Raw genomic sequence first — 52,869 nt, 5'->3', positions numbered from 1 at the left:
TCAGATTCTACCTCGCGATAGACACCCTTGTCTTCGACTCGTGATACCGACCACTACGGCTCACAGCGGACTTGCACCGCCTAGTTACTGCCCATGCCGGGCGCACTAAAAAACTGCTCGCCCGACAATAGTTAGTTGTCAAGCGAGCAGTTTTGATTTCTACAAATTATGCTTTTTTACTAGTGAAAAATGCTAATAACCCGATCACGATCCATACTCCTAAGATCACGTATTCATATGGCCAAACCAATGAAACAGCAGTCCCAGGAATTACCGTTGCCAAAGCGATCACGATGGCAATCACTCCGCCCAACGTTGGCAAGAAAAGATGTTTGTTTCTAAAGCCGCCTTTAAGTTCTGGGTGGATCTTCCGAATTTTACGAAGATTAAAGGCATTGATCCCCCAAGCTAAAGCTGTTAGGAAACCACCAATGTCTAGGAAGTAAGTTAGTGCACCTTTGCCCATCCAGCCTAGTCCTAAGACCAAAACAAGTGTCAAACAAACAGCACGTGCTGGTGTTCCATGACGTGGATGGATCTCTGCAAAAAACTTCGGCAAAATTTCTTTTTGTGCCAATGAAAAAATCAGGCGTGGCGCTGCAGAAAACAGTGCCAAGAAACTAGTTCCTAAGCCCAAAAAGGCGATAATATAAGCGGCAGTCCCCAATTTAGGGAACCCAGCAGCTTTAAACGCATCGATCGAGCCCATTTGCATCGTAGCCGTTTCTTTCCATGGGTAAACCCAAGCTGATGACAAAAGGACGGTAATATAAAACAGGGCCGCAATTGAAATTGACAAAATAATGATCTTACCAATTTTATGAGCCGGTGTTTTAACCTCTTCGGCCATTACACCAATTGATTCCCAGCCAGTTAAGAAGGTCATCGCTGGCAAAATGAAGCGGAAAATCGCTGGTGTCTTAGCTTGATGTTCATAAAAGGACGGACTAAAGTTGCTGACTGATCCGTGAGAAAAGCCCACGACCACTAACGCTAAACCTAAGATGATCAACAAAGCAAACAATACAATTTGAACGTTACTGGTCAATTGGGCGCCCAAATAGTTGATTGCAAAGATAAAGAGCGTGATCAACACCCCAATGATCAATTCACTATAATGAACTCTGGCCCCCGCAAACGTATAGTACGGGCCTCGAGCAATTTGAGGGAAGATCTCACCTAATAAGAAACTAGAAGCTGTGACATAAAATGCTAACGCACTTAAATATGAACCAAGCAGCGCCCAACCGGCAAACAGGCCGCCTTTTTTGCCAAAAGCTTCATATCCATATACAACTTCCCCACCGGCCTTCGGATAAATCGTCGATAATTCCGCAAAGGATAGGGACACCAAAATCGCTAAAACAGATGCGGTCAGGAGGCCAAAAATTTCTCCGCCGGCACCATACTGCTTAAAAAACTGACTATTTGTATAAATCCAACTACTACCGATCACTCCGCCTGAACCAAGTGCGATCAGTCCAGTTGTACTGATTCCATGTTTCAATCTATTTTCCGCCATAATTTCTCCTCTTGTTGCCAGTTAACTCGTTCTATGTAAGGCGATGGTCAGCTTCAGTGAGCCGACCATGCTTAAATGTTAGCTGGTAAATCTTTAAATTCTTTATTCAGATCTTAACGCAATTGCTGCGTCTTTCTTCGAACCCATTCGTGCAGGAACGTGGCCGCCCAACACTGTCAGGATCGTACTGATGATGATCAAAAGTACTGCGTGCCATGGATTCAGTTGAGCCACATTGCTTAAGTCTGTGACCTTTTCCAAGACCACATTAGCTGGGAAGGTGATCAACCACGCGATCAATACCCCTAAGATCCCAGAGCCGACACCTAAAATCGTGGTTTCAGCATCAAAGACTCGAGTAATATCCTTCTTTCGTGCTCCCAGTGCCTTCAAGACCCCAATTTCCTTGGTCCGTTCCAAAACAGACGTATAGGTGATAATTGCGATCATGATCATTGAAGTTACCAATGAAATGGCCGCAAAACCAATCAAGACATACGTAATGGCATCCATTAAGCCGCCAGTTAAAGAACTAATATTGCCGGCTAAATCGTTGTAGACAATTTTGTCATCCGCCGATTTGCCATGGTTATATTTATCCAAATAATCAGTCACTTGGTCTTTTTCCTTGAAACTCTTTGGATAAATTTGAATCGTGCTTGGTACACTTGCAGCGCCCAGGTAAGCCATTAGATCAGGTTGTGTTCCGGCCTTGATCGGCTGACCGGTCAAGACATTTTGTTGGCTAGCCCGTTGCGCAGTCGCAATTGCGGAATTCTTGTTTTGGTCAACCACTTCTTTGGTTAAACGATCATTATAGGCCACTCCATTAGCCAGCAAGCCGTCAGAGTTTTTCGACTTCGTCCGTAAGATCCCAGTCACAGTTAAAGTCTTAGCCCGGCTAGAGTTCGCCATTTGAGCATAGTCTCTTGCCGGTACAAACGTCCCCGTTGGTAATTTCTGGTAAAAATCATCGTTGGCCACTAATTTGACCTTAGTCCCAATTAGCTTAGAAGCCTTTAGGTTTTGGTCATTTTTAACGTCAAAGCCTAAGTTCTTGAGTGCATTCAAATTAACATTATTGTGTTGATCAGCAATCAAGATCAGGTCCGTCTTCTTCTGTGGATATTTACCTGCCAAAACTTGGTAGTTTCGGTGTAAGAAACTCATCTTCCCCTGACGGTCAGTCGGATAAACAGCACCACCAACTCCGACTACGGCGCTAGGGTCACCCATTTGTCCTTGTGCCTGAGATTGGTCTTGGTTAGAAAAAGTAACTGGCTGGTACTTGCCGTCGACCTGACGAACTAAGTTAAATCCAGTTGTGTAACTAAAGGCCAGATCTTTGGCAGCTGATTTTTTAATATCTTGGACATAATCAACGTACTTTTGATCAAGTTTGTTAATATGTTGTGCCGATTCAGCCGCACTCTTCTTCGCTGTGACCGATTGGCCCTTCGCAAAGTTATTCTTGCCGCTGGCTTGCGACTGCATTGCTGCTTGTGAATCTAACCCTACTCGAGAAATCGTGACTGGGAACTGGGAAAGTGTCTCAGATTGTGTGCTGTCGATTTGTTTTTGGAAACCATTCGACAAAGCCAAGACGATCCCGATCCCAATGATTCCGATACTAGAGGCAAACATCGTCAAGAAGGTCCGACCCTTTTTAGTCTTAATGTTAGTAAAGGACAGTTTCAAAGCCGTCCAAAAACTCATCTTGGTTCGTTTGAGTTCGAAATCTTCATTAACTTCCCCGCTTTGATAAGGGTCTGAGTCATCTAAAACGACCCCATCGTTAAAACGAATGATCCGGTCAGAATATTCTTCAGCCAGTTCCGGATTATGTGTCACCATAATTACCAAACGGTCCTTGGCTAATTCCTTGATCAAGTCCATGATCTCATGGCTGGTCTCAGTATCCAAAGCTCCCGTTGGTTCATCCGCCAGCAAAATCTCTGGGTCATTGGCCAGAGCCCGCGCGATCGCAACCCGCTGTAACTGGCCACCAGAAAGTTGGGCTGGTTTCTTATTCATATGCTTTTCCAAACCAACGCGGACTAACGCCTCTTTGGCCTTGGTAATTTTTTCTTCACTGCCAACTCCACTCAAGGTCATCCCCATCGTCACATTATCAATAATGCTTAAATGAGTGATAATATTGTAATTTTGAAAAATGAAGCCCACAGAGTTATTCCGGTAAGCATCCCAATCACTGTCTTTAAAGGTTTTGGTGGACTGGCCGTTAATCACCAAGTCCCCTGAATCGTAACGGTCTAAGCCGCCGATCATGTTTAACATGGTGGTTTTACCCGAACCACTTGCACCTAAAATCGAAACAAATTCCTTTTCTCGAAAGGAAATTGACACGTCATCTAACGCTTTGGTGGTCGTATCTCCCACCGTATAATATTTCTTAATATTTTTGAGGTCTAACATCTCAAACTCCTCTCTTATGCTGTGTGTTTTCACACGAGCCGCTTCTAAAAAGTACGTAATTTAAATTTACCATTTTTAGCATAAAAAATCAGCTGTTAGGGTCTGATTTAATTTAACGATTTAGTTAAATATTTTTGGAGCAGCTTTGAGAGCACAGGCGCAAGCAAGGGATAAAAGACCAAATTTCCCATGGCATGATAAGTATCGAATAATAATCCGCTAAGCCAATACGGCCAAAAAGCTGGAGCTGAGCCTAAAATTGCAAGACCCAAACTGACACACCAGCCATATTCGTAACCCAATGCAGTACAAAGTAAGATCTGCAGCCACAAATGTTGCTTTAAAGGCAGAAATTTTTGCATAACGCCAACGGTTAAGATACAAACCAGGTAGGCCGCAATTTGCGGAACCGTCCATAAACCAAAGCCCAAGAAAAGATTTGAAACCAGCATCGTTAAAGTCGCCAGCACTAATCCCGCCCCCACGCTCCAATTCAAGCTGACTAACATTAAAATAGCAGTCACCGGCTGGACATTTGGCAAAGGAATGACCACCAAACGTACAACGGTACATAAAGCGGTCAAAATTCCTAGTAAGGTTATTTTGCGGCTGAGATTTTGTTTGTCTGACATTTTTTTCTCCACTTTACCGGTCAAATTAAGCGAATGACGTTTCTAACCCCAACTGTGCTTGGAGTTTCGCGATTTGAGGAGCCGCTGCACTATCCTTGTTTGCGACTTTCTTTAAGGCATCTGTCAAACTCAAACGCTGTTGTCCTTTGCGGTCGATCGTCGTCGTGGCATGAACTAATGAGCTAATAATAGCTTCTTCCACGGCAGACACTGTCATCCGAAAATAACGGTCCATTTGATCATCTGAAATAGCTTGGTGTGTCATCAACTGGTGCTTAGGTTCATGTTTGATTTGGTTGGCAGTTGAAAAGGCCAGGGTAATTTCCCCTGAATCATTGCCAATAAACGAACCAGTCCGAGTGATTCCAACGCTGGAACGCTTGGCGATCCGCTTGAGTTGTCGCGAATTAAAGGGAATATCCGTGGCAATGATCGTAATAATACTGCCATCTTCATCACGTTTATGATATTCATCTAACTGACTAATTTGCTGGCCAATTGGCTGATCGTAGATGTTCAAATCAGAAACGTAGCCATAATTTGACATGACCAACACACCCAAGGTAAAGGTCTGTCCATCAATTTCAATTTGGCGAGAAGCTGAACCAATGCCGCCTTTCAAGTCGTAACAGCACATCCCAGTTCCACCGCCAAAACAGCCTTCTTCAAACTGTTCGCTGCAGTTAGCAAATGCAGCTTCAATATCAGCTTCAGTCACGCCTAAGTCTCGGATGTTATTGACGGCGCCATCGTTACACTCCATCACGAGTGGGTTAACGGTGCCGGTTTCTAAGCCGATCTGAGGATTTTCGGCCAGAGCTTTTTTTACCAGGTAATTATAAGCAACTCCCACTGACAATGTATTAGTCAAAACGATGGGAGTTTCCAACGTCCCGAGTTCTTCGACCTGAATCAGGCCCGTACTTTTGCCAAAACCATTAATAACTAAGCCAGCTGCAGCTAACTTATTTTCAAAAATGTTTTCTGTTGTCGGCAAAATTGTGGTCACCCCAGTTTTTAACCGATCAGTAATAATAGTTTGTTGTCCAACGCGCACACCGGGAACATCGGTGATCAGATTATTTTTGCCTGGTTTTGTATCGCTAATTGGATCTAATAAAGGTTTTTGTAAGCCCATTTAAATGCATCCCTTCTATATTTATACACAGAGCGGAGCAAAGCGGTTAGCTCCCGAGCACTATCGAAGCCTGGCCTTTAATGCGGTTTAGGCATTGAAGGTTGGGCTTGGATAGGCGGAAAGGAGCTGCTTTACGGAGCTCGACTTCAATCACAGAGCGGAACAAAGTGGTTAGCTCAACTCCTACTTCACACTAATCAGCAAGGATCGCCAATGCCAACTTCACATTAGTTACCCTTGCTGGTTAAAATTTTTCAAACTGCTGCAGTTCTTCTAAATCATTCGCTAATATACGTATACTTCCAATTGTTTGACACCCCAGCTGTGTTCATGATCAGTCCCTTCACTTTCGGGTTGATCATAGCTGGGATCTTGTTTTGATACAGTGGTGCGATCACTTGTTGTTCACTCAGGATCTTTGAAGCTTTAATCATGTCATCCCAACGTTTGCCTTGGTTCATCGCATCCGTCGTCATTGAATCTTTGATCAATTTATCAAAGGTTGGATCTTGCCAGCCGCCGGTCTTCGATGGATTATCCCCGGAGAAAATCTGCAGGAAAGTGATCGGGTCGGCAAAATCAGCTCCCCAGTATTGCAGTACTAGATCATAATCACCTGAAGTTGACCGTGCTAACCGCGTTTTAAACGGGACACTCGTGGTGGTAATTTTAACTTTGCCGTCCAAATGGTCCTCAATTTGACTCTGCAAAAACTCAACATTTTTCTTGCTGGCATCTGTATCATCAGTTAACAGGTCTAACTTCAATGAACTTTGTCCAATTTCAGCAAGTCCTTCTTTCAGCAACGTCTTGGCCTTTGCTGGATCATAAGTCACACCCGCCGTTGTTTTAGCGGCTTCGGCGAAATCTTGGCCCTTATACGACGCTAACTTGCCACTGACGATCCCTTTAGATTCGATTGCGGACCGTCCTAAAATTTTATGGACCAGCTGTTGGCGGTCAATGGAGTATGAGATTGCCTGTCTAATTTTCTCATTTTTCAAACTGCCCTGCTTCTTATTAAAACCTAGATAATAGGTTGTGGCGGAAGGAATGACCCGGTAACCCGCTTTTTTATTCAAGGCCTTCGCCTGCTCTGAACTTAATTCAGTATAATCCAATTTGCCGGACTGATAAAGGTTGTATGAGGTCGTCTCACTCTTGTTGACTTTAAAATTAATTTGCGCTAATTTAACAGCCTTTTTATCCCAATAAGTTGGATTTTTCTGCAAATTCCAGCTCAGGTTCGTTCCCGTCCAGGACTTCATTTTGAATGGTCCATTATAAACCATGTATTTCGAGGCTGTTCCGTACTTATCGCCGTATTTCTGGACAACTTTTTCATTTTGCGGGAAGAAAATTGGGAAGCCCATTAATAGTTTAAAGTATGGAATCTGTTTATCTAAAGTGACCACCAGCTTGTATTTGCTAGGGGCCTTGATCCCCAAGGTATCGACTGGCTTTTTCCCATTGGCCACATCATTCGCATTTTTGATGCCATCAAATAAGTATGCATAACTGGAATTCGTTTTTGGATCAACCGTCCGTTGCCAGCCATAAACAAAATCCTGAGCAGTAACAGTGTCGCCGTTACTCCATTTGGTATTGGGGCGGAGGTTAAAGGTATATTTTAACCCGTGGTCGGAAATTTTAGTTTTTTCAGCTAGACCAGCTGTAACTTTGTTTTTCTTACCCAAACGATACAAGCCGTCCATACTGTTGTTCAGCATGTCAAAGCTAGTACCGTCAGTGGCTAACGAGGGGTCAAGCGTTGGCAATTCAGTCTGCTCGTTCCAATTCAAAACCTGTTTATCAGCTTTTTTCCCCTGCTCACCCGAACTGCATGCTGTCAAAAACAGGGTCAAGCCTGTTAACGAAAGCGCTATGATTTTACGATTTGAAAAACTCATTCCTTTAGCCTCCTTGACGATTTTCGCCTAATAATTTTACCACCACAACCCTCATTCTCCCTCCACCTGGGGTCAAAGATTAAAAGTTGCTTAGAATAATAATAACTGTATTATAGCATAATTCCTACTGAATTTTTTTCACTTTGATGTGAAGGCTTAGCACGTTAACAAACTACGCATTATTTTCCGCCACTTAAGCGACGATTTGCATTAAAAAACGCCCACTTCATTTCGAAGCGAACGCTTTAACTGACCTGAGAAAACTACTTTTTTTCCTGAACCCAAGCCTTGTCTCCATAACCAATAATTTTCATCACTGGAGCTTTGTACTTACTTTGCGTGGCGCTCGCATAGTAGTCGCCATTTCTCCGATAGCCTACCACTAAGAGCTTGGTTCCACGTTCTAACCACGACTGACTATCCTTGGTTCGTTTGTCATACTGACGATAATTATATTTACCTAATCTAACATTCACGATTCCTGTTGTTGTCAATAAGAAGACCATGTTTTTTCGTGGATCCTTATCAATGACTGTCCCCGCCAGTACATTTCGTTGATATTGCGGCCGTGGACTTCCTTTCCCCCTAGTCCAGCCAATCGCTGTTGGTTCGTCGCCTAACTTCTGAAAATCAACCGTCTGGTAGAGTGCCGGGATCGTCGTATAATCTAGTTCATGGCGCTTAACATAAAACGACAGAGCTTCCATCTCCCAAGAAGCGTCGTTACCAGCACAATTTTCTTGCCAAAACTCCCGCATCTGTTGGTGTGCTTCAAGTTCGGTCGCTGCCGGGGTTTTCAGCCACTCTTTTAAGTCCTTGATCTGCTTGTTATACCATTTGTCAAACTGCTTGATATCAATCACTAGTTTGCCATCGTCTAGTTGCCAACCATGATCGACTGCAGCCGAATAAGACTTTTCATATTGTTCAAAAAACCCTTGTTGAATAGCGTCATTCATTGGGACCTTATTTCTCCCGGTAATTTTATTACGAAACAAAACTAGCTGAACTTCAGCGGCATATTCTGCCGGAATCTCCTGTGCAATCTTTTGGACTTGGACTGTGGTTAACTTCTTTTTTACCGGAGTAATTTCACGCACCAAGTCTATCATCACTTGGCGTCGATTGGCGTTCAAACTATCAAAGCACCCTGCTTTAACCAAAGTCACTACTTTTTTAGGAGTCAGCTTCGTTTTAGTCAAGAAGTCACTAAGCGACTGGTAGGGGCGGTGTTCGATGATGGTTTGTGCATCATCTTTACCAATGCCGACAATTGGATATAAACCAAATAAAATCCGCCCACTTTCGTCATCGGGTAGAAAGCCATAATCTGAGCGGTTAATATCTGGGTTCATCACGGCACCTGGCAGTTGACCAATCGCCCGACTAACTTTAGCGTAATCAGCAGTCGTAAAGACCTTGCCATAAATCCCACTGTTAACTGACAAACAAGCCGTTTTCCAGTAAACTGCACCAAAACGATAGGCGATATTCATTTCGACCATTAAAACTAGGGTATAAGTCGTTCCATGTGCCAAGTTAAAACTATAGTACTTTGCCGGCTCGGCACAAGTTTCCCAAACATAATTTAATAAAGCAGTTGACGTCCCTAATTCCTGCCCCTTGGCGTAAAAATGTTCTTTTTCTTGTTGATAGAGCTGCTGGTTTTTCTTCGCGATCGATTTACGCAAACGGTTAGCCTCTAACAAATTAAAACCAGTAATTTTAGGATCCATCGTTAACGCCATTAGTGTTTCTTGAGAATAGCAGACTCCGTAAAATTTCTGTAAATGCTCCTGCATTAAACTAATTTCGTCTGGCTGCAAGCCATAGTCTCGCATATCTTTTTCCCAAGCAGTCAGATCATCACGGTAGCGCAGATAACGGTCAATTGGTTGTTCTCCACTAGCGACCGTCAACCGCATCAAAGCATTAGCGGCCACCAACTGATCAAAGGTCCGTGCGTTCATCTTTAACAGCGTCCGCCGTCCAGTCAAACTGCTAAACTCAAAAGCATTCAGAATCTCCCCGTTAAATAACATGTCATACATTTCCGGCGCATCCATTTCCAACTGATCAACTGCGAAATATTTGTCATAAGTTGCTTTCAAGCTCCCCTGCCATTCGATTTGATGGTCACGCAACAAGAGTCGCAGCGCTTCGTGGATCCGGTCTAAGGCGTTCAAGGTTAAAATATCATACTTTAAACCACCTTGATAGGCACTATCATCCGCATCATACTGAGTAACTTCCAAGCCCGACTGAGTTTTCATCATAGCATTATGCTCAGTGTACGGTTCATTGGTGATCAGTACCCCAGAGGCATGTTGCGAGATTCCACGGACTGAGCCTTCAATTTGTAACATTGTTTCTTGCAAACGCGGGATTTTTGCCACTGCCACCACAAAATCTGCGGCTGGTCGCCGTCCAAGTTTCTCATTCCCATAAATTGCATCCTTGATTGGCCAAGCAACCATCCGCTCTTTGGGTAATAAGTTCACTAAGTTCCGTGACTCATTCCAATCGACCCCCAACCCCCGACAAGCCGTCAAAACTGTCGAAGCCGGCGCTTGAGTATTAAAGGTACAGAAATTTAAAACATGGTCGTTGCCAAAATACTTTTTAAACGCTTCAATAATATCAGCTCGTTTGGCACCCTCTGAATCAGTATCCACATCGGGTAAGTCGTTCGCACGCTCTGCCGAAAGAAAACGCCAGTAGGGTAATTCATATTTGATAGGATCGACCTGGGTAATATCTAACAGATAGGCTGTGTAAAAACATCCAACTGACCCCCGGCCTGGACCGACTAACGAACCAGTTTGCCAAACTAACCGTAACAATTGACACATCGTTAAAAAATACTGGGATAAGGGTGCCCCTAAATACTGACTAACAGCTTTAATGGCATTCAGTTCTGCGTCGATTCGAGACCAATGAAGTTCATCAAACGGTTGCTTTTTAGCCCGCATCGCATCAACAACTAATCGCAAGAAATACTGGTCAGCCTGTTGCTTCGATTCCAAAAAATATTGCACTGCAGGGTAATCAGCGAGTTTCAGCTGAATTTCGCTCGCCACCACCTGCTGAAAATCTGGGATGGGAATCACTGGAATCTCTTGGGTTTGTTTTAAACTATACGATTCGATCTGGTCTAACAATTCTAAGGAATTCTTCGTCCCAGTCGTGATGACATCAGCGGGCAAATATTCTTGTAAGTCCGTCAACGAAAACAAATAGGCATAAGAATAAAAACTCTGCACATCACGAGCCTGATTTTCCGACTTTAGAAAAGTGGTATGGCTAGCCTGATCACGAAGATCAACATAGTGAGCATCAGTGGAAATCAGATACTTAATGCCCGTTTGAGCAGCTAATTGAACCAAAGCCTGATTAACAGTGACCTGTTCGGGTGTTTGAGCTGGCATAATTTCAAAATATAAATTTTCTGTGCCAAATAATGACCGGAATCGTTCCACTAGTTCGACCGCCTGTGCCGGTGTCCCATGCAAAATTGTTTGGGATAATTGTGAGCCTAAACACGCAGTTGAGGCAATTACATCTCCCTTGTAAGCCGGCAAATTAGCCGCTAACCAGTCCCAGTATGTGGGCAACCTGCGCTGGCCTTGGGCAAAAAAGCTGTCCTGCCACGCTTGTGTCGTGAGTTGCCGCAAAAACTCGTAGCCATGAGCATTCTTGGCGGTTAACAAGAAATGATAATAAGGAGTGGGCAGCTGCTTTTCCCGTGCCTGTTCAACTTCTTGACGGTCAACTAAATAAATCTCATCACCATAAGCTACTTTAAAATCGCCCAGTTCATCACGATGACTCTGTAAGTATTTTTCGGCTTGGACATGGCTGCTCAACGTCTGATGATCACTCAGAGAAATACCGGCCAGTCCTTTCTCATGTGCAGCGGCAATAATCTCATCCACTTCATTGATCGAATCTAAAAAACGAGTGTTAGACCCCATTGCCGTATGATTATGGATACCAAAATAAGTTCCTACCATTCTTCTTGCCCCTTTCGCAGCTATTACTACTGTCATTGTACACGCTCACACTAGTTTGAAGCTAGCAAAGTGGTCACTCCTGTTTTGGACCTAACTGGGTGGAGAACTTTCCCAGACTTGAACCGGCTAATCAGTTTGATGGTTCAACTTTCCCAAACTTGAGCCGGCAATTAATCATACAACTGGGAAGCAAACCTCTCCTCCTTATACACAGTCACTAACTTTTTTCATGTAGCAAAAAAGAGCCGGAATTTCTCCCGACTCTTTTCTTGCTAGTTGATTTTTGTGAGGTAAGAGACTCCACTTATCCCGTTTCACTCCGCTCTGTTTTTTAGTTGCCATTCCTGGCCGATTTCAAAAGCGAAATGTTGGTCAATAAACTGGTGGTTAGGCTGCCCGCCAGCAAAGAAAACCTTTGCCCACGGACTAGAATAATCCCAATATTTTTTGGTGATCTGCAACCGACTTACAGCTGCCCGTTTGACAGTCACTGTCGTGATCATTGGATCTGTTGCCTGAACCTTGGCCGCCTTATTAACCCGGTAATAATAAATTTTTTCCTGTCCATTACCCAGTTTACGGTATAAGAGTTGTGGACGTTTCGCTGACTTTGTGCTCGAAACCAGCGTTCTAGTTTGTGTTTGTACCACCTTTTTCATGCCAAAATGGTTAGTATCATTCAAAATCAATGCCGTTGCATCCAACGCTAATAGTAAGACACTAGCACCAACCCACACGTACTTTGTCACACTATGCGGCATAAAGATCATGCAGTAAGTTACCAGTAAGACACTAATAAAAAGTAATGCAATTCCCATTTAAAGCGCCTCCTTATCGGACTTCAAGAAGAATGCCAGGACAAAGCCCAGTAGTGCAAAACTAGTTGAAATCACAAAGGCATAACGGAAGCCCACAATATTTGCCTGTAGCGATAATTTTTTAAACAAAATTGGCGTTTGGCTTAAAACTGTGTGCGCTGGTGACTGGCTCAAGGTAACATTTGACATGACTGAAACTAAAATCGCCGTCCCCATTGAAGCAAAGACCTGCCTGATTGTATTATTTACGATCGTCCCAGAACCAATTTGATCTAACGGCAAGGCGTTAATTCCCGTTGTGGTCGTTGGCATTGTGACCATCGAGATACCAAACATCCGGACCATATAGAAAACAATCAGATATGAAATCGGCGTTTTATCCGTAACTGGAATGAAGGTCGCGGTCGTGGCCGTCAACAAAAACATCCCGGTGATCGCCATGTTTCTGCCACCCATTTGGTCAAAAATTCGGCCAGTCACTGGGTTCATGATTCCAATGACGATTGCTCCTGGTAACAAAGTCAGCCCCGACACTAGTGGAGATTCGCCACGAATCGTTTGTAGATACAATGGTAAAATCAGCGTGAAACCATTCATTGACATAAATGCGACAGCAACTAAAATCACTGATAAAGTGTAATCTGAATGTTTAAACACCTTAAACTCTAACAAAGGATTCTTAACTTTCAATGAGCGCCACACAAAAAATGCCACGAAAATTCCACCAATAATCAAGGTCGTATAAACCACTGGGTCCGTCCAACTATATTTACCGACAGAAGAAAAGCCGAACAACATTGAACCAAAGCCGACGATCGACATTAAAACTGAATACCAGTCGACTGGAGCTTTTTCAGTCGGCAAAACTTTCCGCAAAGTAAAGTAGCCCATCACTAAAACAATCACTGAAATCGGCATGATCGATAAGAACAACATTCTCCATGAATAGTTTAATAACAACCAGCCCGAAAAAGTTGGCCCAATCGCCGGCGCCAACCCAATCACTAGACCAGCCATTCCCATCGCAGACCCCCGCTTACTAGGCGGATAAATCGAGGCCATGATCGTCTGATAAACTGGTGCGGTGATTCCCACCCCAGCTGCCTGGATCAAACGTCCCACCAAAATCACTGAAAATGTCTGAGCGAAGAAACAGACAATGGTTCCTGTCAAAAAAATTGCAACTGCAGATAAATATAACTTGCGTGAATCAAATCGTTTGATAAAGAATCCACTAATTGGCATCGTGATCCCCATGACCAACATAAAGCCAGTGGTCAGCCACTGCACAGTATTCGCCGAAATCTTAAATGATACCATCAAAGACGGAAAAGCTGTCGTTAGCATCGTTGAAGTCATAAAGGTACTAAATGTCCCAATCAACATCGTAAAAACTAGTGGTAAGCGGCGATATGGCTTGCCATTTTGGTCAACAACCTGGTTCGAGTCTTCAATACTCATCCAAACACTCCTATCATCAATTATTTTAAATTTTGCTTACAAAAGGTTAATAATTCTTATTTTAACATACTCATGCAAGTCCGGTGCCTTTCCAAAACTATCATCAAAACAAAAAAATAGACTAATTTCCTGCAAAGAAATTAATCTAGTTCATATCCATTAGCTTATAAACAGAACGCCTGCGGCTAAAATATTCCAACTCATATGCAATGCCACTGACCGCGCTAAGCTGCCGTGCAAATAATATTCCCGCACTAACACAAATGACAAAATACCATAGCTAAAGCTCGACGTTACTACTCCAACTAAACCTGTCGTCGAAAAATGTAGTACCAAGTCCAAAATCTGCGCGCTCATATGCACTAAAATAAATAAGACCCAACTTAAAATCGCCAGTCTGAAACGGTGCTTTTTCGTTGGCTGCACTGCTTTGGTTTTAATTGGTCCAATCAACAACAAGCGGTAAATGACTTCCTCACATAAGGGTGCGATCACCACAACTAAGGCTAAAGTCATCATCTGACTGAGCGAATTTTGCGCAAACATTTGATTGATTCCAGCTTGATTTTGCGAAGTTTCTGGGACAATGTGCAACAGCTGTAACAGAAACTGAAAGACAATATTTAGGCCAATCATTAGTGCCAACCCTGTCGCAATTGATGACAGCAAATGTTTCAGATGAACTGGCAATGAGTAATGCGGGGCCACCTTCACATGATGTTCAACGTACCAGGCATACCCGCCAAAAAAAGTCAGCAATAAGGCAAACAAAGCACTCATTTGTAAAAGTGCCTGTGAAGACTGATTGCCTCGTGCCGCTGGAATCTCAGCTAAAAGCTGGCCACCAAGATAAACGACATGAAAAATAATAAAGAGCAATAAAACTTTGTACCACCGTTTCCAGTTTGTCATAGCGACCTCCTTTTAACATTAGTGTAAATACCGGCCGCAATGTGGACAAAAATTAAAGTCCTGGTAAGGTTGAGCCGGATAAGATGGCTGACAGAACTCACAGTTTTGCTGGTTCTTGCGGTTCATGTGAAACCTCTTTAAAGTTAGTTCATCTAACTCTTCTAGCGGTGAATGCCCCAACCGTTTTTTAGCTTGATTATGGTGAACTTGAATAATCTGGACAGTGCCAGCAGAATCCAAAGCCTCTAGTGCCATTTGGTAGGTGTGGGCATTTTCTTGGGCCTCGTCAAAATCGGTGACTTTATCCTTCAAATGTCCATTAACCAAAATCACAAACTCACCCGCAGGACTAGCAACATCTTCTTTCGTCAAAACTAATCTTCCAGTTAACAGTCGCCCATTTGTCTTTTGTAAGATTCGTTTGCCCTTTTTCAAATTATCTGGTGTGGCGGGTAAAACTTCCTTGACCTTGCCACTACGTGTACTAAGCAAATAAAAATCAGTTCGTTCCATCGTATCTTCACCCCTAGAATTTTGTTTACTACCAATCATAGCATTATTGCCCGTCAAACGGCTAAAGATTTGCAAAAAAAGAACACAGAGCGGAGTGAGGCGCTTAAGAGATGAGCATTATCGGACTCGACCAGAAGATCACGTTTCTCAGTGATGTGCTGGTTGAGTTGGATAAGCGGAGTCTCTTGCCTCACGCAGCTCGACTAAGAACACAGAGCGGAGTGAAACGGGAGAAAGTGAGCACCATCAGGACTCAGGAGTTAATGCGGTTTCAGCATTGACCCTGAGTTTAGATAGGCAGAACTTTCTGTTTCACGCAGCTCGACTAAAAAGAAAGAAATTGGGAGAAACTTCAGCTCCTTTTGGTGCCGTTAAAAAGCTAGTAACTGTGTCAGGCGGAAGAGTTGCCCCCCGTTGCAGGATTTGCCGGCTCTACTCTGGGAAAGTTCAACCATCAAACCCGTTTGCCGGCTCTAGTCTCCTAAAGTTAGGATGTCTAATAGTGATATCAACACAAGCCTGATCTGAATTCTTCTACTTGCAAACTTCGCAAAGCATAAAAAAGAACGCCTCCGCAAAGAAACGTTCCTTCCTACTTTATTTTTTAAAACCAATGTGCAAAGCTGCTGCACCAAGTAAAAACATGCGGTACGAAGCTGGCTGTAAACCAACTGCATTAAACAAATGCAGTAACTGTCTGGCAGTCAAAAAGTTCTTGGTCGTTCTTTGGAGATAATCATAATCATCATAACGATCAGTGAAGACCTTGGCTAAAACTGGCACTGCTTTAAAACACAGGTCCCAGCCTTTTTTAATGACCGGAATTTCAGGCTGTGATGTTTCCAAACAAGCCACGATTCCCTCTGGCTGACAAACTCTCTGCATTTCTTGCAAGACCTGTTTGGCATCTGGCACGTTGCGCAAGCCAAACCCAATCGAGACACATGCAAACTGATCATCTGGGAACGGCAAATCCATGGCATCCCCTTGAATCAAGGTCACCCGGTCAGCTAGACCAGCTTGTGCAACTTTTTGTTCAGCAATTTTCAACATCTCTGCACTAAAGTCCAAAGCATAAACTTTCCCGGTTGGTCCAACTGCTTGTGCTAAAGCAATTGACCAGTCACCTGTTCCACAACATAAGTCTAAAACTGTCGCACCAGGCTGAATCCGGAGCACTTTCATGGTTTGCTCGCGCCACTTCCGATGCATCCCTAGCGTAATGACATTATTCATTGAATCATATTTATTTGAAATACGGTCGAACAAATCTTCTACGTCTTGTTCTGGTGTCTTGTTCGTTAAAGCCAAGGGTCAACACTTCCTTAATTGTATTAGTTACTCTTAAGTGTACCACGTGTTTGGCACGAATGTCGGGCTAATTAAATTCCAGACCCGCCACCACCGGATGAACCTCCGCCAAAACCGCCGCCTCCGAAGCCGCCGCCCGATGAACCGCCACCGCCGAAACCACCGGATGATGAACCACCAAAGCCACTACTAATGCCACCAAGGAAGAGCCCCCGTCGAATAGCCCGTCTGCGTCGACCACCGCGCCCGCCGCCGCTGCCGCCACTGCCGGAAATGAGCCAAATAAACAAAAACAAAATAATCATTCCGACCATGCGCATGATCCCGGAAATAGAATGACGCGGTTTTTCACGATAATCAGCCGAACCATATTGGTCTTTGAGCTTGTAATGAGCATTGGTAATTTTAACAACTTCTTTAAAGGTCTTTTGCAAGCCAGTATTGACCTTAGCTTGATCACTACTCTTCAGTAAATTGCGATTATCATTCAAAATATCCGAAGTTTTTGCATCTGTCAGGTAGGTTTCAGCACCTTCCCCCGTCGAAATAAAGACATTATTTTGACCATCGTTTTGGGCAAAAACAATCAGAACTCCGTTGTCTTCTTTGGCATCCCCGACATTCCATTTATTGGTCAGATACATGTCATTGATATAATCATTCAGTTCCTGTCCATCGCTAGACTTGATCGTAACTACCGCGATTTGTGGCTTAGGCTTAGTCGACCGATAATAATCTTGTTGTTTTAAAATTAAATTCTGCGTGTCTTCCGTCAAAATTCCGGCTTGATCCGTCAAAACTGGGTGCTGCGAATTCGGCTGCAATTTTTGTGGGGAAATAGCTTGCACCGCCGCACTGCCACCCAACCAAAAGAACAAGCCAACTAGTAAAAAGAGCAGCCCTTTTTTTCTCTTATTCTTCATAATTTCATCCCTACTCTACTGTTAACATTGCCAGCTAAATTCCGGCACCGCCATTCTAAAGTAAGTTTCATCACTAATTATCAAAGTCCACAGCAGGCACTTTTTGGGCGTTAGCATCTGCTTGGAAGTAGGCCTGCGTCTTCATTCCTTTCATCGAAGCCACTGCTGATGATGGGAAACGAACCACACGGTTGTTATAAGTCTTGATTGCTGCATTGTAACGCCGGCGTGCCAAATTGATACGATTTTCTGAACCTTCCAACTGGTCCATCAAACGACGGACATTATCATTTGACGCTAACTTTGGATAGCGTTCGTTGATCACGTTGATCAAGTTGGCCGTTGTTGCTGACAACTGTGCGTTAGCGTTCGCTTGATCTTTAGTGTTGCCAGATTTAGCTGCTGCACTGTAGTTTTCGCGCGCTTTAGCGACTGCCCCAAAAACGTTTTTTTCTTGTTTCATCGAACCCTTGACACTATTGACCAAGTTCGGGATCAAATCTGCTCGCCGTTGCAACGCGCTTTGTAAATCACCTTGTTGCTGCTCGTAATCTTGTTTTGCTGTGTTTAAACTATTGGAATAATGCACGTAACTTCCTCCAAATAACAAAACTACTACCACCAAAACGATTGCCACGATCCAACCAGTGCCTAAATGGTGCTGGTTAATTACTTTTCTTTCACCGCTCATTGTGTTTCCTCCTCTAAATCACCTGGGTTAATCAACTAATGGCTGTAATTTAGCCAGCTGAAAGTTTCCATCACTAACTGCACGAAATTTTCTGATCAACTACCATCTTTGTCCCTAGGTGTTTCTTCTTGTTATCCTAATTCTAACTGAAAGCACCGTTCTTGCAAAGAAAAAAGGCAACCTCAGACGACAGACGCCTAAGATCACCTTTCAAAGATCAGCAAGATTACTTACTCTTAATGTAGTTTTCACCATCAGCGGCTGGGCCAACTGACTTCCCTAAGAACAAGACCAACACAATGATTGTGATCAAGTAAGGTGCCACTTGGAACCAGACTGAGTTGATGCCAGATAATCCTGGAATGTAGGCGCCAATAATCGGCAAACTTTGTGCTAAACCAAAGAAGACCGCAGCCCCCATCGCACCCAATGGATTCCATTTGCCAAAGATCATCGCTGCTAAAGCCATGAACCCTTGACCAGAAATTGTACTGATCGAGAAGCTCAACGTAATTGACTGTGCCATGACTGCTCCGCCTAACCCGCCTAAGAAACCGGAAATTAATACTCCCAAATAACGGTAACGATAGACATTGATTCCTAACGTATCAGCAGCAGCCGGATTTTCACCAACTGAACGCAAGCGTAAACCAAAGCCTGTTCGGTATAAAACATACCAGCAAACGATTGCCACAACGATTGCAGCCCACGCTACCATGGATGTTTGAGTAAAGAAGACTTTCCCGATGAATGGGATTTTAGACAAACCAGGAACGGTAACTGTTCCTAAACCTTGACTAATTTCAGGTGTTTGACCTTTACCATCGTAGAAGATCCGGGTTAAAAAGACACACAAAGCCGGTGCCAGCATGTTTAACACTGTCCCAGAAATAATGTGGTCTGCACGGAAACTAACCGTTGCTACTGCATGCAAAACTGAAAACAAACAACCAAATGCCCCACCAACTAAGAATGAGACCCATGGAGCTGCATCGCCTAAAGCATTCGCAAAGCTTAAAGTAAAAATACTACTACTAAAAGCTCCGACTACCATCATGCCTTCCAAACCAACGTTAACGATCCCGCTTCGTTCGGAGAAAGTTCCACCTAAAGATGTAAAAATCAACGGTGCCGCGTAAACTAATGTCGTTGACAAAATTGTCATTAATGTCGTTGATAAATTCATTATTCGCCAGCCCCCTCATTTTTTACTGCTGTTTTTTGCGGATTCTTTTTCCGCCGTTTGGTCAATAATTCAATCACATATTTAATAGCTACGAAGAAGATGATCGAAGCTGTCACGATACTTACGATTTCTGTCGGTGTATCAGAATAAACAGAGATGCTCATCCCACCAATTTGCAAGGCGGAAAACAACAGAGACGAGAAAATGACCCCAATTGGGTTATAGTTCACCAACAATGCCACAGCCATGCCATCATAACCAACCTGTGGTAAGGCATTAGAAACTGAGATGTTTTGGAAGTTTCCTAAACCGTCCAATGCACCACCTAAACCAGCCAATAAACCAGAAATCAGCATTGACATGATGATCGTCTTTTTAACGTTCATTCCTGCATAACGGGCAGCGTCTTCGTTGATCCCCACACTCCGTAATTCAAACCCACTCTTCATCCGGTTAAAGTAAAACCAGATGATGAAACAAATGATGATTGCAATCAAAAAGCCCCAGTGTAAAGTTGAGTTAGCAGTGAGGTTCTCCAAGAAGTCACCACGCAAACTAGCCTTGGCAGCAATGTTAGGGGAACTATCTGAGCCTTTGCCAGCTAGCCAATCTTTGACTGCAAAGTTCACAAAATAAAGTGAGATGTAGTTCAACATAATCGTGGTAATAACTTCACTTGTTCCAAAATAAGCCCGCAGTACTCCGGCAATTGCGGACCAAATACCGCCAAATAATGCACCGGCCAAAATTGAGACGATGATCAACAGCCAACCAGGCAAAAAGCTAAACTTCAATGCGACAACGATCGCACCAAACCAACCCATCAAGTACTGGCCAGAACCACCGATGTTAAAGAAGCCTGCCTTACTTGCGACCGCAAAGCCCAAAGCTGTTAAAATTAGCGGCGTCATGTTTCGCAAAGTTTCACCAATCGAGTACACACCACCGAAGGCACCATCAAACAAACTCGAATAATTTTGAATTGGGTCATACCCAAATATCAGCATGATAATTGCACCAACTATAAAGCCGGCGAGGATCGCCACTAAAGGCACTACCCAAGATGACTTAACTTTTAGTTTCAATTTGCTGCCTCCTGTGTTTTCGTTTGAACTTTTTTACCGGCCATCATCAAACCTAATTCTTGTGAGGAGGTCTCTTTTGGATCGATTTCCCCGACAATTTCTCCTTCATGCATGACGACGATGCGGTCAGATAATTTCAGAATTTCATCTAATTCAAAACTAACTAGTAAGATCGCCTTACCTGAGTTTCTTTCCTGGTTGATCATTTCATGAATATATTCGATTGCCCCAACGTCGACCCCACGTGTTGGATTGGCAGCAATTAGTAAGTTAGGATCACTCGCAATTTCGCGAGCAACAACAACTTTTTGTTGGTTCCCACCAGAAAGTGAGCCCACTGAGATCTGTTCACTTTGCGAACGAATATCAAAGTCCTTGATCAACTTCCGGCCGTGTTCGTTAATGTATTGATAGTTCAACACACCTGACTTATTGGCTGGTTTTTGGTAGTAATTCTTCAATGACAAATTTTCAGCTAATGACAGTGGTAAAATCAAGCCGACCGTTTGCCGATCTTCTGGAATATAACCAACCCCAGCTTCAGTAATACTTCTAACTGGCTTGTTTTCATAATGTTTACCCATGATTTCAACTGAGCCTGACTTAATTTTTTGCATCCCTGTAATGGCGTCAATTAATTCAGACTGGCCATTTCCATCGACACCAGCCACCCCGACGATTTCACCCGTATGCACTTGCAAACTAAGATTCTTAACCATCAGACGGCTATTTTTTTCAACGTTCAATTGTTGGACATCCAACACAACTTGTTTTTGGTCAACGACTTTCTTTTCCACAGTATTCCGTAACTTACGACCAACCATCATTTCGGCCAGTCTTTCTTCAGAGACCCCTTCGATCTGAACGGTATCGATCACGCGTCCACTACGGATAACTACACAACGGTCGGCAGCTTCCTTAATTTCCTTTAGTTTATGAGTAATAAAGATAATTGATTTACCTTCATCAGCTAAGGCTCGGAAAATTTTCATCAACTGTTCAATTTCTTGCGGAGTTAACGCAGCAGTTGGTTCGTCAAAAATAAAGATGTTGGCCTCACGATACAAAGCCTTCATAATTTCAACCCGTTGTTGCATTCCCACTGTAATATCACGAACTTTAGCGTGCACATCAATATCTAATTGATAACGGTCAGAAAGTTCTTGAATCTTCTTTTCGGCACCAGCGTAATCGATCCGAACGCCGCCTTTAATTGGTTCATCACCTAGAATAATGTTTTCCAACACTGTAAAGGCAGGAATCAACATAAAATGCTGATGCACCATTCCAATCCCGTAGTGTTTAGCATCACGAGGATTTTTCATCTTAACTTCTCGACCATTAATTAAAATTTCGCCAGAAGTTGTTTCAAGCAAACCAGACAACATTCCCATTAAGGTTGACTTACCGGCACCATTTTCCCCCAAGAGGGCTAAAATTTCGCCTTGATGCAAACTCAACGAAATGTCATCATTTGCTTTAAATTCACCAAATTTTTTGGTAATATGTCTCATTTCAACGACAGTTTCCGTCATTGTGGGCCTCCTATAATTTTTAACAGAGCGGAGCGTGGCGGTTAAGAGACGAGCATTATCGGACTCAGCCAGAAAATCACGTTTCTCAGTGATGTGCTGGTTGAGTTAGATAAGCGGAATCTCTTGCCACACGTAGCTCGACTAATAACAGAGCGGAACAAACCGGGAACTTCTGAGCATTATCGGAGGCTGGTCTTTAATGCGCTTTTGGCACTAAAGACCGGACTTGGATAAGTGGGGGAAGTTGGTTTGCGCAGCTCGACTATGGATAACAGAGCAGAGCGTGGCGGTTAAGCAACGAGCATTATCGGACTCAGCCAGAAAATCACGTTTCTCAGTGATGTGTTGATTGAGTTGGATAAGCGGAATCTCTTGCCACACGTAGCTCGACTAATAACAGAGTGGAGCCAGTCGGGAGGACTCGAGCATCATCGGAGACTAGTCTTTAATGCGCTTTTGGCATTGAAGGCTGGTCTTGGATGGGCGGAAAGTCCTGACTGGCGTAGCTCGACTATGAATAACAGAGCGGAGTGAAACGGGAGAAAGCGAGCACCATCGGGACTCAGGAATTAATGCGGTTTCGGTATTAACCCTGAGTTTGGATGGGCGGAGCTTTCTGTTTCACGTAGCTCGACTATGAACCTTAAGTATTCAGGGCCGGCAACCTCAGCTAGTCTAACTAGTTTTGGCTACACAATACCCCAACTATAATTATACTGAACAAAAGGGTTAAATTTCCAGTTAATCTTTAACAATTCTTTATATTAGCAAAAAGGTGAAGAATCGGTTTTTTCCGATCCTTCACCCCTAACGCTGAGGTTAGTTTAGCAAAATGGTTCGCTAGACAGCAGTAATTAAACCGCCACGGTCAGCTCTTATTCAGCTTTAACTGTAATGTCCCCATTAATAATCTTGTCTTTGTATTGTTGAACAGCTTTTTGAGTGCTTTCTGGCATGTTGTCGTTGATCAAATCAACACCTTTGTCTTTCAACTGGTATGTTACAACTTTGCCACCAGGGAACTTGTCATTCATTGACTTGTTAGCCAAATCTTTAACTGAGTTACCAACTTCCTTAACTGCAGAAGCTAAAGTAACGTTACCGCCCTTGTATTTACCATCGGCTTTTTGATCTTGGTCAACACCAATGACCCAAACTTTTTTGCCATTCTTAGATTTGTCTTTAGCGGCTGTGAAGACACCAGAACCGGAACCACCGGCTGCATGGAAAATCACATCAGCGCCGTTGTTATACATTGCGCTAGCTAAAGAATTACCAACATCAGCTTTAGTAAATGAACCAACATATTTCACGTCAACTGAGATTTTAGGGTTAACCGCATGAACCCCTTGAATAAAGCCTTTTTCGAAGGTTGTGATAACGTCACTCTTAATTCCGCCAACGAAACCAACTTTATTTGTCTTAGTTGTCTTGGCTGCTGCAACACCAGCTAAGAATGAAGACTGTTCTGTTTTAAATGTCACTGAAGCTACGTTTTTACGACCTTTAACAACTTCGTCAATGATAGCAAAGTGTGTATCTGGGTTTTGCTTAGAAGTTTTTTCAATGACTGGTGCTAATTTATAACCAATTCCAAAAATTGTTTGGTACTTAGCCTTAACTAACTTGTTAACGTTCGGTGTAAAATCTGAATCAGAATTAGACTGAGCGTAGTTGTAGCCATTCACGCCTTTCTTCAAGTCGTGTTGCTTACCCCAAGCTTTCATACCTTCCCAGGCAGATTGATTAAATGATTTATCATCGATTCCACCGCCATCAGTAACTAATGCAACTGTATGCTTGGTACCGCCCTTATCGGAATCAGAGTTTTTGTTTCCGCATCCAACTAAAATTGTACCTAACATCAATGTTGCAGCCAAAAGCGCAGTTGCTTTTTTCTTCATTTTTATGTGCACCCCTTAAAAAATGTATTGTAGCTCTTTCCATCAATAAGTATACCTTTTTCGTTCAGAAAAGCAATATATTTTTTGTTATTTCAAGCATAAAGTTCGCTTTCTATTTATTAAAAGGTTAAAATACTAATTACTATCTAATTTCAAAAATAAAAGACGAACATTTTTCAGACCATTTCAAAAATTGGTCTAGCCTATTAAAAAAATAATTACAGTCCATTCTTAAAATTGCACCGGACCATTCACTCACTACTGTTTTGTTTCCACTTGATGTTCCAACAACCAGACATTAATCACACCCAAGACTAGTGTTAGCACCAATAAAATCAATGCAGCCCAGACTGGAGATAAATAGGCATTAACGGATGTCACCATAAATGGTAAGTCAGCAAGTTGCGACCACCAAGCTTTAACTGCAAAATAAGTGCGCACTACTGCCATGATCAAGGCCGCATAAATCAAGCACTGCGCAATAAGTTGGTGTTTGTCAGGCAATGTCCGCGTGATCGTGGCCGTTAACAAATGGACCAGACTAGCAATCGACCACCAAAAAACCATCGTTAACAACCCTACTAAAAAGGCAAAAACCAAAATCAAACTTAAGCGTAATTCAAAGCCCGCAAAACTATGCGCAATCAGTGCCCGAACAGTCTTAATGTTAAATAAGTAGTAAATCAAGACAAAAATTAGTTCTGCTAGAAAAACTAGTATATAAGCTAGAAATGAACTAAATAAATTTGCGCTATACAGTTTTCCATTACTGACAGGCAGCAAACGATAACGGTTAGTCCGATAAACTTTTTCATTGCTATAGGCTAACAAAGCACCAGCTAACAGTGCGGCAACGCTTCCCCAGCCTGCCGCATACAAGAGCATTAAGTTGCTCCAACATTTGTCAAAAACCGGGCCGTTAAATAATGCAGGAACTAGTGACAACAGTGTCGCCGCTACATAAACCGTAATGACACTACCCACAATGCGAATTTTATCCGTTAAAAAAACCCGCACGAGTTGCTTAAAGTCCGTCATCTACTCACCCCACTTCTGTACTAATTGTTGTTCGTAATAGTCCTCTAAACTAATTTGTTGCTGTTTTAAGCGACTTATTTTCTCACGTGCTACAAGTTGCCGCTCATTTAAAATCACAACCTCATCTAAGACACCAGTCAGTTCAGTCAGATAATGATCACAAATAATGATCACAGAATCTGGTGACTTCCACTGAACTAAGCTCCGTAACAGCTGCTTACGGGTATGATTATCCAATCCTTTAAAGGGTTCATCCAATAAATAAACTGCCGTTTGTCGGGCTAATGCTAAACTTAACAACAACTTTTCTTTTTGTCCTTGTGACAAATCGCCAAGCTTTTGCTGACCATTGATATTCTTTAAAAAATCACTGAGTTCACGATATTGATCGACATTAAAATCCGGGTAGACAGCTGCGTAAAATTCAACCACATCAGCAATTTTAGTGCGGCGTGAAAATCCGCCCAACGCGTCCAAATAGCTAACCTGGGCCTTCCTTTCAACGACACTGCTGTGGCCATTGATAAAAATTTGCCCTGTCACTCCCTGAGCCAGACCTGCAATACAACGCATTAATGTAGTTTTACCACTACCATTTTCTCCTAATAAGCCAATAATCGTTCCTGGAGCAACTGTTAAATTAATTTGATTTAAAATTAACTGCTGATTCCGCTGATAAGAAACAGCGGACAGTTCAAGTGTTTTTTCCATCTGCAGCACCCCACATCTTTCATCTAAAATTCTTAACTAACACTTAATACTACATATTATGCATGTCTCCCAGGCTCTGCGCAAACAATTCACTAAGTTAATAAACAAAATTTTTGCTTTTTTCAAATTATTACAGCATACTTTGACTGGGACTACATTGTACAAAACTAATTAATTCAGAGGAGTTGTTAATTAACATGGCTGATCAAGAAGAACTCAAGCAAAAATTAACCAAAGAACAATATGAAGTCACTCAAAATGCAGCGACAGAAATGCCTTTTTCTGGCGAATACGATGATTTTTATCAGGAAGGGATCTACGTCGATGTTGTTAGCGGCGAACCGCTTTTTTCCTCGCGTGACAAATACGACGCTGGTTGCGGATGGCCTTCATTTACTAAAACCTTAAGCAAAGATAGCGTGACCCGCAGTTATGACTCATCTCATTTCATGCACCGTACGGAAGTTCGCAGCAAACAAGCCAATTCCCATTTAGGGCATGTTTTCACGGATGGTCCCATTGACCAAGGCGGTTTGCGTTACTGCATTAACTCAGCTTCGCTCAAATTTATCCCCGTTGACAAATTAGCCGAAAAAGGTTACGGAGAATACGCTCAGTTATTTGAATAAGAACACAGTACTAACTCAGTTAGAATATAATAAAGACGAGCTGCAGAAATCTAAAATCGATTTTTACAGCTCGTCTTTTTTTCTAACATTTCCAGTTAATGTTCAAACAACTAAAAACAACTTATTTACTGTCTAGCTTTGATAATGATAAGACAAAAATCAGTTGCCAGCCAATTTGTCCCAAGTATTTCCGGCCAGTATCCTTGAACCCACACTTTTGGTAGAGTCTGATGGCAGGAAGATTATTTTGATTAACTCCCAATACCACTGCTTTTATCTTAGGAAAATTGGTTGCCATAAAAGTCGGTAGTGCACTTAAAGCTTGAGATCCAAATCCCTGACCAACATATCTTGTATCCGTTGAAAAGCTTTTCAATAGCATAGTGTTTTTTTGCAGTGTATACTTGCTTTTTTCGCTACCACTATCTAAAACAAAAAAACTAACTAAGATCCCGTTGTGAAAGGCGAGGATGGGAAAACTGCTTTGACTTTCTGCAGCCTGTTTGACTGCAATTAGAGGTTGCTTAGAATAATAATCATCTCGTAACACATAGTCAGTTATTCCCTGGGCATACTCTGCAGAATATTGAATTAATTTCATAAGTGTTTCCTTTCCTCTATCAACTTTCAAACCTAAACCTCAATAGTGACATTCCTAGTCAAAAATCGTCCGGCGTCGGTCGACCGCTAAGCCAGCCAGGGCAAGAATGACGACCACAACTAATAACAAAATTAATGGTAAGTTCCATGAACCTGTTAGTTGCTGTAAATACCCAAAGCCAACTGGTCCAAAAGCAGCTAAGATATAGCCGACCGCCTGTGCCATTCCGGAAATTTCGGCGGTTTGTTCTGGTTCATCAGTTTTAATGTTAAATAAAGCCATCGCTAAACTAAAGGCCATATTTGAAGCCAAACCTAAGACGACCACTACGACCACTGTTAATCCAACACTAGCCGTTGGAACCATTAGCAGCCCAATTCCCGCTAAGAAACCGGCAGTCATTGACAAAATGATTCCACGCGTGCGTTTAAACTTATAAGCCAAGATCGGCACAAAATAACTAGTAACTAAGGAAGCTAGCTGCATTAACCCAAAAAGCTGACTGGCTTGTCCCTGAGACATACCATGTGAAACTAGAATTGTTGGGACCCAAGTTAATGTGGTATAAAACAGCAAGGACTGCAAGCCCATGAAAGCTGATAAATACCAAGCTCCCCGTGCGTGCCAAACAGAGCTGCCCTTCTTTTTACCGCTAGTTGCACGATGATTGTTTTTCAAAGCTGGCAGCCAAAAGAGTAATCCTAAGACAGCTAGAACAGAGACACTTTGCATCGTCTTTTGCCAACCGATTTGATGAGCTAAAGCCACACTTTGACCAGAAGTCAGCGCACTAAATAGTGTCATTGAAAAAGTATAAACACTCGTCATGACCCCTACTCTTTGCGGATACTCCTGTGCGATCGTCACTGGCATCAAAACATTTAACACCGCAATTGATAAGCCCACCAAGAGGGTCCCGCCTAGTAACATTGCCGTAGAGAAGACTCGCAAGTAGTTTCCAATTGCCAAGATCAAGACTGCAACGAACATTAAAACTTCATTGCCATACTTTTGACCCAACTTGGGCACAAAAGGTGAAAATAGTGCAAAACATAGTAATGGGATCGTAGTGAGACTCCCTAACAAGCTGGCGGGAACACCCAACGTCCGCTGAATATTCGTTAGCAGTGGCGACACTAACCCAATTGGAGTTCTCATACACCCCGCATATAAAATAATACCAATAATTAATAATCTTCCTGGTTTTTTCAAAAAAATCCATTTCCTCTCTATTCACGTCAACTACTGGTTGTCAAAGTACACAACCTTATGTACTACTAACCACCTTACTTCTTCCAACTTTGACTCGTCAATGGCGGCATCGCTGCTTGTAAAAAGTTACGGGCAAAATCTTCTTGGTAGATCCAGCGGTTGATTTGATTTTTAGCCAAAATCAACGGCATCCGATCATGAATTGCAGCTACTTGCGGATTAGGTTCAGTCGTTAACAAAATACTCTGATCAACTCCGTCAAAATTAGCGTAACAGCCCGCAATATATAACGGTTCCGACTCTTGACCATAGTTGAACCAAAACTTTTCTTTGTGGTTGTTCCATTCAAAAAATCCCGTAGTCGGATAAACGCAACGCTGACTGGCAAAGGCTGCGGCAAACATCGGCTTAGTTTGAACCGTTTCAGCCCGTGCATTCACCAAAGTTTGCCCTGGTTTAAAGCCAGGAAAGCCCCACTTCATTGCGACGACCTGGACTTGTCTTTGTCCGGCCACGATCAGGGCTGTTTGATCAGTCGGAAAAATTTCACCAACCTTGGGTTGATAACCGCCCTGCTGTGCCAAACGATATATTTGAGTCATTTCCTGACTAATTTCTGGTTGAAACATAAATCTGCCACACATTTTGCCTACCTCCATTTACATTGCACTCAACCGACCAACATTAACAGTTTAACATATAAGTCCATCAACTTAACTGTGAGAATTTTTTTGCGCGATTTATTCGCTAAAAATCGGCGGTGTTAAAATGGTGCGCAAAAGTGTATAATCAAATCGAAATAGTATTGTAAAGGAGGTTTTTGCTTGTTTACCTTTGCTAACCGTCACTTCTCGTTGTCAACTACTCTGACAATTGGTTTCGTGGCGGTCATTTTATTAGGAGCACTACTATTAACACTGCCTATCGCAACAGTTAAAGGAATCGAATCATCATTTGTCATCGCCTTATTTACATCAACCAGTGCTACTTGTGTCACCGGCCTGACCCTAGTAGAAACGGGCACTTACTGGTCATTTTTTGGACAGTTCGTCATTATGATGTTAAGCGAGATCGGTGGTTTAGGATTCATGACTTTCATGGTGTTAATGTTTACGACCTCCCGCAGAAAATTACGGTTATCAACCCAATTATTAGCACAAGAATCTTTAAACCTGCAACACCTATCACAAATTAAACTGGTCCGCTTAATTGTCGGACTATCTTTAGGAATTCAAGGCGGCGGTGCAGTCCTATTGTTCTGCGACTTTTTACCGAAGTACGGTTTCTGGCGCGGACTCTGGTACAGCGTCTTCCACGCAGTTTCTGCTTTCTGTAACGCTGGTTTTTCACTATTTGATGAAAGTGTCAGTATTTTCAAACATGATACCTACCTTTTATTTGTCTTAGGGATCATGATTTTATGCGGTTCAGTTGGTTTCTTGGTCTGGCGAGACCTGTTGACCTATCATAAGCGTCACACCCTCTCACTGCATACCAAGCTTTCACTGCGGACTGGGGCAATCATTTTCATTGCCAGTCTAATTTTGTATACTTTGACTGAGCGCGGCTTTAACAGCATCGATCCTGATGCAACAATTTTTCAAAAATTCAGTAATATTTTATTCATGGCAGTCACACCACGAACCGCAGGCCTAATTACTTTTGATTATGGCCATTTATCAATGGCAGGTATCTTTTTGACCATGATGCTGATGTTTATCGGAGGCACCCCTGGTTCAACCGCCGGTGGGGTCAAAAGTACTACTATTGGATTATTGGCAGTTCAAACCTGGGCAACCTTACGCGGCCGTCACGATGTGAACTTTAGTAACCGTCGTTTTCCCCGTGAAAATATTTATCGGGCGTTAACTTTGATCATTGTCGCCTTTTCGATCATTACTATCGCAACCTTTGTCTTATGTATGACCCAGCCTTTAAACAAAGAGATGGGTCTCGAATACATTATTTTTGAAGTTTTAGCTGCATTTGGTACGACAGGTATCAGCTTAGGCTTAACTGCACATTTAACCTTAGTCGGGAAGATCGTTATTATGTTAATGATGTTCATTGGCAGAGTTGGTATCTTCAATGTTATGTATACTGTACTTAATGCTAAAAATCATCAAGATGACTTCCGCTACCCAGAGGAGGGTGTTCTGATTGGATAATAAATTTAAAAATAAAAACAATGTCACTCGGGCCGATGAGAATTACGCTATCATTGGTTTGGGGAAGTTCGGCGGTGCCTTATGTCGTGAACTTGCGGCTGAGCACCAAGATATCTTAGCCATCGACACTAAAGAAAAATTAGTGAACCGGTATATGAACGTCGCCAATAAAGCAGTTATCGCTGACGCTCAGGACGAAGAATCCTTGCGCAAGCTCAACATTGCGTCATTTGACCACGTCTTCATTACGATCGGCTCTGACATCCAAGCCAGCGTGCTTTCCGCCTTGAACTGTAAGGATCTAGGCGTCAAGGACCTGATTTGTAAGGCACAAGACCGCAGTCATGCCCGCATCCTGGAACGGATTGGTGCCGACCAAATCGTTCAGCCTGAATCTGATATGGCTAAACGAATCGTCATGCACCATCGTCAGCCGCATATTATCGATTACTTGGATCTGAGTGAAGATGTGACCCTGGCCGAAGTCGAAGTGAATAACAAAAAATACACTGAACGGACGTTAGGCGAACTATCCTTACGGAATAAATTTGATGTCAACGTGATTGCCGTCATTCAAGAAGATCACGTCAACGTTTATCCGGATGCCCGAAGTATCGTGCATTATAAAGATATGCTGGCAGTCATTGGCTCAGTTAAAGCCGTTAATAATTTTGATAAAGAATTCAACGAATACTAATCCGAAGAACTATAGAGGTCTCCCCCACTGACTGTAGCGTTGGGAAGGCCTCTATTTATTTATTTTGGAAAAAGATTGCTGGAGTTGGCTAGTTTCGTACTTGCGGTCGTTGTTTTGGAGAAACAGGGTTCGCATTTGCATCTACTGACAGACATCGGCGTTCCACCTCATTCTTTGCATAAAAAAGACGCTACCGTTATCTGATAGCGTCTAAATTAAGTTATAGTTTAAATTTCTTGCAAAGCCTGTTCGACTGGAGTGTCGCCTTGAATCAAAGGAATCACTTTGCCGATCGTCTTATCCTGTTGCAAACTAGCCACGATTGCCGCTGCCACGTCAGTCCGGCTGATTGAGCCGCCTTCTTCAGGAATCTTAGTCGTAACTTGGCCAGTTCCTGGTTCAAACGTTAAGGCTCCTGGTTCTAAAATTGTGTAATCCAATGCTGTTCGATGTCTTAACCACTCATCAGCGTAGAATTTAGCAGCATAGTATGGTTTAATGGAGATCCACTTGGTCCGGTCTTCCGCAAAGATTGCACTGACCATCACATAACGTTTCACGCCCGCAATTTCCGCTGCTTGCATGCTCTTAACCGCTCCATCCAGGTCAACTAAGATGGTCATGTCAGACCCAGTTTTTCCGCCAGAGCCGGCACTAAAGACGATTGCGTCATAGCCTTCAAGCTGTTTAGCCATTTCTTCCGGCTGGCCTAAGAGGTCAAAAATTTCTGCCGCAACTCCCTGCTGCTTAAAATCAGCAACTTGGGCTTCACGATGAACACCTGCCATCACTTGATGACCAGCAGCGACTAACTTTTCTACTGCCAAACAACCAACATTGCCGCCTGCACCAATTACAAAAACTTTCATCATTAGACTTCCTTTCCACTCACTATCAACCTAACACATCCAAAAGTTTGCCGTCAATCAACTCGCTTACTGGTCATCGTCCTTTTGAATAATAATTTTATTTTCCGTTTGTCCAGTGACATACAGGTTCGGATGGCTGCGTTTAAACCAGTCAAAGTAAGTCGAAACGATGACTTTTAAAACAGCATAGCCTGGAACCCCAATGATCACACCCAACAAACCAAAAATTTTACCTGAGACCAAAAGTACAAATAAAACAGTCAGCGGATGGAACTTCATACTATTGCCTAAGATCAGTGGTGAGATCAATCGACCTTCTAGTGTCTGTTCAATGACGAAAACTATTAAAACTTTCACCAGCATAAATGGTGAAGTAAACAGACCGAGCGCCACAGCTGGAACCATCGCTAAAAATGAGCCCAAATATGGAATCAAGTTTAAGAAACCGGCAATAATCCCCAATAACAATGCATACTTCAAGCCAATGATCATATAGCCGATCCAAAACATTAGCGCCACCAAAAATGCTACTCCCAGTTGGCCTCGAATGTAATTACTTAACTGTGTATTCATTGATTTGAAAACATCCTTGACCCCTAAACGATACCGATTGGGCAAGAAGCTAACCAGATAATCTGGCAAATCATGTCCGTCCTTTAAAAGATAAAATAAAATCAACGGGGCTGTCACCACCGAAATAATAACGGAAGTCACTCGCGAGATAATACTTCCTAACGAATTCAAGGACTTCGGCAAGAAACTGATGGCCTTGCCCGGCTTCAGAAAATCTCCAACTTCAGAGTTGATCGAGGCTAGTTTATTTTGCAGATCCTTCAGTCCATCCGCAGAAAAGAGTCCTAAAATGAATTTTTCCAACTTATCCCAGTATTCAGGCCAGTTATTTAAGAATTCCTGGGTCTGTGTTTGAATGACTGGAATCAATGACCCGATCCCCCAGGCAATCAAAAGTGCCAAAATGACAAACACACCGGTAATTGTCAGTGAGCGACGGACATGATACTTTTTTTCTGTCCAATCTACTAAAGGATTAATCAAATAATAAAAGACTCCGGCTAAAATCACCGGCATTGCGACAGTGTTCAGGATAATGGTGAGCGGACTAAAGATCCATTTCATTTTTCCCAACACCAAAATCACTAGTAAAACTAATAAAATCACTAATAATGAGATCGCCAAACGACTATTAACGATCCAATTAAAAAACCACGAAGCGGACCACTTGCCTGCCTCACTTTTCTTAGTAACTTTCGAATCTTTTCCTTCCATATAGCTCTCCCTCATTTCATATTTTTTATCACAGAGCGGAGTGAAACGGTTAAGAAACAATCATTGCTATCTCTTGCCTCACGCAGCTCACCTAGTAATGTCCCTAAAAAAATAAGTTCCCAGTAACCGGCTGGGAACTTCTGTGTGCATTACTAAACATCAATTTGACGCGAATAATTTTATACCGGTTAATTCTATTTCCAGTACAACTCTATTATACCTTGCTACGAGCTAAATGTCGAAAATTTAACCGCTAAATCATAGTAAATTCCACATAAAAGATGAACCTTCTTAGTTTGCTTCTTCCAAAATTGCAGTTACCAAGCGATCAACTTCCCCAGCGTAAATTCCGCCAAATTTTTCTAAGTGGATCATCAACAAATACAATGCATAATATTTTAGCCGTTTTTGATAGCCCTCTGCTAATGGATAGGCCTCCTGGTAGGCAGCATAAAATTCTTCATCGAAAGCATTAAAAACTAAACTACACCCTAAATCAAATTCCCGGTCACCATAAAAGGCCGCTGGATCGATCAAGGCTGGTTGCCCATCGCGTAAAAACATGTGATTACCGCCCCACAAATCACCGTGCAAAAGACTTGGTTCACTCTGGTGGCGCGCCAACTCAGCTGCCATGCTGGCCCGAACTTGGGTATATCTTTCAAGTTCCGCTTCTTGCCACAGTTGTTTTTTGACTAACGCATCTTTCAGCTGATCCATTCTTTGGTCAATGAACAATGCCGCCCAGCTATCCGTCCAAGTATTAGCAAAAGTCATACTTGCACCACGATACGATTCGCTAAATCCATATTTTCCAGTTGGACTATAGTAATGGTGCATTTTAGCCACTAACCTGCCCAGGTCAGCCTGACTGCCATTTGGACCTTGTTGCAAGTAGTCCAGCAATAGAAATGCATCACCATTAATTTGACCATTTGCTAAAACTCGCGGAGCTTTAATGTCTGCTGCCGCTAGAGCTTTAAGCCCTGCAATTTCACCAGCATAAAAATCTGCTGTTTCTGCCGGCTGCACTAACAAAAAATAATTTTGCTGGTCAGTTTGAACGCAATACGCCAAATTAACATCACCGCCAGAAACGGCTGTGACCTCGCGGATCCCACTCAAGGGTAACTGCTGTTGCCATGTCTGCTCCATCACTGTCACCATCCATTCTCTTTAATTTTCAAATCAGCCTTGCAACCTAGTCCACTAAAAAATCTAAACTGCTCTACTTGAAAGCTATCATTTATTAGCTCTTTTTTCAAACAATTTGCTGGACTATTTGGCCATACCTTCCCCCTGTTACTCACAAAATTAAAAACATCTTCTTTTTTTCTGGACACATTTTAGCCTATAATAGGAGCTGAAGCACCAAACTAATACCCGTTACCTACTTATTTGATAATTAAGGAGTCTAAAATATTGATGTATCGAAAAAACGGCTCAGTCACTATCTATGGTGATATTATTTTAATTACTATTTCTATCTTAATTAATTCTTGCGGAAATGCTTTAACCGTCGCCCTCAATATGGGGAGTGCCTTATGGACCGCCTCTTCGGTTAACATTTCACATTTCTTAGGTTTCAGCTTGACCGGCGTCTTATTTTGGGAAGGCGTTGCGGTCGTCTTAACCAATGCACTTTTTCTCGGCAAATTTGACTGGCGCCGCATTCTCGGCAACTTTGTTTTCATGTTGCCTTTTAGTTATTTGGTGGGCAAAATCGCCGAACTGTTTGCCAAAACCGGCCTACCAGCTTTACCTGTTCTCGCCAAAGTTCTCTTAGATATTGGCGGGATTTTAATGATAGCTGCAGGAGTTTCGATTTACCAGCGAGTTAACCTCTTTTTACATCCAAATGATGATTTTATGCAAATTATCCGCTTTAAATTTTTCCACGGCAACGCTGCGATAGCTCAGACCGGTTCATTTTTAGTGCCGATCGTCTTGATCGTGATCTGTGTGGTTGCGACACACAGTATTTGGGCCATCAATATTGGAACGGTCTTTTCATTTCTATTCCAGGGATACTTTGTTGGTCTCTGTGACCGGATCGTTTTTCCAAAACTAAACCACCAAAACTTAGATTTCAACGGCTGAATTTTACCATTTGTCATAGGAAGGAGCTGAATGATCCATGGCACAGGGCTTCGATTGTTTATTGGATGAAAACCAACAATTATTGTTACGGATCATCCAAAAATGCGCCCATGAGCAACGTGAACAACTTTCTGTAGCTGAATTAAAACAAGACTTAGCAATCAGTTCCTACCAGGCAAAAGCAGCCTGCGAACAATTAGCGGCTCTAAGTGCTAAAAGCAAGTCTTTGCATTTTACTTACGAACCAGAATCTGGACTGACAGTGGGAAAAGTCACTACACAAACGCTGGAATTTTTAACCGTCTTATTAGCGAAGGAATCACAAAATCTCAAGATCTTATTGAACGATGGTCTTGGTATTGGCGGTTCCCGGGCTAACTTTCTCAAAACCAACGGAATCAGCCAATCCACTTACTACCGTGCCAAGCATAAAATGTTTTCTGATTTACGCCGTGCCCTGCCAGACCAAAAGATGGAAAGTGAGATTGAAAAACGAGTACTTTTACAACACATTATTGTTTTCTTTTTTGGCAGCAGTCCACTGATTTTTCAAAAGCTCAGTAAATTTCTGCATAATTCAATTAACTTTTTGATTTTTAACTGGCAGCTTGAACCAACCTATGCCGAAAAAAAAGAATTGATCAACTTGATTGCAGTCCAGTTGTTACGCATTCGGAATAAACGAACTTTTTTAACTGCTGATGATGACCTGTTAAACAAGCCGGACAGTCAAAAATTTGACCGAACTAAAGATTATTTAAAAAAGAACTTTGGTCTCAGTGACAGCCAAGCCTACCACGAGGTACTCTTTTTTAATGCCTATCTAACGATTTTTTCTCTGTCGCCGCTAGCGCCGTTGCCATTATTAAAGAACCACGCAACTGTCTATCAACTCTGTCACCAGCAAACTGACTCACTGGAAGAAACGCTGGGAATTACCGACAGTCGCACAGATTTTCCCATTTTCTGGCAGGAACTGACCCAGTTAAACGCTCAAAGTCTGTCACCGTTCTTTTTCATTAATACTTATGTTCCTAAAAAAGTAATCAAGCAGATGACCCAGTCTCACCCCATGATCAGTCGGATTGCTCACCAGTTTATTGATCTGCGGCAAAAAATTAACCAACCTGAGCTGTCTGCATCATCAGCTGCCCAGCTTTTTTACCAATATCTTTTGTTGATTTTAAACGAATTTCCAGCAACACTGTTAAATGACCAGGTCCATATTGTCGCGGACTTTACTCCCGGGCGGATCTATAACCAATTTATCAAGATCCAACTCGAAAAGTTAATTGCGGTCAATATCGTTGTTGACGCTAAAATAGACAAGCGGACGGATCTTTTTATTTCTGACAAATATAGCTCTGGTATTAAAGCCCAACAAATTACATGGAGTTGTCCGCCAACTGCCCAAGATTGGGTTCATCTCCGGTCTGTCATCAACGCACTTCATCTAAAAAAAGCACAAAAATAAGAGGAGCACACTTCAATTTGAAGTGCAGCTCCTCTTTCTTCCCTAAAAATCCCTAAAACCCTGTGCGCCAACTTTTTAATATGTAAAAACTATGTTCTAAGTTGCGCGAATAACTATGCTTGTATTATACCCAACTTAACCAACCGATTTATTTGGTCCACAATTTTTAATTCTTACTTTTTTTACTTTTTTCGCAAAAAAATGGAAAATTCCGAGATAAAAGCCGGCTGTCAAACAACTAATGTCAACAAAAAACCAGCTGTATTATCTTAGTGAGCAGACAATCCAGCTGGCTGATTTGATTTGTTTGGTTAATAGTTAGTACCAGGGCTCTACTGCTTCAATACTATAGTTAGGGCTCCCGCTGAGTAGTTGAGAAACACAACATCTTTTTTCTACTTCTGCCACTAATTTGGCAGCCGTCGTTAAATCAACGCCGGGAACACAGATCTGTGCGTGAACCAGGAATTCATAGTGGGCCCGTTCCCCAATATAAGCGATCTTAGTCCGAACCTTAGCGTGGTGTTCCAACTGATGTTCATGTTCAACCGCCTGCATTGTAGCGACTAAACAGGTAGATAATGACATTCCTAACAGCTGTTCAGGGTTTGTGCCTGGGTGGTCATTCATTGGGCTGCTGGTTTGTAAATTCAAACCTTCCGGAACAAACGCATGACCCTCTAATCCTTCCTCATTATAAGTTTCAGTGGTATATAACGCAGTTTTCCAACGTGGATCATTTTTCATCATAAGTACCCCCTCAATTTAAGTCGAGCTGCTCAAAGCAACTCCTTCCGCTTATCTCAACCTAACCTTCAATGCCCAAAACGCATTAAAGGCCAGGTCACGGTAATGCTCGGGAGCTAACCGCTTTGTTCCGCTCTGTGATTTTAGTTGAGCTGCTCAAAGCAACTCCTTCCGCTTATCTCAACCTAACCTTCAATGCCCAAAACGCATTAAAGGCCAGGTCACGGTAATGCTCGGGAGCTAACCGCTTTGTTCCACTCTGTGATTAATTGTAGCCGTTTTCATGACTGAAAAGCAATCAAAAATGCACCCAATAGTCCTAAAACTAGTAAGCAGCAGAGATTCACCTGTAAAAAGACTTTAAAGTAGCTGTTACTTGGTTCCTTAGCCCACGCATAATATTGTTTATAGGCCAATAGATTGGCCAAGGACGCAATTAACGTCCCTAAACCGCCAAGATTGACTCCCAAAAACAACGGGTAGACATGTGTCGTATATGGTGCTAGCAAGATAACCGCTGGCACGTTACTGATCACTTGGCTCGACAATAAGCCGCTCAAATAAGTGCCAAAGGGTGTCGCACCTAAAGCGTGCATGAAGTGATGAACTAGCGGCGCCCGACCAACATCACCCACAGCAATAAAAAACATCATAAAAGTCAACAACAAGCCGTAATCCAAGCGTTTAAATAATTGCGGATCAATCACTAGCAGCAACAAAATCGCCACCGCTAACATCAGCCATAAAGGTATGAGCGCAAAGATTCCAGCCAAAATCAGCACAGTGCCGCACAGTGCAAAGACGAGCTTGCTCCATTGCAGCTTGAGTTCTGGTAGTTTAACATCGCCAATCTGATCCCGGGAGATCCGTAAAGAAAAGAGCCACAACAATCCTAAACTTGCCGTCGCGATTGGCCAGGCCATTTGCCAAAAATCTGCCAACCGTAAGTTAAAATGATTCAAAAGATACAAATTTTGCGGATTGCCAAACGGCATGACCATGCTCCCCAAATTCGCGGCAACGTTGACCAACACCACTGGCAAGACGACCGGCAATTGGACCTTAGCTGCGACCAACATCAAAATCGGTGTCAGCGCAATGATCGCGGCATCATTAGTCAAAAACATCGCGGCGACAAACGCAGCCACGACCAAAATTTGCACCAGCAGCCGCTTCGTCCGTGCCAACTTAACCAGCCACGCAGCGCCATAGCTCAAAACTTCCAGGTGTTCATAAACGGCCACCAACACTAGCAATGCCGTCAGCGAAAAAATCGTCTTCCAATCAATATCTGTCACCCGAGGCCGGCTCAAAAACAAGCTTAATGCCGCTACTCCAGCCGAGATCAAGAACATTTTGTCATGACTGATCCGCTTTAAAACTTCTCCCATTTTTCCAAACTCCCATACTTTTCCAAAAAAAAAAGCCTCGAGAGCATCTACTTTCGAGACTGATTCATTAGCACTCAGATTAGTCTTTGACTGCTTCTTCAACATCTTCGACAGCTTGTTGTACTTTACCTACAACTTCGTCGCCGGCATGTTCTAAGCGTTCTCTTAATTCTTCAACTGTATCTTCGTCTTTTAATAATAAGTAACCCAGAACTACGTTAGCTGTCAAACTAACACCTAATAAGAACTTGTTCATTCTAAAGCACCTCCATAATTTTTAACACTACTTTGATTATACACTAAGAATTTAAAAAATGTAATCTATAACGCTTACAATTATTTTAAAGAATATGATTTTTAGCTAAAACACTTTTTTCAGAAAAATCAGCAAAGTTCATTGAAAACATATGAAAAGAAGCGTAAGATATTCATTGCTGACATTTCTTATACGAAATGTTCTTACAGGAATAAATTGGATTCAACTAATCATTTAATAACGAGGTGCACCATGGAAATTGATGAAAATGTCCGCCATATCGTTTACTTACTGCGGGCAACACGACAACAAACTAGAAAACTATTTTACGCGCAAGCAACTAAACACGGGCTCACAGAATCATGGTGCCTGGTTCTCGGTGTTTTAAGCCGAACTGACAACTGTTCACTCGGTCAGTTAGCCAAACTGATCCATGTTGGCAACAGCACAACTTCCGGCATTGTGGAACGAATGGCAGCAGCCGGACTAATCACTAAAAATCGTTTAGCAAACAACCAACGACAAGTAGTCATTACGTTAACCGCCAAGGGACAAGAAACCTATGAGCGTGTCCAGCAGGAGTATTGGGGCGTTTTGGCTCCGTTAGCCGACCTGCCAGCCGGAAAAGCGACTGAAATCATTGAAAACTTAACAGAATTAACTACTAAACTAGAGGAGATCACACAGAATGGCAAGTAACACACTAAATCTTGAAGAACAACGCGCAAACAATAAAAAAATGATGCCAGTCTTGGTGATTGGGACCTTCTTAGGCTTTCTAAACCAAACCTTGATGAACGTCGCATTACCTAAGATCATGCAAACTTTCTCGATCACCGCAGCTCAGGGCCAGTGGTTGTCCAATGGGTACATGTTGGTGAACGGGATCATGGTGCCGCTGACTGCTTATCTCATTCAACGTTTCTCGACCCGGCAATTATACTTAACAGCGATGTCAATTTTCGCAGTCGGAACGGTGATTGGCGGAATCGCACCAACCTACTCAATTTTAATTGTAGGCCGGATGGTCCAAGCTGCTGGAGCGGGGATCATCGCACCACTGATGAACGTTTCCATTATGAATATGTATTCCATGAATGAACGTGGGCGTGCTATGGGCTGGGTTGGCTTAGCGCTAAACTTCGCTCCGGCAATGGGGCCGACCTTATCCGGTTACTTAGTCCAAAACTTAAGCTGGCGCTACCTCTTTTTCCTAGTGGCACCACTGATCATTATTGATATTATCTTTGCGGCGAAAGTTCTCCGCAATTTGACAGAAGCACAAAAATTACCGTTGAACTGGGGTGGCGTTGTTCTCTCTAGCGTCGGGTTAGGCTCACTTTTACTGGGCTTCAGTAATGCCGGGGACTACGGCGTTGCTTCCCTCAATGTTTTAGGTTACGTCATTATCGGGGTCGCCGTAGTTGCCGTCTTTGTCTACCAACAAATTCATTCCAAAGTTAAACTGCTCAACTTTAACGTCTTTAAATATCATAACTTTAACGTGGCAGTAATCATCAACATCTTTTTAATGATGGCTCAATACGGCGGAATGTTGTTACTACCTTTGTACATGCAAAACATTCGTGGTTATAGTGCCATGATCTCTGGCTTAGCCTTATTACCAGGTGCTCTTGTCACTGGGATCATGTCGCCGATCAGTGGGAACCTCTATGACCGTTATGGTGCAAAGTATATGTCATTAATAGGTACAATGATCTTATTCCTTGGGACGATCATGTTGAGCCGGGTCTCAATGACTTCGACCTTTGCTTGGGTCGCTGGCTCACAGGCAGTTCGGCAACTAGGACTGTCACTAATAATCATGCCAATTCAAACTGAAGCACTCAACTGTTTGCCGCCAAAGATCATTCCTGATGGTTCCGCCATGTATACCACGATCCGGCAGGTCGCAGGTTCATTTGGGACAGCCGTTTTGATTGGTATCATGAGCTTGATTCAAAAAAGTAAGGTTGCTGCCTTGGCTGTTCACCATTCGATGCACTATGCAACGGAAAATGGTGCCTTGCAAGCTACAAGCTACACCTACTTAATTGCTGCAGCTTGTATCGTTGTTGCTTGCTGCTTAACCCTAAAATTCAGTACGCTAAGAAAAAATTAAGATTATTAACTTGGAGTTGTCCTGCGGGGCAGCTCTTTTTATTTTGCAAATTTAGCCGGCTATCCTGATTGCTAACCCTGTTTTGTCAAACTTAGGGGAGCTATCCCGATTGCTAACCCTGTTTTGCCTAACTTAGGGGAGCTATCCGCAACAGCATCCAAAAAGAGCCGCCCCGATATTTCTCGGAGCGGCTCTGGTGTTTTATTTCAATAAATAAATGTACAACTGATCAGCTGACAGTCCAATACTAAAAGTAACACCATTGGAATGAATCGACTTGATCGTTGTCTGTGAAGACTTATCTGCATTCATATTCTTCTTAAATTGCTTTAAGACATCCTTTGGATCAGCACCCACAGCGGCAGCTAAGGTCGAGAACTTCAAGACGAAATCCTTCGCCTTGGCCTGATTTTTCATGACCTTAACAGGGACCGCAACAGCTAGCGCATTAACTTTTTGGTCATCCACGTTAGCGCGTAACAAGAATTCCTTGTTCTTTTGCAAATTGTGGATCCCATCTTTAGCAGTGGCTGGCAATTGCTGGTCCTTAACTGCTTGTTGTGCCTGCACTAATTTAGGTTGGAGTACAGCTTGCTGTTGTTGTAGTTTTTGTGCTGCAGCCTTTAATTTAGCCCCGGCTTGAGCCTGTTTTTGCAGGTCTGCAACCGCTGCAGGATCCTGCTTTTGTGCAATCGTTTTTTGATCAGCAGCGACCTTGGCAGCAATTTTTTGCTGGTCCGCCTTCAGTTGCTGACCTTGTTTTTGCAAGCCCATTAAAGCTTGTTGGTCTTTGGCAGAAAGCTTCGTCAACACCAATCCTTGGTCAAAGGCTTGTTTGATTTTAGCGTAACTTCCTAATGACTTCACTGCATCCACTGTCACGGTTTGCTTTTTAGCCCCCGCTGACAAATGGACAGTTTGCTTGCTAGTTTGCACAGGAACCATCACCGTATAGGCTGAATTCTGCGCTTTAACTGTCTTTTTAGCTGCGTCATCGATTTGATAAGAAACCTTTTTCTGATTAGTTTCACCCTTGATCACTACGGCTAAGCCGTCTGCTTTCAAATGATGGTCAGACACAGTTAATTTCGTGCGGCCGCATCCAGTCAAAAGCAATGCAGCTGACGCGAGTACTAAAGCTAACTCACTAAATTTTTTCATAAAACATTGCCTCCTAACTAAAATGACAAACCACTAGTAAACTGACTGTTATACAGGTCGGCGTAGAAACCATCCAAGGCCAATAATTGGTCATGGGTCCCAGTTTCAACCACAGAACCATGATTCATCACGATGATATTGTCAGCATTTTGAATCGTTGACAGTCGGTGAGCGACCACGAAACTTGTCCGCCCTTTTAACAAACGTTCCATCGCATGTTGAATATGAGTTTCAGTTCTCGTATCAACCGAACTTGTTGCTTCGTCCAAAATCAAGATCTCAGGGTTAGCTAAGAATGCCCGTGCAATTGTGATCAGCTGACGTTGTCCTTGAGAAACGTTCGAGCCTGATTCATTCAAGACAGTATCATAGCCGTCTGGCAAACGCCGAACAAAATTATCGACGTGGGCCGCTTTGGCTGCCGCCATAATTTCTTCTTCTGTAGCGTCTTCTCGACCGTATTTAATATTGTCATAAATCGAACCTGAAAACAGCCAAGTATCTTGCAAGACCATCGCAAAATGCCGGCGCAAATCTTCTCTGTCAATATCACGAGTATCTACTCCATTCAAGCGAATGCTGCCGCCCTTAATATCGTAGAAGCGTTCCAGCAAGTTAATAATCGTGGTCTTACCAGCACCAGTTGGTCCAACAATTGCGACCTGCTGACCCGGTTTAACTTCCAAATTGTAGTCCGTTAACAATAAGTCTTTGCCTTCATAACCAAACTGAACATGTTCCAATTCGATCAAGTTATCTGTAGACTCAACTTCACGGTCTGCTTTTGTCGCTTTCATTTCTTCTTCATCCATCACTTCAAAGATTCGTTCTGCTGAAGCAATTGTAACTTGAATCGTGTTCATCAAGTTGGCCATTTGTGAAATTGGCTGAGAGAACTGGTTCATGTACTGTAAGAAGGCCTGAATATTACCTAAAGTTACGGCACCATTTGCGACTTGGATTCCACCAACAATGGCAACAAAGACGTAGCCAATGTTATTCAAGAAAATCATCAATGGCATCACGATCCCAGCAACAAACTGTGCTTTCCAGGAAGATTTGAAGTAATTTTCATTTTCCCGTTTGAAAGCTTTGATCGTATCTGCTTGTTTATTAAAGGTCTTTAAGACTTGTTGACCAGCAAAGTTTTCTTCAACCTGGTCGTTGATCAAACCTAAACTCTTTTGTTGGGCTGCAAAATACTTTTGTGATTTAGGAGCGACGACCCCAACAACTATCATACTAACTGGAATCGTCAGTAAGGCGATCAAGGTCAGCTTCCAACTAATTGAAAACATCATCCACAGTGTCCCGACAAATTGAACGACACTGGTAACTGCTTGGGTCAAGTTTTGTTGCAAGATCCCAGCAACGTTATCCATATCATTAACTGCCCGACTCATAATGTCACCATTACTATGTGTATCATAGTAATTGATCGGCAGTTTCTGCATTTTGTCTTTCAAATCACCCCGCATTTTATAAACTGTGTTTTGTGAAATGTAAGTCATGATCAACTGTTGGAAAAAGGCGAACACTGCCGCTGCCAAATACATCAAAATGACGACAATAATAATGTGCAAGATCTTGTCATAGTTGATCGGCAAACCGAGCAGATTAAACCCAGCCTTTTGTTGAGACGTGCCCTTCATAACACCCTTAAAAATTTCAGTCGTTGCTTCACCTAAAACCTTGGGGGTCCTAATTTGGAAAATGACACTAACGATCGCAAGGATCAAGACAACAACTAACCCAAAGATTCGGTTAGACATATAATTTAGTAAGCGACGAGTCGTTTTCCAAAAGTTCTTTGGTTTACGTCTGCCTGCTTGTGCATGTGGTCCTCTTGCCATTAAGCTTCATCTCCCTTTCTGATTTGTGAATCGATAATTTCTTGGTACACTTGATTACTTTCTTTCAATTCTGCGTGCGTCCCTTGACCGACAACTTCACCGTCATCTAAGACTAAAATCAAGTCGGCATCAGCAACCGTGGCAATTCGTTGGGCCACGATCACAATAATACTTTGACGCATATGTTCATCATTTTTCAGTGCCTGACGTAAAACGGCATCAGTCTTAAAGTCCAAGGCTGAAAATGAATCATCAAAGACATAAATGGCAGCTTGTTTGACTAAGGCCCGAGCAATGGTCAAACGCTGACGCTGGCCACCAGAATAGTTGTCCCCGTTTTGTTCAACGTATTGGTCCAAACCTTCCGGATTTTCCCGCACAAAGTCTGATGCTTGCGCAATGTCTAAGGCGTGCCAGATTTCTTCATCAGTCGCATCCTTTTTACCAAATTTCATATTATCACGTAAGGTCCCCTTAAATAAGATCGCCTTTTGTGGGACAAATGAAACCATGTCTTGTAAATCATGCAAACCGTAGCGTTTTAAATTGTTGCCATCCAAACTCACCTGACCAGCTGCAACGTCATATAGGCGTGGAATTAAGTTGATCAATGAAGTTTTACCGGAACCAGTTCCACCGATCAAGCCAATCGTTTGACCACTTTTAGCCTGAAAATTAACGTTCGTCAGCACTGGTTTTTCGGCGTTAGCGTAACGGTAATCAACATGTTCAAATTCCAAACTATGGTCGCCTAAAGCACGGTCACTCTTGACTGGTGCATCGTCTTCAGCTAACTCTGAGCTTAAATCAAAGACTTCCTGGATCCGTTTGGCAGAAGCTTGTGCCCGCGGGATCATAATGAAAACCATCGAGAGCATCATGAAACTCATTAAGATCTGTGCCGCATAGGTCATGAAGGCAATCAAATTTCCGACTTGCATAGCTTGACTGCCGATCAACTTCGCACCAAACCAGACAATGGCAACGTTAGTTCCACTCATGATCATTTGAATCACAGGGAAGGAGAAAGCCATGATGATGTTAACGTTAATCGCATTTTGCGTGAAATCTTTGTTAGCATCTTCAAAACGATCTTGTTCAAACTGATCTTGACGGAAAGCCCGAATCACCCGGACACCCGTTAAACCTTCACGAAAGACCCGGTTCAACCGGTCAGTCTTGGTCTGCATTGCTTTAAATTTCGGCACTGCAAAATATAACAGGATCCCGACAAAGATTAATAAAATCGGCAGGACAACCAAGAAGATCGAGGTGAGTTGATGGTTCTTGTTGTAAGCCAAGAAACTGGCGCCAATCAGCATCACAAGTGCCATCAGCATCATTCGTAACATCATAATATAAACGTTTTGAATTTGGATGACATCGTTGGTTGTTCTGGTGATCATTGATGAAGTTTCAATTTGATCATATTCATCATTAGACATGTTGATAACCTTCGTATAAATATCATCACGTAAATTAGAACCTAACTTCATCGAAGCACGTGACGATAAAAAGACGTTACAGGTTGCGGCAATAATGCTCAACAATGAGAAGCCCAGCATTTTTAAACCAACCCGCCAGATATAATCAATATCGCCGTTAACAACCCCATTGTTAACAATATCGGAAGTTAAGTTTGGCAAATTCAAGTTAGCGATCACTTGAAGTACCATAAAGAAGACTGCGCCAATCACTACCCAAATTGACATTCGTCCTTTAGCAAGTTTAAACATCTCTCCATACTCCTTTTTACAGCTGTAATTCTAGTTATTAACCAAAAACTAACTGTTATTTTTTTCTTGCTGTTCCATCATTTTTAAAAACTCGCCTGGCTCTTTATCAGGGTCATTTTCTAACTGCTTGATCATTTCAAAATGTCGGCGCGGATCTTCATAAAAGGTCTCATGCCGATTTCCTTCCGGCAACTCTTTTTGCATAGTTGCACTGAGTTTGCTTAGTAAATGAATAAATTGTTTCTGCTCTTCTGGCGCTAACGTCTGAAAGAGTTGAATATTATGCCCTGCAGTCACTTTTTTGGCAACTTTCTTGCCCTCGTCCGTTAAATGGATCATCATGATCCGTCGGTCAGTTTCAGCCGGATGCCGCTCTACCAAATGATTTTTTTCGAGCTTGACCAGCAATTCTCCCAAAGACTGGGGACGAACTGCCAACAAGTAAGTCAGGTCTTTTTGCGAAATATTTGGCCGCAAATTTAGAACTGATAAAATTCGGCCTTGTCCTTGCAGCAAATTCCCATACTTACCGTGATTTTTATGGTGCTCATTAACATAACGACGGAACAATTTAGCAAAGATAATAAACTGTTCAGTGATTTCATCCATTGAATAAACATCCTCATTTCCAAATAATCGAGCAAAGTGAGACAGCTTAGCCTGCACATGTATGCCGGCTAGTTCAACAGGTCTCACAAAACTCAACTATTTCTATTTAATCAGCAGCAGTTCGCGCTAACTGACTACTGCTTAATATTATTAACACCTGCAGCTAAAAAACTGAGGCGTCAAATAGTCTATTTTAAAAACACTTTGAATATAATACAGGTACCTGAACAATTTGTCAAATCAAACTAACCAATAATTTAAAATAATCTTAGTTTCAGTTAAATTTAGGTCAAAAGCGGCAAATAATTAAGCAAAATTTATAGATTCATTTCTTTTTAAATAGTAAAAAAATTAAGTTGTCCACAAAGTTTCTCACAATAGCCAAATGTATGCCCATGTGGTATATTATATTGTAGAAAACGCACTCAAAACCAATTAAAAATCAACCTTAATTTGAAACTGCGAGTTTTTAAATTAAGTTTTACGTTAACATTTCAATTACAAAGGAGTGATTATTATGGACCGCACTCTCCAGAGTATCAAAAACATGCAGCTCGAACTGGATAAAATTCAGCAAAAATTAACTAACTTAGAAGCTTCCCTAAAATTTGAGCAACATACCCTAAAGGCACCGCTGAATAAAATTATTACCGACCTCGATTCGTTAGTTGACTTAGAATATAATCTGGTGTTAATTCAGCAAGGTGATCTCTCAACGTCCTTAAATGACCTGACTTTTATCGATCAATTTATTGATTTGATCATCTCACACTTAATGCACATTCAAAGAAATACCAATGTTAAGCTTAGCCGCCAACAAGACGAAACTATCAGTGACATCAACCAAAACCTAATGCACGTCCAAGGCTCGTTAATGATCGTCATGAACTCATTTAACTTAGATACGGAAAGTTCATAAACAACTAGACCAATTTATTAAGAAAGAGTAAAGATTTAGTATAAAAGATACTTTTCACAACTAGACCTTTCCCTAACAGCCACTAGCTTTACACCCTTTTAACCGACCTTTTTCTGCGTTAAAGTGTGTGAAGCTTTTTGGTTGCTTATTAAAATTATCGTGCTATATTAATTTTTGAAAGCGGTTATAAAAAGAGCCGTTTAAAATTAAGGAGTGGAAAAATTCATGGCATATAAAACTACTTATCCATACACAGGCGAAGTTTTAAAGGAATACAGCAACGCAACAGAACAGGACCTAGAACAAGCTTTAACAACTGGTCACGCACTTTACAAGACTTGGCGTGACTCCCCTGTTTCAGAACGGGCTGCACTCTTACATCAAATCGCAGGCCTGATGAAGGAACGAAAAGAAGAATTAGCACAAGCAATGACTTACGATATGGGGAAACTTTTAACCGAAGCACTTGGTGAAGTTGACTTATGTATCGGGATCGTTGAATACTACGCACAAAATGGCGAAAAATTCATGGAATCTGTTCCAGTGGAAAGCCCTGCCGGTCGTGCTTACTACGCTAAGCAATCAACTGGTGTGATCGTGGCGGTTGAACCATGGAACTTCCCACTTTACCAAGTTGTCCGGGTTTTTGCACCAAACTTTATCGTTGGTAACCCAATGATCTTAAAGCATGCTTCAATTTGCCCAACCTCAGCTCAATTGTTTGCTGACTTGGTGATCGATGCTGGTGCACCAAAAGGAGCCTTGACGAACCTCTTTATCAGCTATGACTTAGTTTCAAAAGCCATCCATGACCCACGTGTCGCTGGTGTCTGCTTGACTGGTTCCGAACGCGGCGGTGCATCCGTGGCTAAAGAAGCTGGGGAAGCTTTGAAGAAATCTACCCTTGAATTGGGCGGAAATGATGCCTTTATCGTTTTAGACGACGCTGACTTTGACAAAGTAAAAGAAGTTGCTCCGGGAGCACGTCTTTACAATGCCGGACAAGTCTGCACGTCTTCCAAGCGCTTTATCGTGATGGCCGACAAATTTGACGAATTCGTGGCTAACTTAAAAGAAGGTTTCGCCAACGCCAAAATGGGTGATCCAATGGATCCAGAAACTGTTGTTGCCCCACTTTCTTCAAAGAGCGCCCAAGAAAAATTGCAAAAACAAGTTGATACTGCCATCGCTAATGGTGCAACTTTAGTCTACGGAAATGAACCCGTAAAAGGCGACGGTTTCTTCTTCCAGCCAACAATTTTAACTGACATTACTAAGGACAACCCGATCTACAACCAAGAAATGTTTGGACCTGTGGGTGTGGTTTACAAGGTTAACTCTGAACAAGAAGCCATTGATCTGGCCAACGATTCCAGTTATGGCTTAGGAAACACAATTTTCTCCAGCAACCGTGAACACGCACAAAAAGTTGCCGAACAAATTGAAACTGGCATGTCCTTTATCAATTCTGGCTGGGCTTCCTTACCTGAACTACCATTTGGCGGGGTCAAAAACTCCGGCTATGGTCGTGAATTAAGTGAACTTGGCTTCGATGCCTTCGTTAACCAGCACTTAGTTTTTGAACCAACTGAAGCATAAGAGGCTTCTCACTAAATACAGTTTGCTTCTAAAAAAATTCTAATTAAATTTAACTGACTTTCCGTTGGTCTCAAACTAACAGGAAAGTCAGTTTTATTTTACATAATGTCCGCCTAGCGTCAGAGTAATCGTTTGCATCAATAAAAAAATATCAAAGGCTTTATTCCCGTAAAAATCCCATGAGACCGGCGTTTATCTGCTTAATTAAAATTAGCTAACCTTCCTCAAGCTAGTGTTATGCTTTGTCATTTTTTCACAGATAGAATATAATTTAACTAAAGGCTGATTTTATAGAAAAGGAAGATGGCTATGAAAGCTAGAAAAACAGTATCTCTTGCTGCGACAGTACTGGCACTCGGTTTAACTTTGACCGCGTGCGGTTCGAAGTCCAGCAAGTCAGACGATCAACAAGTCCTCAATTGGAGTGAAGCAACTGAACTTTCATCTTTGGATCCGTCAAAGGCAACTGATTCGCAAAGTTTCGATATGCTAGGTAACGCAATGGAAGGTCTCTACCGCCTAGGAAAGAATTCCAAGGTTGAACCTGGAATCGCTAAATCAACTAAGGTCAGCAAGGATAAACTACATTACACGTTCAATTTGCGTAAAAATGCTAAATGGAGTAACGGCGACCCTGTCACTGCCAAAGACTTTGTCTACTCCTGGAAACGAACTGTCGATCCTAAGACCAGTTCATCATATTCTTACCTCTTCGATGGTGTCGCTAATGCCAACGATATCATCAACGGGAAAAAGAAGCCGCAAACCTTAGGAATCAAAGCCACGGGTAAATACCAACTTAAAGTCACGCTGGACAAACAAGTCCCTTATTTCAAGTTATTAATGGGCTTCCCAGTTTTCTTCCCGCAAAATGAAAGTGCCGTAAACAAATACGGTTCTCGTTACGGGACAGAATCCAAATACATGGTCTACGATGGTCCGTTTGTCATGAAAGGCTGGACTGGTTCTAACCTCAGCTGGAAATTCAAGAAAAACAACCACTATTGGGACAAGAAGAACGTTAAGTTGAATGCTATTAACTTTAAGGTCAACAAGAGCCCAACTACTGCTTATAACCTGTATCAATCCGGAAAAAGCGATTTTTCACAGTTAAGTACAGAACAAGCACGGCAATTAAACAAAAAACCTGGTTTTGAAGTTGAAAAGAGTGGGCAAATGACCTACCTTGAATTCAATCAAAAGCAAGCAGCCTTTAAGAATGCTAAGATCCGTCGCGCTATCTCACTTTCGATCAACCGCAAGCAACTTGCTTCGAAGATCATGGGTGAAGGAACGGAATTACCAAATTCGATCGTACCAAATGGTCTGGCCGAAAATCACGGCAAGGACTTCTCACAGTCCGCTAAGACTAATGATTTCCGCTTTGATGAAGCAGAAGCAAAACGGTTATTCAATGAAGGCTTAGCTGAAATTGGCCAAACTCAATTACGCTTTACCCTCTTAGGTGCTGATACCGATCAAAGTAAAGATTCAACAGCCTTCATTCAAAGCCAAATCGAGCAGCATTTAGGCTCTGACAAGGTGCGTGTCGATGTTTCAAACGTACCGCTAAAAACACGTTTGTCTCGTTCACGTGAAGGTAACTTCGATGTCGTTGCCGCTAACTGGGTCGCTGACTATAATGATCCAATTTCATTTATGGAACTCTTCACGACTGGCAATGAATACAACGATGGTTCCTGGTCAAACGCTGAATACGATCGTTTAGTCAACGCGGCCAAGACCACCAACGCAGCCGATCCTGACAAGCGCTGGGATGACATGCTGCAGGCTTCTAAGATCTTAAGTCGCGACATGGGTGTTTCCCCACTTTACCAGCAAAACTCACCAGAAATGGTCAGTCCAAAATTGAAGGGCTTGATCGTCAACTCAGCTGGTGTGATGTATAACTGGAAAAACGCGTATATGAAAGAATAACAGAGCGGAAAAACTCGCTTAGAAGATGAGCACTAAAGAACAAGGCTAACTAATGCGCTTTTGGCATTGATTAGCCTTGTTTATTAGGCGGAGTCTTCTGAGTTTTGGAGCTCGACTAATAACAGAGCGGAAAAACTCGCCTCGCGGATTCTGCCCAATGTTAAAAATCAAGCAACTAAAAAAGCAGCTGACCACCGCACTTTAACTAGTGCGAGTGGTCAGCTGCTTTTTAACGTAATCATTGCTGGCGAAAATTATCATTCTCATATTAGTATTTGGTTTAAACTCGGTTACTCTCGGTCAAAAACCGACTTTCAATTTGTTCTTGTAACTGGCTTGTTTGAAATTGGTCGCTATCATCAGCTTGGTGTGTTTCTTTATTATATCGTCTGATTTGTCCCATCAGATTGCTAAAATCCAAGACTGATAATGAATATGTCCGGTCAGTTGCTTTTTGATCTTCATGATACTTTTTCAAAATTCGGTGCTTGGGACCCAAATATATATCATAATTTTGAAACTTTGCAATTAAATCATTTTTTGTCACAACTACTACCTCCTATACCTCCAGTATAGTCCTATTTGCTTAGACTATTCAATGGTATGTACCTGAAGCCAAACAAAGTCAGTCGGCCTGTCCCCGATTTTTTTCAGGCCGAATGACGATCAACGTAAAAACTGTTGCTCAATATAGTCTTTGATATACCCCTTTTTTTCTGTTTCAGCGTGTTTGTACTGATAAATGTAGTTCTTTAAATAAGCCATCATTTCAGTCGAAAATTGGTAATGTTTATCTTCCCACCCATATTTCGCAACTAAATCCATACTATACCGCTGGACGACATTATCATGTTCATCCGCATAAAGCACAAAATCAGGAAAATCGACCAATAATTTATAACCAACTAATTCATTGTCCAGGTCATGTGTCATATGATCAACTCCTCTATTGTTTTGCTACTAATTAATCCTGTGACTGACCGCGTCTTGTTTTGATAAAATCACGCTTCATAATTCCCATAAAGTGACTATCGCGATAAGTTCCACGAGCATAAAACTGTTCTTTCATTGTTCCTTCTAGTTGAAAGCCTAGTTTTTTATAAACATGAATTGCTGGCTTATTAGCAGTATCCACATACAAGAAGACCTTATGCATATTCAACACGTAAAAAGCATGTTCTAGCGCACTTTCCATCGCTCTTTGGGCTAACTTTCTACCACGAAACTTACTCATAACGATCACCTGAATCTCACAAGTCCGCGGCACATAATCAATATCCATTAATTCAACGACACCAGCGAATTCACCAGCCTCTTGAATTACAAACCGTCGTTCATGAGTATCATGAATATGCTTTTCATATAACTCTTCCAGTTCACCGTATGATTCATAAGGCTCCTCGAACCAATAAGCCATCGTATCTTCCTGATTACGGATCTTGTGAACCTCTTTTAAATCCTGATGTTCTAAGGGCCTAATTATCAATTTCTATCCTCTCCTTTCCTTTATTTTACCAAAGCTCAGCCATATCACAAAGAAAATCGCCTAAAATCCCCAGATTCATCCATTATTATCACAAAGTTAGGGTCAGCTCTTTTCCTTGAAATCACTTAACTTAAGTTTGAACATAAAAAAGCCAGGGGCATGATTGAAGTGCAACAAAAAAGTTAGACATTTAAATAAGTTTTAACTAGTTAAGACCTGTTTTCGGTATTCTACCGGAGATAGGCCTTTTGTTTTCAAAGAAATTCGTTCATTATT

46 protein-coding genes are annotated in these 52,869 nt (G+C 42.3%); 10 read left to right on the top strand and 36 right to left on the bottom strand.

What is annotated here, in order from left to right; genetic code table 11:
- Window positions 1-166 precede the first annotated feature (166 nt).
- The 19 genes from LPAF129_RS08400 to LPAF129_RS08310 form a co-directional block, all read right to left on the bottom strand.
- Window positions 167-1,522 (bottom strand): APC family permease, encoded by a 1,356-nt coding sequence (locus LPAF129_RS08400; protein WP_244056124.1) that lies wholly within the window; start codon window positions 1,520-1,522, stop codon window positions 167-169.
- A 102-nt stretch (window positions 1,523-1,624) separates the two neighbouring features.
- On the bottom strand, window positions 1,625-3,958 hold the full coding sequence (locus LPAF129_RS08395; protein WP_244056121.1) for an ABC transporter ATP-binding protein/permease: 2,334 nt from the start codon (window positions 3,956-3,958) through the stop codon (window positions 1,625-1,627).
- A gap of 107 nt (window positions 3,959-4,065) precedes the next feature.
- Window positions 4,066-4,590 carry an ECF transporter S component gene (locus LPAF129_RS08390; protein WP_244056092.1) on the bottom strand — a complete coding sequence of 175 codons (525 nt, stop codon included), beginning with the start codon at window positions 4,588-4,590 and terminating at the stop codon, window positions 4,066-4,068.
- Between the two features lie 25 nt (window positions 4,591-4,615).
- Window positions 4,616-5,728: a DmpA family aminopeptidase gene (locus LPAF129_RS08385; RefSeq protein WP_244056088.1), complete on the bottom strand. Its 1,113-nt coding sequence runs from the start codon at window positions 5,726-5,728 to the stop codon at window positions 4,616-4,618.
- Window positions 5,729-6,006: 278 nt separating this feature from the next.
- The gene (locus tag LPAF129_RS08380; protein WP_244056087.1) at window positions 6,007-7,638 is read right to left on the bottom strand and encodes a peptide ABC transporter substrate-binding protein; all 1,632 of its coding nucleotides are present in this window, start codon (window positions 7,636-7,638) and stop codon (window positions 6,007-6,009) included.
- Between the two features lie 263 nt (window positions 7,639-7,901).
- Entirely contained in the window at window positions 7,902-11,687 is a 3,786-nt protein-coding gene (locus tag LPAF129_RS08375; RefSeq protein ID WP_244056074.1) for a PHP domain-containing protein, read from the bottom strand.
- Window positions 11,688-11,965: 278 nt separating this feature from the next.
- Window positions 11,966-12,469 (bottom strand): DUF4811 domain-containing protein, encoded by a 504-nt coding sequence (locus LPAF129_RS08370; protein WP_244056071.1) that lies wholly within the window; start codon window positions 12,467-12,469, stop codon window positions 11,966-11,968.
- Window positions 12,470-13,930 carry an MDR family MFS transporter gene (locus LPAF129_RS08365; RefSeq protein WP_244056069.1) on the bottom strand — a complete coding sequence of 487 codons (1,461 nt, stop codon included), beginning with the start codon at window positions 13,928-13,930 and terminating at the stop codon, window positions 12,470-12,472. It abuts the gene before it with no gap.
- Between the two features lie 159 nt (window positions 13,931-14,089).
- The gene (locus tag LPAF129_RS08360) at window positions 14,090-14,842 is read right to left on the bottom strand and encodes a CPBP family glutamic-type intramembrane protease (RefSeq protein ID WP_244056054.1); all 753 of its coding nucleotides are present in this window, start codon (window positions 14,840-14,842) and stop codon (window positions 14,090-14,092) included.
- A gap of 18 nt (window positions 14,843-14,860) precedes the next feature.
- On the bottom strand, window positions 14,861-15,394 hold the full coding sequence (locus LPAF129_RS08355; protein ID WP_244056048.1) for a hypothetical protein: 534 nt from the start codon (window positions 15,392-15,394) through the stop codon (window positions 14,861-14,863).
- A 558-nt stretch (window positions 15,395-15,952) separates the two neighbouring features.
- Window positions 15,953-16,666 (bottom strand): demethylmenaquinone methyltransferase, encoded by a 714-nt coding sequence (locus tag LPAF129_RS08350; protein WP_244056045.1) that lies wholly within the window; start codon window positions 16,664-16,666, stop codon window positions 15,953-15,955.
- 71 nt (window positions 16,667-16,737) lie between these two features.
- Complete coding sequence (locus tag LPAF129_RS11225) at window positions 16,738-17,589, bottom strand: TPM domain-containing protein (RefSeq protein WP_265747464.1); 852 nt, start codon at window positions 17,587-17,589, stop codon at window positions 16,738-16,740.
- A 73-nt stretch (window positions 17,590-17,662) separates the two neighbouring features.
- Window positions 17,663-18,280 (bottom strand): LemA family protein, encoded by a 618-nt coding sequence (locus LPAF129_RS08340; RefSeq protein ID WP_244056042.1) that lies wholly within the window; start codon window positions 18,278-18,280, stop codon window positions 17,663-17,665.
- 226 nt (window positions 18,281-18,506) lie between these two features.
- A complete protein-coding gene (locus tag LPAF129_RS08335; RefSeq protein WP_244056039.1) occupies window positions 18,507-19,466 on the bottom strand; it encodes an ABC transporter permease in 960 nt (319 codons plus the stop codon).
- Complete coding sequence (locus tag LPAF129_RS08330; protein WP_244056036.1) at window positions 19,466-20,551, bottom strand: ABC transporter permease; 1,086 nt, start codon at window positions 20,549-20,551, stop codon at window positions 19,466-19,468. The genes LPAF129_RS08335 and LPAF129_RS08330 overlap by 1 nt, the downstream gene beginning before the upstream one ends.
- Window positions 20,548-22,086 (bottom strand): ABC transporter ATP-binding protein, encoded by a 1,539-nt coding sequence (locus LPAF129_RS08325; RefSeq protein WP_244056032.1) that lies wholly within the window; start codon window positions 22,084-22,086, stop codon window positions 20,548-20,550. The genes LPAF129_RS08330 and LPAF129_RS08325 overlap by 4 nt, the downstream gene beginning before the upstream one ends.
- Before the next feature lie 875 nt (window positions 22,087-22,961).
- Window positions 22,962-23,990 (bottom strand): BMP family lipoprotein, encoded by a 1,029-nt coding sequence (locus LPAF129_RS08320; RefSeq protein WP_244056029.1) that lies wholly within the window; start codon window positions 23,988-23,990, stop codon window positions 22,962-22,964.
- 258 nt (window positions 23,991-24,248) lie between these two features.
- Window positions 24,249-25,028 (bottom strand): hypothetical protein, encoded by a 780-nt coding sequence (locus LPAF129_RS08315; RefSeq protein ID WP_244056026.1) that lies wholly within the window; start codon window positions 25,026-25,028, stop codon window positions 24,249-24,251.
- Window positions 25,029-25,739 (bottom strand): ATP-binding cassette domain-containing protein, encoded by a 711-nt coding sequence (locus LPAF129_RS08310; RefSeq protein WP_244056023.1) that lies wholly within the window; start codon window positions 25,737-25,739, stop codon window positions 25,029-25,031. It lies immediately after the preceding gene.
- A gap of 197 nt (window positions 25,740-25,936) precedes the next feature.
- Between LPAF129_RS08310 and msrB the strand changes: the two genes are divergently transcribed.
- Entirely contained in the window at window positions 25,937-26,368 is a 432-nt protein-coding gene (gene msrB / locus LPAF129_RS08305) for a peptide-methionine (R)-S-oxide reductase MsrB (protein WP_244056019.1), read from the top strand.
- Between the two features lie 121 nt (window positions 26,369-26,489).
- On the opposite strand, the gene LPAF129_RS08300 is transcribed toward msrB, so the two are convergent.
- The 3 genes from LPAF129_RS08300 to LPAF129_RS08290 form a co-directional block, all read right to left on the bottom strand.
- A complete protein-coding gene (locus LPAF129_RS08300; RefSeq protein WP_244056011.1) occupies window positions 26,490-26,999 on the bottom strand; it encodes a GNAT family N-acetyltransferase in 510 nt (169 codons plus the stop codon).
- A 24-nt stretch (window positions 27,000-27,023) separates the two neighbouring features.
- A complete protein-coding gene (locus tag LPAF129_RS08295) occupies window positions 27,024-28,181 on the bottom strand; it encodes a CynX/NimT family MFS transporter (RefSeq protein WP_244056008.1) in 1,158 nt (385 codons plus the stop codon).
- 74 nt (window positions 28,182-28,255) lie between these two features.
- The gene (locus tag LPAF129_RS08290; protein ID WP_244056005.1) at window positions 28,256-28,825 is read right to left on the bottom strand and encodes an SOS response-associated peptidase; all 570 of its coding nucleotides are present in this window, start codon (window positions 28,823-28,825) and stop codon (window positions 28,256-28,258) included.
- Between the two features lie 180 nt (window positions 28,826-29,005).
- Between LPAF129_RS08290 and LPAF129_RS08285 the strand changes: the two genes are divergently transcribed.
- Both LPAF129_RS08285 and LPAF129_RS08280 read left to right on the top strand, forming a co-directional pair.
- Complete coding sequence (locus tag LPAF129_RS08285; RefSeq protein WP_244056002.1) at window positions 29,006-30,349, top strand: TrkH family potassium uptake protein; 1,344 nt, start codon at window positions 29,006-29,008, stop codon at window positions 30,347-30,349.
- Window positions 30,342-31,046: a potassium channel family protein gene (locus LPAF129_RS08280; protein ID WP_244055999.1), complete on the top strand. Its 705-nt coding sequence runs from the start codon at window positions 30,342-30,344 to the stop codon at window positions 31,044-31,046. Before LPAF129_RS08285 ends, LPAF129_RS08280 begins: the two co-directional genes overlap by 8 nt.
- A gap of 227 nt (window positions 31,047-31,273) precedes the next feature.
- Here LPAF129_RS08280 and LPAF129_RS08275 read toward each other — a convergent pair whose 3' ends face one another.
- The 3 genes from LPAF129_RS08275 to LPAF129_RS08265 form a co-directional block, all read right to left on the bottom strand.
- Window positions 31,274-31,915 (bottom strand): SDR family oxidoreductase, encoded by a 642-nt coding sequence (locus tag LPAF129_RS08275; protein ID WP_244055996.1) that lies wholly within the window; start codon window positions 31,913-31,915, stop codon window positions 31,274-31,276.
- A gap of 66 nt (window positions 31,916-31,981) precedes the next feature.
- Window positions 31,982-33,202, bottom strand: coding sequence for an AI-2E family transporter (locus tag LPAF129_RS08270; RefSeq protein ID WP_244055993.1), 1,221 nt, complete (start codon window positions 33,200-33,202; stop codon window positions 31,982-31,984).
- Window positions 33,203-33,493: 291 nt separating this feature from the next.
- On the bottom strand, window positions 33,494-34,360 hold the full coding sequence (locus LPAF129_RS08265; RefSeq protein ID WP_244056129.1) for a fructosamine kinase family protein: 867 nt from the start codon (window positions 34,358-34,360) through the stop codon (window positions 33,494-33,496).
- A gap of 267 nt (window positions 34,361-34,627) precedes the next feature.
- Between LPAF129_RS08265 and LPAF129_RS08260 the strand changes: the two genes are divergently transcribed.
- On the top strand, window positions 34,628-35,302 hold the full coding sequence (locus tag LPAF129_RS08260) for a DUF6198 family protein (RefSeq protein ID WP_244056127.1): 675 nt from the start codon (window positions 34,628-34,630) through the stop codon (window positions 35,300-35,302).
- A gap of 37 nt (window positions 35,303-35,339) precedes the next feature.
- Window positions 35,340-36,776, top strand: coding sequence for a hypothetical protein (locus tag LPAF129_RS08255; RefSeq protein ID WP_244055990.1), 1,437 nt, complete (start codon window positions 35,340-35,342; stop codon window positions 36,774-36,776).
- 318 nt (window positions 36,777-37,094) lie between these two features.
- On the opposite strand, the gene LPAF129_RS08250 is transcribed toward LPAF129_RS08255, so the two are convergent.
- The 3 genes from LPAF129_RS08250 to LPAF129_RS08240 form a co-directional block, all read right to left on the bottom strand.
- Window positions 37,095-37,523 (bottom strand): OsmC family protein, encoded by a 429-nt coding sequence (locus LPAF129_RS08250; RefSeq protein ID WP_244055988.1) that lies wholly within the window; start codon window positions 37,521-37,523, stop codon window positions 37,095-37,097.
- A gap of 281 nt (window positions 37,524-37,804) precedes the next feature.
- Window positions 37,805-38,914, bottom strand: a complete 1,110-nt coding sequence (locus tag LPAF129_RS08245) for an SLC13 family permease (protein ID WP_244055985.1) — start codon at window positions 38,912-38,914, stop codon at window positions 37,805-37,807.
- A 79-nt stretch (window positions 38,915-38,993) separates the two neighbouring features.
- Window positions 38,994-39,170, bottom strand: coding sequence for a hypothetical protein (locus LPAF129_RS08240; protein ID WP_244055981.1), 177 nt, complete (start codon window positions 39,168-39,170; stop codon window positions 38,994-38,996).
- A gap of 252 nt (window positions 39,171-39,422) precedes the next feature.
- On the opposite strand from LPAF129_RS08240, the gene LPAF129_RS08235 reads away from it, so the two are divergent.
- On the top strand, window positions 39,423-39,869 hold the full coding sequence (locus LPAF129_RS08235; RefSeq protein ID WP_244055978.1) for a MarR family winged helix-turn-helix transcriptional regulator: 447 nt from the start codon (window positions 39,423-39,425) through the stop codon (window positions 39,867-39,869).
- Window positions 39,859-41,292, top strand: a complete 1,434-nt coding sequence (locus LPAF129_RS08230; RefSeq protein WP_244055964.1) for an MDR family MFS transporter — start codon at window positions 39,859-39,861, stop codon at window positions 41,290-41,292. Before LPAF129_RS08235 ends, LPAF129_RS08230 begins: the two co-directional genes overlap by 11 nt.
- Before the next feature lie 201 nt (window positions 41,293-41,493).
- On the opposite strand, the gene LPAF129_RS08225 is transcribed toward LPAF129_RS08230, so the two are convergent.
- The 4 genes from LPAF129_RS08225 to LPAF129_RS08210 are packed head-to-tail and all read right to left on the bottom strand — an operon-like array spanning window position 41,494 to window position 46,651.
- On the bottom strand, window positions 41,494-42,453 hold the full coding sequence (locus tag LPAF129_RS08225; protein ID WP_244055962.1) for a hypothetical protein: 960 nt from the start codon (window positions 42,451-42,453) through the stop codon (window positions 41,494-41,496).
- A 17-nt stretch (window positions 42,454-42,470) separates the two neighbouring features.
- Window positions 42,471-44,306, bottom strand: coding sequence for an ABC transporter ATP-binding protein (locus LPAF129_RS08220; RefSeq protein WP_244055960.1), 1,836 nt, complete (start codon window positions 44,304-44,306; stop codon window positions 42,471-42,473).
- Entirely contained in the window at window positions 44,306-46,042 is a 1,737-nt protein-coding gene (locus tag LPAF129_RS08215) for an ABC transporter ATP-binding protein (RefSeq protein ID WP_244055958.1), read from the bottom strand. Before LPAF129_RS08215 ends, LPAF129_RS08220 begins: the two co-directional genes overlap by 1 nt.
- Before the next feature lie 48 nt (window positions 46,043-46,090).
- Complete coding sequence (locus LPAF129_RS08210; RefSeq protein ID WP_244055956.1) at window positions 46,091-46,651, bottom strand: MarR family winged helix-turn-helix transcriptional regulator; 561 nt, start codon at window positions 46,649-46,651, stop codon at window positions 46,091-46,093.
- A 517-nt stretch (window positions 46,652-47,168) separates the two neighbouring features.
- Between LPAF129_RS08210 and LPAF129_RS08205 the strand changes: the two genes are divergently transcribed.
- From LPAF129_RS08205 to LPAF129_RS08195, 3 genes are all read left to right on the top strand, one after another.
- Window positions 47,169-47,570, top strand: coding sequence for a hypothetical protein (locus LPAF129_RS08205; protein ID WP_244055938.1), 402 nt, complete (start codon window positions 47,169-47,171; stop codon window positions 47,568-47,570).
- Window positions 47,571-47,795: 225 nt separating this feature from the next.
- Window positions 47,796-49,169 (top strand): NAD-dependent succinate-semialdehyde dehydrogenase, encoded by a 1,374-nt coding sequence (locus LPAF129_RS08200; protein ID WP_244055936.1) that lies wholly within the window; start codon window positions 47,796-47,798, stop codon window positions 49,167-49,169.
- A 309-nt stretch (window positions 49,170-49,478) separates the two neighbouring features.
- Window positions 49,479-51,107: a peptide ABC transporter substrate-binding protein gene (locus tag LPAF129_RS08195; RefSeq protein WP_244055935.1), complete on the top strand. Its 1,629-nt coding sequence runs from the start codon at window positions 49,479-49,481 to the stop codon at window positions 51,105-51,107.
- Window positions 51,108-51,387: 280 nt separating this feature from the next.
- Here the strand turns inward: LPAF129_RS08195 and LPAF129_RS08190 are convergent, their stop codons facing one another.
- From LPAF129_RS08190 to LPAF129_RS11310, 4 genes are all read right to left on the bottom strand, one after another.
- Entirely contained in the window at window positions 51,388-51,654 is a 267-nt protein-coding gene (locus LPAF129_RS08190) for a hypothetical protein (RefSeq protein ID WP_244055933.1), read from the bottom strand.
- 119 nt (window positions 51,655-51,773) lie between these two features.
- The gene (locus LPAF129_RS08185; protein ID WP_244055931.1) at window positions 51,774-52,040 is read right to left on the bottom strand and encodes a hypothetical protein; all 267 of its coding nucleotides are present in this window, start codon (window positions 52,038-52,040) and stop codon (window positions 51,774-51,776) included.
- Between the two features lie 31 nt (window positions 52,041-52,071).
- Window positions 52,072-52,593, bottom strand: coding sequence for a GNAT family N-acetyltransferase (locus tag LPAF129_RS08180; protein WP_244055930.1), 522 nt, complete (start codon window positions 52,591-52,593; stop codon window positions 52,072-52,074).
- Window positions 52,594-52,794: 201 nt separating this feature from the next.
- Window positions 52,795-52,869 (bottom strand): IS3 family transposase (locus LPAF129_RS11310; RefSeq protein WP_373875042.1); only part of this gene is annotated, 75 nt, incomplete at its 5' end.

It is taken from the genome of Ligilactobacillus pabuli, from assembly GCF_022836475.1.
GTDB lineage: Bacteria > Bacillota > Bacilli > Lactobacillales > Lactobacillaceae > Ligilactobacillus > Ligilactobacillus pabuli.
This window is presented reverse-complemented; position numbering and strand designations above follow the sequence as displayed.

Bases quoted from the DNA above. Each gene is read 5' to 3' on its own strand.
- LPAF129_RS08400 (WP_244056124.1), bottom strand. From the start codon at position 1,522: ATGGCGGAAAATAGATTGAAACATGGAATCAGTACAACTGGACTGATC.
- LPAF129_RS08395 (WP_244056121.1), bottom strand. From the start codon at position 3,958: ATGTTAGACCTCAAAAATATTAAGAAATATTATACGGTGGGAGATACG.
- LPAF129_RS08390 (WP_244056092.1), bottom strand. From the start codon at position 4,590: ATGTCAGACAAACAAAATCTCAGCCGCAAAATAACCTTACTAGGAATT.
- LPAF129_RS08385 (WP_244056088.1), bottom strand. From the start codon at position 5,728: ATGGGCTTACAAAAACCTTTATTAGATCCAATTAGCGATACAAAACCA.
- LPAF129_RS08380 (WP_244056087.1), bottom strand. From the start codon at position 7,638: ATGAGTTTTTCAAATCGTAAAATCATAGCGCTTTCGTTAACAGGCTTG.
- LPAF129_RS08375 (WP_244056074.1), bottom strand. From the start codon at position 11,687: ATGACAGTAGTAATAGCTGCGAAAGGGGCAAGAAGAATGGTAGGAACT.
- LPAF129_RS08370 (WP_244056071.1), bottom strand. From the start codon at position 12,469: ATGGGAATTGCATTACTTTTTATTAGTGTCTTACTGGTAACTTACTGC.
- LPAF129_RS08365 (WP_244056069.1), bottom strand. From the start codon at position 13,930: ATGAGTATTGAAGACTCGAACCAGGTTGTTGACCAAAATGGCAAGCCA.
- LPAF129_RS08360 (WP_244056054.1), bottom strand. From the start codon at position 14,842: ATGACAAACTGGAAACGGTGGTACAAAGTTTTATTGCTCTTTATTATT.
- LPAF129_RS08355 (WP_244056048.1), bottom strand. From the start codon at position 15,394: ATGATTGGTAGTAAACAAAATTCTAGGGGTGAAGATACGATGGAACGA.
- LPAF129_RS11225 (WP_265747464.1), bottom strand. From the start codon at position 17,589: ATGAAGAATAAGAGAAAAAAAGGGCTGCTCTTTTTACTAGTTGGCTTG.
- LPAF129_RS08340 (WP_244056042.1), bottom strand. From the start codon at position 18,280: ATGAGCGGTGAAAGAAAAGTAATTAACCAGCACCATTTAGGCACTGGT.
- LPAF129_RS08335 (WP_244056039.1), bottom strand. From the start codon at position 19,466: ATGAATTTATCAACGACATTAATGACAATTTTGTCAACGACATTAGTT.
- LPAF129_RS08325 (WP_244056032.1), bottom strand. From the start codon at position 22,086: ATGACGGAAACTGTCGTTGAAATGAGACATATTACCAAAAAATTTGGT.
- LPAF129_RS08320 (WP_244056029.1), bottom strand. From the start codon at position 23,990: ATGAAGAAAAAAGCAACTGCGCTTTTGGCTGCAACATTGATGTTAGGT.
- LPAF129_RS08315 (WP_244056026.1), bottom strand. From the start codon at position 25,028: ATGACGGACTTTAAGCAACTCGTGCGGGTTTTTTTAACGGATAAAATT.
- LPAF129_RS08310 (WP_244056023.1), bottom strand. From the start codon at position 25,739: ATGGAAAAAACACTTGAACTGTCCGCTGTTTCTTATCAGCGGAATCAG.
- msrB (WP_244056019.1), top strand. From the start codon at position 25,937: ATGGCTGATCAAGAAGAACTCAAGCAAAAATTAACCAAAGAACAATAT.
- LPAF129_RS08290 (WP_244056005.1), bottom strand. From the start codon at position 28,825: ATGTGTGGCAGATTTATGTTTCAACCAGAAATTAGTCAGGAAATGACT.
- LPAF129_RS08275 (WP_244055996.1), bottom strand. From the start codon at position 31,915: ATGAAAGTTTTTGTAATTGGTGCAGGCGGCAATGTTGGTTGTTTGGCA.
- LPAF129_RS08270 (WP_244055993.1), bottom strand. From the start codon at position 33,202: ATGGAAGGAAAAGATTCGAAAGTTACTAAGAAAAGTGAGGCAGGCAAG.
- LPAF129_RS08260 (WP_244056127.1), top strand. From the start codon at position 34,628: ATGTATCGAAAAAACGGCTCAGTCACTATCTATGGTGATATTATTTTA.
- LPAF129_RS08255 (WP_244055990.1), top strand. From the start codon at position 35,340: ATGGCACAGGGCTTCGATTGTTTATTGGATGAAAACCAACAATTATTG.
- LPAF129_RS08250 (WP_244055988.1), bottom strand. From the start codon at position 37,523: ATGAAAAATGATCCACGTTGGAAAACTGCGTTATATACCACTGAAACT.
- LPAF129_RS08245 (WP_244055985.1), bottom strand. From the start codon at position 38,914: ATGGGAGAAGTTTTAAAGCGGATCAGTCATGACAAAATGTTCTTGATC.
- LPAF129_RS08240 (WP_244055981.1), bottom strand. From the start codon at position 39,170: ATGAACAAGTTCTTATTAGGTGTTAGTTTGACAGCTAACGTAGTTCTG.
- LPAF129_RS08235 (WP_244055978.1), top strand. From the start codon at position 39,423: ATGGAAATTGATGAAAATGTCCGCCATATCGTTTACTTACTGCGGGCA.
- LPAF129_RS08230 (WP_244055964.1), top strand. From the start codon at position 39,859: ATGGCAAGTAACACACTAAATCTTGAAGAACAACGCGCAAACAATAAA.
- LPAF129_RS08225 (WP_244055962.1), bottom strand. From the start codon at position 42,453: ATGAAAAAATTTAGTGAGTTAGCTTTAGTACTCGCGTCAGCTGCATTG.
- LPAF129_RS08220 (WP_244055960.1), bottom strand. From the start codon at position 44,306: ATGGCAAGAGGACCACATGCACAAGCAGGCAGACGTAAACCAAAGAAC.
- LPAF129_RS08215 (WP_244055958.1), bottom strand. From the start codon at position 46,042: ATGTTTAAACTTGCTAAAGGACGAATGTCAATTTGGGTAGTGATTGGC.
- LPAF129_RS08210 (WP_244055956.1), bottom strand. From the start codon at position 46,651: ATGGATGAAATCACTGAACAGTTTATTATCTTTGCTAAATTGTTCCGT.
- LPAF129_RS08205 (WP_244055938.1), top strand. From the start codon at position 47,169: ATGGACCGCACTCTCCAGAGTATCAAAAACATGCAGCTCGAACTGGAT.
- LPAF129_RS08200 (WP_244055936.1), top strand. From the start codon at position 47,796: ATGGCATATAAAACTACTTATCCATACACAGGCGAAGTTTTAAAGGAA.
- LPAF129_RS08195 (WP_244055935.1), top strand. From the start codon at position 49,479: ATGAAAGCTAGAAAAACAGTATCTCTTGCTGCGACAGTACTGGCACTC.
- LPAF129_RS08185 (WP_244055931.1), bottom strand. From the start codon at position 52,040: ATGACACATGACCTGGACAATGAATTAGTTGGTTATAAATTATTGGTC.